Source organism: Acetobacterium sp. (assembly GCF_030652775.1).
GTDB lineage: Bacteria > Bacillota > Clostridia > Eubacteriales > Eubacteriaceae > Acetobacterium.
Window position 1 is genome coordinate 57,672 of the sequence record NZ_JAUSPS010000037.1, and the last position, 52,593, is coordinate 110,264.

A 52,593-nucleotide genomic window follows, 5' to 3' on the forward strand; every position below is an offset into this window, starting at 1 on the left:
TGCCCTATGGGGCCTTGTTTGTCGGGTTGGCCTTTGTAACGATGATGATGGTTCAGCATGGCGATTCCAAGCCCATCGCCCCTAAGTCCAAGCTGGAGATCTTTGATGTCGCAGATTGATATGACAAATTGGTTTAGACAGGAAGGCCAACGATGATCTATCTGATACTGGCGCTGGTCGCATTAATTCTGGTTTATCTTTTTACTATTTCGCCAGGGGCACTGCCGAATCATTCCAACCCGGGTCTTTGGGAAATCAATTATGCCCATCGGGGTCTCCATCAAAAAGATAAGGCCATTGCGGAAAACTCCATGACGGCCTTTGTAAAAGCTGTCGAAGCAGGATATGGAATCGAGTTGGATATTAATCTGACTGCCGATGGAAAAGTGGTGGTCTTTCACGATGACAGTCTGCTTCGGGTATGTGGGGTGGATAAATTGATCACCCAATGTTTGTCAACAGAACTTGCGGATTTTCGGCTGGAAAACACCGAACAAACCATTCCCTTATTAGCAGATGTGCTGAAACTTGTGGATGGGCAGGTGCCGCTCATTGTCGAATTGAAAAACACCAAAGATTGGCAGCAACTCTGTGCCAAAGCCGCAGAACAGCTGGCTGATTATGGGGGATCGTATTGCATTGAATCCTTCCATCCCGGGATTGTCAGCTGGTTTTACAAGAATAGACCGGCGGTGGTAAGAGGTCAGCTTTCGGCGGGACATCAAAGTTTGGGGGGTACCCCCCGGTGGCAAAGCGTTTTGATTGCTTCGATTATGACAAATGTGATTTCCCGGCCGCATTTTATCGCCTATAAACACCAGGATGCCCATCATCGGCTCAGCCTCCGGCTGTTCCGGCAATTGGGGGGGAAACTGGTTGGTTGGACAGTCAGAGATACCGACGATATCGTGGGGTGTATGAAGTTTTTTGATGTGATTATCTTTGAATTTTTCAGAGTTTAGCTACTCAAAACAAGATTTAACAGAAAATAGTTTAAATACTAATCTAGTTTTAATGATTGATTGAGAAAATAGAGGGGTAAATAAAGAGAACAATGACAAAAATAGACGCTAATCGACAAAAGAAACGATCGGGTTATCGCGAAACAGATAAGCATCATAGCGTTTTCGCAATTACCGCTAAATTTTCAAGAGAAAGGAACTGATTTGATTTAGATTAACAGAAGAGGGTGAGCGTACATGACACTATATATCGTGGCAGGAATAGCCATATTTATTATTTATATTTTGTTGCTGCTCCCGGGCAGAATGCCAAAGGAGGTCGATGACCGACTTTGGACCAGTTACTATGCCCATCGGGGATTGCACGAAAAGGATAAGTCGATACCGGAAAATTCAATGACTGCTTTTAAAAAAGCGGTGGATGCCGGCTATGGAATCGAAATGGATTTAAATCTTACCGCCGACGGCAGAATCATTGTCTTTCATGATGATAATTTATTGCGTTTGTGTGGGGTGGATAAATTAATCACGGATTGTACCTATGAGGAATTATTGACTTATAACCTGGAAAATACCGGGGAAAAAATCCCTTTGTTTGAAGATGTGCTGAGCATGGTGGATGGTCAGGTTCCGCTGATCGTCGAACTGAAAAATACCAAATATCTTAGCGAGCTGTGCTCTAAAACGGCCGAACATCTTGATCATTACGATGGGTTGTATTGCGTGGAATCCTTTCAGCCGTTAATTGTCAGGTGGTTTTACAAAAACAGGCCGGATGTGGTCAGAGGTCAGCTTTCAGTCGGGCGCAAAAGTCTCAAGGGGTTGGATGTCAAATTATGGCAATGGTTGTTAATCATTTCATTTGCTACCAATTTTATATGCCGTCCTCATTTTATGGCATTCTATCATGGTGATGCCCGACGTAAACTGGGACTCAGCCTGTTCCATCTGCTGACCGGAAGGTTGGTTGGTTGGACGGTTCAGGATACCGATGACATTGAGTATTGCAAGAAAAAATTTGATGCGATCATTTTTGAATATTTTGAACCATGAGTTTTAAGCAAAGGTCGTAGCATATCAAGGGGATATGCTAGGCCTTTTTCTAAGTTGAGGGAGGAAGAAGATGGAATTTTTACAGGAACAATTAAAGGCCCAAAAAGCCGGGCAGGCTTATGCCGTTCTGACGGTTGTTGCAACAGCGGGAACGTCCCCGTGTAAGGTTGGAAAAAAGATGCTGCTGTTGGATGATGGCACCTTTTATGGTACCATAGGCGGCGGCGAATTTGAACGGGAAGCTCTGGAAGAAGCCAAACAGGCCATGAAAAACAGGCAAAGCTATTTAAAAGCATATGAACATATTCCGACTTATGAGATAGCCGGTCTGGGCTGTAGTTTTAAGGTGACACTTTTTGTAGATGTTGTTTTTCCCCGGCTGCAATTAGTGGTCTGCAACGGTGGACACGTTGGCACGGCGGTTTTGCGTTTGGCAAAGTACCTGAATTTTGACACCATCCTGCTGGATACCAGGGAACCAGAACTGATTCGTGAGCAGATTGAGCTGGCCGAAAAGTTTATTCCCTGTGATGTTTTTGAGCGTGGCATTATCGAAGGCGACATTCCTGATAGGGCCTATTACGTTTGTTGTGCATCCACCCATACTCAGGATAAATCAGCACTGAAGGGAGCCTTGCAGAAAGAGTTTGCTTATATCGGGATGCTGGGCAGTGTCAAAAAAACGGTTGAAATGTACCGGCAACTAGAAGAAGAAGGGATCAGCAAAAGTCTTCTGGAACAGGTACACACCCCGGTTGGGCTGGATATCTGCGACATGTCGCCCGAAGAGGTGGGATTTTCGATTCTGGCGGAAATACTGATGATCAAAAATGGCGGTACCGGAAAACCTCGTAAGGAAGTAAAACGGCAGGCTTAGCGATAGAAATTGAGAACGATTAAATGACTCAAGAAATAGACAGATGAATCCCTTGATTGACAATATCTCATTTTCCCAACAGTTTAGAAAGTAAAATGAATCAGGAGGAAGCAATGGCAATACGACAACTTCGACAGGATGAGGATGCGATACTCAGAAAAAAATGCAAAACTGTAACTGAAATCGATGAAAAAATACAAATGATTCTTGATGATATGCTGGAAACCTTGCATAGTATTCCCAATAGTGCGGCAATTGCCGCCAATCAGGTCGGTATTCTAAAAAGACTGGTGGTTATTGATATGGGCGAAGGGGTGATGAAATTAGTTAATCCCGAAATCATTGAGTCCATTGGCGAACAGGAATGCACCGAAGGATGCTTAAGCTTTCCGGGAAAGTTTGGAACGACCATCCGTCCACAAAAAGTGATCGTTAAAGCACGCAACGAAAAAGGTGAGGAAATCATCATTACCGGAGAAGATGATCTGGCCAAATGCTTTTGCCATGAACTGGATCATTTGGATGGGGAAGTGTTTGTTGATAAGGTGATCGCATTTCTGGATGTCTAAATAATGAATTTCAAAAAAGCCTTCATTAAAGTTTTAATAAAAAGGATAAGGACATGAAGATTGATCGACTTATCGGGATATTGTCTATCCTACTGCAGCAAAAAAAAGTGACGGCGCCCTATCTGGCTGACATGTTTGAAGTTTCTCGCAGAACGATTAACCGGGATATTGAAGACATCTGCAAGGCCGGAATTCCGCTGACGACGACTCAGGGAGCAAACGGTGGCATCGCCATTATGGAAGGGTACAAGATCGACAAAACCCTGTTGTCATCGGCGGAGCTGCAGTCGATCCTGGCCGGGCTTAAAAGCCTGGACAGTGTCGCCGGAACGAATCAGTATCGGCAATTAATCGATAAACTGGCAGTGAGTGGTGGAGCGACCCAGCCGGATAACCACATTGTCATTGATCTGTCTTCACACTATAAAAATTCATTGGCACCCAAATTTGAAACCATTAAAAAAGCCATCGACCAGAGACGGCTCATTACTTTTTATTACTACTCACCTAAAGGAGAAAGCAGCCGACAGATCGAGCCTTATTTGATTGTCTATCAATGGTCATCCTGGTACATCTGGGGCTATTGTCGGGAGCGATCCGATTATCGTCACTTCAAACTTAACCGCCTCTGGGATTTGCAGGTGCAGGACGAGACCTACGAGCCCCGGGATCGGCCGGAATATAACACTCAGGAGCAATTGGCGATGCCTAGCCAGATTCATCTGGTGGCAGAATTTGACCCCATTATGAAATGGCGGCTCATTGATGAATATGGGATGGATTGTTATCAAATAACCAAAGAGGGGAAACTTCGTTTTGAATTTTATTTCTCCAGCCAGGAAAATCTTTTCAGTTGGCTGCTGAGCTTTGGCGATAGCGTCGAGCTGATTGAACCGAAGGAACTGCAAGAAGAGTTATTAAGGGTAGCAGAAAAAATTAGCGGAAAATATAAAGTTTGAACTAACATTCTAAAACATGACATACAGGTGTCGTGTTTAGTGCGGTAGAATAAATCAAAAACGAGGAGGAAAAGAAATGAAATTTGAAGCACCCATGCTGGTGGTGGATGATATCAACCGTTCACGAGCTTTTTATTGCGATGTTTTTGGTTTGAAAGTGGTGATGGATTTTGGTGAAAATATTACCTTTGATGCGGGGTTCTCATTACAAGACAAAGCCCTTTGGGCAACGTTTATCGACGCCGAAGAAAAGGATATCGTCTATCGCGGAAACGATATGGAATTGTACTTTGAAGAAGAAAAATTGGATGAATTTATGGACTATTTAAAATCCTTTAAGGACATCGAATATTTGCATGACATCAAAGAATATAATTGGGGACAACGAGTGATCCGCTTTTATGATCCAGATGATCATGTGATTGAAGTCGGAGAAAGTATGACGGTGGTTTGCCGGCGTTTTATTTCCCAAGGAATGACCATCGAGGAAACAGCCCAAAGAACGATGTTTCCTGTTGAATTTGTAAAAGCTTGCCTGTAAATTAGAAAAAGATCCTTAAAGGTATGTTGAATCCCTTCAAATGCAAATTTGGAGGGATTCTTTTATGTTGGTTTTAAAAATGATATAATAAAACAGTTAAAATTGAGAAAAGAAGGATATAAATATGAGCAGAGACATTATCATCCGCGGGGCGAAGATCTCGGATGTAGAAGAATTATTGGGTATTTATGCCCCATATGTCAGAGAAACGGCGATCACTTTTGAATATACCGTGCCGACCATTGAAGAATTCAGTGAACGAATGAAAAAAACATTGACGAAATATCCCTATCTAGTGGCCGTACAGGAAACGGAAATCCTTGGATATGCCTATGCTTCAGAGTTCAAAAACCGCGCCGCCTATGATTGGGCCGTGGAAACCACCATCTATGTTAAACAGGAAAGCCGCAAAAGCGGGGTTGGCAAAAAAATCTACCAGGCTTTGGAAGCGGTTCTTAAGAAACAAAACATCTGTAATCTGTATGCCTGCATTGCCTATCCCAATCCCGGGAGTATCGGTTTTCATGAACATATGGGCTATCAGACCATTGGTCATTTTTTAAAATGCGGTTATAAATTCGAAACCTGGTATGACATGATCTGGATGGAAAAAATGATTGGTGAGCACATCAGCAATCCAGCACCCTTCAGAGCGATCACTGAGTTGAACCATTTTGTTGACGCCAACAAAATGGTTCAGAATCAAATAGAAATTGGGGAAGATGGTGAAAGCTAAAAAGTGCAGCTGATTTAACAAAAAAGCAATAGACAAAACACAAATAAAAGAATACACTGAGAATAAAAAATTTACGAAATGGATTTTAAGGATGCATAAAAATTAAACTTGGAGGTACATAGTGAAAACGATCAACTTGAAACTGATGCTTATTCATCGCGGAACCCGAACTCATTCAATCACCCAAATTGAGCCGATCGGCCATATGTCGCTGGCGGAAATGATGGCCAGCAAAGGGATTGACGTAGCTGTTTTTTCAGGCGAGCTGTTAAGAGGGCTGGAATTTCTGGAAGCGACTGGCTCGGACGAAAATACGGTGGTGGGTTTATATTGTGATTATGAGAATCAGTCAGCAGTGGAGAGTTTTTCTAAAGAAATAAAAAAGCGCTATGGCGCCACCGTGTTTGTCGGCGGACCCCAGACTGTGGGGTTGGGTGAAGAATTTTTGTGCGCCAGCCAGGCCGATGCCATCATGCGAGGAGAAGGGGAATATTCTCTGTACGAAGCTATCCAGGCCATTCAAGATGAAGAAATAGAGCGCTGGGAAAGCATTTTTGGGATGTGTTCTTACCGCAAAGATGGGAGCTATTATGATAATGGCATTTATCCGGCCATTGAAAATTTAGATGAACTGCCTATTATTACGGGCGCAATTAAATCCGCCCAGCATCAGGGTATAAATCATATGGCAGTCATGTCAGGACGAGGGTGTCCTTTCCACTGCTCTTTTTGTTATGAGGGCGCAAACAGCAAGAATGTACGGCGCCGCAGTGTCGAAAGCGTGATGAAAGAAATCCGCTGTCGCCTGAAACAAAACCCCAATGTGAAGTACATTTTTTTCGGCGATGATACCTTCACCCTGGATAAGGAACGGGTGCGAACCTTTTGCGAACAACTCAAAGAGCTGCGGAAAGAACACGATTTTGTCTGGTTCGCCGATGCCCATGTCAATATTGTTATCAAATATCCGGAAATTGTAAAAATGATGGTGGACGCCGGGCTGGTACGGATGCAAATCGGCATCGAAAGCTGTAACCAGCATATCATTGATATCTATAACAAGAAGATCAAACGGGAAGGGCTTTTTGACGTCATTGAGATCTGTCAAGCCGCCGGATTGCCCCAATTGGTCGGCAACATCATCATCGGCGGGGCGCTAGAGACCCGGGAAACCCTGGATTTTACCTTTGATACAGTCAATGAAATGATCAAAGCCGGCCGGGGGATGGTGGAGGTGGTCAGCACCTTCTATATGCCCTTCCCGGAAACTGCGATGTCAAAAGATCCGGAAGCCTACGGGATTTTTGTGAAGGATGAACAAGCGCTCACATCGGTCGGAGACTTTCCGGTGATTGAAACCGCCACTCTGAGCATCGAAGAAATCTGCGCCGCTCGAAATGAGTTTTTTGAAATGAATATCAAATTGATGCGAAAAATGCTCAGCGATGGCGAAATCCCCGATGCGGTCATTCTGGAAAGTTATGCCCTCAGTGAAAAATACGGCCTCAGCGGGATGTGGCAGGGACTGGCTTATTCCCGGTACCCCTATTTCGATGCCCAGTATAAGGCGCGGATTCGGGGCGATAAGCTCGTTAAAGATTACGAAGGAGAAACGGTATTTGAGACACACCCCCAGCGCATTGCCCTGCTTTCCCTGACCCCCGAGCTGGCGGCAGAAATACCGGTGTTAAATGGATTTGTTTACTCCCCCTTTGAATTTGAGGTGTTGAAATATAGCTCCGGAAAACTGACAATGAACGAGATGGCAGAAATACTTTTTCCGGAATATCAGAACAGCTTTGTGAGTTTTGAAGTGTTTAAGCAGCATCTGCTGGCGACTATCAAAAAATTGGAAGCTGTGGGAATGTGTGTATTGTCAGGATCGCTGACTGCCACAGCGGCTGATCAAGAATGGGCGCAACGGGGAAAAGCAGTAGTCAAAGAAGTTGAGGATACCGTGAAAAATAAGTTCATTCTTTTTAAACTATCAACCATCGGGATGGAAGTTGCCGGTTTCAGCAGAAACGGGGCCTTTCTGGGCATTTATGGCCTGGCCAGCTATTTGGATGCCAAAGGTTATGACGCCATTGTCTGCGAATGCCGCCCGGATCAAGCCATCGATTATCTGAAACGATACCACTTTAATGAAATTTGCGGCATCGGCTTTTCGGTCGATTTTGAAAATAAGCACGTGGTTAAAAAAGTCAGTGCGGCGATTTCCGAAACCTATCGGATTCCGGTGTTGATAGGCGGACCGGAAGCCATTTCTCTGGACGAAGACTATCTGCGCCAGTCCCAAGCGGTAGCGATTGTCAGAGGTGAAGGCGAACTGGCGATGGTGGCAGTTCTTAATGCCTTAAAAGAACAGCAAAACCTGGTTGGGATTGCCGGCATCTTTTATCTCAACGAAAACGGTGACTGCATCGATAGGGGCGAAGGTCCGGTGGTGGAAAATCTCGATGATCTGCCCTTTCCGGCCTATGATAAAAGCATTACCCCGATTGATTTTTCCAGCCTGTATCTGATGAGTAGTCGGGGCTGCCCCTACCACTGTGTTTTCTGCCATGAAGGGGCCTTGAAACGGCCGATGCGGCAGCGAAGTGTGGCCAACGTCATCGCCGAAATGAAACATTTTCTGCTAAAATATCCGGAGCTCAGTTACTTTAAATTCTGTGACGACACCCTGGTCACGGATCCCAAATGGTTGGATCAGTTTTGCCGGGAAGCCAAAGCACTTCAAACCGTGAAGTCCTTTCAGTTCTATTGTGAGGCCGATGTGGTGTCCTTAAGCCGACGACCGGAAGTGTTGAAGGCGATGGTAGACGCCGGCCTTAATCGGCTTCAAATCGGCATTGAAACCGTAGATAAGGAGATGCTGAAAATTTACCGCAAAAACATTTCTCCGGAAATGGTGGAAATCGTCGTGAAAGCCGCCTATGATGCCGGGGTTCAGCAGGTCTTCGGAGCGCTGCTGGTGGGTGGTCCCTTCGAAAACCGGGAACATATTGAAAAAAACAAGACCTTTGGAGCCAAGCTGCTGCGACTGGGCCCGGGGATGATGGAAATTGCGCCCAGTATTGTGATGCCGTACCCGATGACCGATATTGGTCTGCATCCCGAAAAATACGGACTGACGATTTACGATAAACAGGGTCTCGGCTGTATTTCCGATTACCCGATAATGGCTAGTGAAACCATGGATCGCCGGGAGATTATGGGCGCTTATCAGGAATATCTCCAGAGTTTTGTGGATGAGGTAAAAATCATGCTCAACGACGGGGAATTGGGTCACGAAGATATTTTAAGATGCTACAAAACATCCATGGCCGCCAACGGGCCCAAATATTGGATTAATATTATCTCCCACCATAAGCCGACCTTGACCGCCTATTACACCATGCTGGCCCGGGAATCGGCCAGTCGGGTGATCGATGTGGATCCGGCCGAATTACCGAACTGGCGACCCCAGCGGATGATTGAAATGTGGCGGGATGTCGATTTTTCCCAGGGCTATCCGCTGTTATGGGGCGAGGCGCTGTCGCCCTTTGAATATGAAATCATGAAATACTGTACCGGCAAAAGCACCATCGCCGCCATTACCGAGATTTTGTATGAGCGATTTGGAAAACCATTTGGTGAAAGTGTGGATGAATTAATGGAGCGGATCATTGCGACGCTGAAAGTTTTTGATAAAAAATACTGGCTTCTTGTTGTTCCGTTCTAGAAAAAGGGTAATAAAATGAAGATACTTCTTTGTAATGTGTCAAAAAAATACGAAACCAGTTCCCATGATTATGTAGGGCTCTTTTATCTTGCGGGAGCACTGGAAGAAGCCGGCTTTGAGCCGCTGGTTTTTCATGGCAAACCGGAAGATTTACTGGAACAGGTAAAACAGAATGAACCCCAAGCAGTGGGCTTTTCCTGTGATTTTGATAATGTTTCGCTGATTGAAGCGTTGTCTAAAAAAATTAAAGCGAACTGGAATATTCCCATTATTGTTGGCGGTCCCCAGAGTATTGGGCTGGATCAGAAATTTCTGGAAGACAGTCAGGCCGATTTCATTTTAAGAGGCGAGGGCGAAGTATCGCTGCCGCAGCTCTTAAAGGCCGTGTTAAAAGAAGACGGCGACTTAAGCGAGATCAACGGGCTGGCGATGATCAAAGACGGGATTTTTACCGAAACCCCGCCGACCATTATCGCCGATCTGGATGCGCTGCCGCTACCGGCCTACCATGCCTCCCTGCATATTGATCACGCCTATGGCAAACTGATTTTTACCGGTCGGGGCTGTCCCTATCAATGTGCTTATTGCGCCCCCAGCCCGGGCAAACAGCAGGTTCGGTTGCGAAGCATTCCGCTGGTACTGGCAGAAATCAAATTCAACTTACAAAATAATCCGGATCTGAAATACATTATTATCATGGACGACGCTTTTACCCTCAACCGGGACCGAATTGAAGAATTCTGCCGGGGCATGCAGGAAATCAGAAAGGACTGCGATCTGGTCTGGTATTGTGAATGCCATGTGGGCAGAATCAAAAACTGGATGGACATTTTACCGACGATGATCGAGGCTGGGCTGGTCCGCTTGCAGATCGGGATTGAGTCGGGCGATCAGAAAGTCATCGACCAGTACAATAAGCATGTCCAGATTGATGACATCATTGAATTTGTATCCTACGCTGCCGACTGCGGCCTGACCCAGATTGCCACCAATTTTATCGTCGGTGGCCCGGAGGAAGCAGCCGGGGCAACTGCCGGGCTGATCCAAACGCTGATGGACAAAGCGCCGGGTGTCATTGATATTATCACCGGCTTTTTAAGAGCTTATCCGGGCACCCAGATTCTTGAGAATCCGGAAAAATTTAATTTGCAGTTGCATGATCAGTCCGGCCGGTTTTCTGACGATGACTATCCCTTTGTCACACCCCGGGGGAAAAGTCAGGATCAGGTGATGAAAGACCGTCAGGAACTCAATAAGGTGATCCGACAAAGCATGCAAAAGAAAATCAAAAATCATGAACTAGAACAGCAGGCGGTGATGAAGCAATTTAAAGCTGCCCTGACCTATGGTATCCGCAGCCGCTGGTTTGAGGAAATTTCCGCAAATCCCAGAGCTTATGAATATTACTACGTGCTTTATTTAAACGAGGGACAGGCCTTTGATCAATCGCTGGATTTTTCCAGTGATTATCCCCAACGTTCCTTTGAATTATGGCGCACGATGACCTTTACTGAAGGGTTCCCAAAGCTGGATGGCATGGCGCTTTCACCGCTGGAATATGAGCTGTTGTTGCGTTGTGCTGGAAAAAGAAGCCTGGCCGAGATCGAAACCGAATTGTTTATAATATTTGGTGATCCCTATCAAAACCAGGCCGAATTCCATGGAAAATTAGTTGATATTCTGTATCAATTTAATTTTAAATATTGGCTGACTCATTTTGTGATTTAGCCAAAATCGTTTGGAAAGGAGGAAGAAAATGAGTATTGATGGTGCAAAAGCATTAGCCGCAAAAGTATTAACTGATGAGGCGTTGGCAAAACAACTTGATGGTGCAAAAACAGCAGCAGAATTTGATGCAGTTGTTGCAAAACTAGGTTACAGCTGTACCGCAGCTGAATTCGATGCAGCTTTTAAAGAAGCACAGGCTAAACAACCAATCAGTGATGATCAATTAGATCAGGCTGCCGGTGGTTTAAGTATTGTTGGCGTAGATTACGCTTTTACAGCAACACAAACAGCTAGAGCTTAATAAGCCAAGAAGGGGATTTTCCCCTTCGAAGTGCTGACCGGATAGCGATAGTCAGCAGTTCAAAGGGGGATAGGTAGATATGGAACTATTATTGATCAAATCGCACCGCTATGTCAGCGGCTATATACCCGGTAGTAATCTGGGAATGAATATATTGACCCAGCTATTAAGGCAAAAGGGCTATCAGGCCGAGATGTTTCAGGGTTATGCCAAGGAAGCGCTGGATTATGTCAATGCTTTGATGGAAAATGAGGATAAACCTAAAATCATTGGTTTCTACTGTGATTTTAACAATATTCACTGGGTTAAGACCTTTGCTCAGGAAGTGAAAAAACGCTATCCGGAGGTGATCCTGCTGGCCGGCGGTCCGCAAACAGCGGGGATGGATGCTGATTTTTTGAAGGCAACGGCCATCGAAGCTGCCTGTATCGGCGAAGGTGAGGAAACCATTCTCGAGTTGATGGATTATTTTATTGAAAAAAAAGGTTCGCTCAACGATATCCAGGGGATCATTTTCAGGGATGAAAACGGAGCCCTGGTGGAAACCGAACCGCGAAAGCCCCCGGAGGATTTGGACGACATCCCCTGGCCGGATATTACCCTGACCAATGACTATAAATATTATCGGCTGCTGCCCATTTTGACTGGTCGGGGCTGCCCTTTTGGCTGCACCTTTTGCTATGAAGGGGCCAATGCCAAACGGGTTCGCCGTCATTCGGTGCCGTCCCTAATGACAGAAATCCGGGAGAACTTTGAACGGGATCCAGCGATAAATTACATTAACTTTCTCGATGATACCTTTACCCTGGATCATAAGCGGGTCAATCAAATTTGTCAGGAGATCAAAGAAATCCGGGGAAATTATGATTTTGTCTGGTTTGCCAGTGCCCATATATCGACCATTGATAAACATCGGGAGATGGCAAAAAATATGGCCGATGCGGGGCTCAAAAAAATATTTTTTGGCCTGGAATCGGGAAGTGATGAGGTTCTGAAAAGCTATAATAAAAAAATATCCCGAAAAATGGTTGTCGATGTCATTGATCATTGCGTTGAATCAGGAATTCACGGTATTTCCGGCAACATTATTATTGGCGGACCCCATGAAACCCGGGAGACCATCGCAGAATCCGAAGATTTAATTATGGAACTGCTTTACCGGGCCCCGGGACAGTTCGAAACAGCCTATTTTTCATTTTTGCCCTATCCCAAAACCCCCATTACCCTTAATCCGGAAAAATTCGGAATGTCTATCTATGAAGAGTTGATTGATTGCTGTAATGAGGATATTCCCCTTTCACGAACCAAAGAACTGGATTTTACCGACCTGATTAATATTCGCTTGCAGGCCAACAAACGGCTTCAGAATGAAATGCGCAAAATTTATTTTGATGGAAAAATTCCCGAAGCGGTGATTCTGGATTCCTACCGGTTGGGTCGTCAGTATGGTGTTTTTACCCGTTGGAACGATTATGTCTATAAAAATATTCCCATTGATGATGCCTACTGGAAAATGCGGGCCTCGGATGAGTATGTTATTCATGATCAATTGGGAAAAAATGATGAAGCGGCCATTATCCACCGCACCTTTGAACTGTGGCTTTATACCGATGTCAGTGGCGAAAAACCGCAGATATTCGAACAGGAACTGGATCAAATCGATTATACCCTGCTGAAGTTATGTAATGGCAAGCTTTCCAAAAAAGAAATTTTGCAACAGGGAAAAATGAAACTGGATCCCCAGGGAAAAAATGCTGATTTCTATCGCCAGGCACAGCAAGCCCTGAATAAAATGGAGGGGAACAAGTGGATTTTATACCGAAAACCATAACCAGTAAACCCGAAGTTCTATTGGTCTACACCCAACGAATGGTTCGGGGACGAACCTTTGAAATGATCGAAAATCTGGGGATCTTGACCCTCGCGGCGCAACTCAATGCCAATGGCTTTGATGCCAAAGCCTATACCGGTATTACCACCGACGCAGTAAAAACCATCGAGAAAATGAAAGACCGCCTGTTTGCGGTCTGTTTTTACTGTGATTTTGATAATCGTTCAGCAGTGGCCGCCATCATCAGCTATTTAAAAAAGCATTATGATTTTTATGTGGTTTTGGGCGGTCCTCAAACCCTGCATATGAGCGAAAAAGATCTGGATACTTATCAGGCCGATGGCATTCTAAAAGGCGAAGGCGAAGAAACCCTCTTAACTTGGTTAAATGCAAAAATCACAGGAGAAGCGCTGCGCGTTCCGGGTGAAATCCGAAAATCCCAAAACGCCGATTATGTCTACCTGGAAGATTTCTCAAAATACGAATGGCCCCGCAACGAAGATCTGCTTAATTATCAGGAACGACCGCTGTTGTCGGTGATTACCGCCAGAGGCTGTCCTTATCGTTGTGCCTTCTGTTTTGAGGGTGGGAATTCTAAAAATTTGCGAATGCGAACAGCGGAAGTGGTGCTGGATGAAATAGCAGCCCGTTTAAAAAATAGTCAACGACTGCGATACCTGTTTTTTTGCGATGATACCTTCACCACCAATCCGGCTAGACTACAGAAGATCTTGACCGGTTTGCGAACGCTTCGAAAAAAATATGATTTTGTCTGGTTTTGTGAAGGCCACCCCGGATTTTTGGTAAAGCATCCAAAACTGATCCGCGAAATGATTAACAGTGGCATGGTACGGATGCAGATCGGGATGGAGTCAGGGGTGGAAGATGTGCTGAAAGCCTATGGCAAACAAGCCAGCTCCGCCGACATAAAAAAGGTGGTCGAAATCTGCTATGCCGAAGGATTGCCCCAGTTAACCGGGAATTATATTATCGGCGGAGCCTTTGAAACCGCCAAAACCCTGGCCGAGACGACCAAAACAGTCCTGGAGCTGTTGGATCTGGCGCCGGGGATGCTGGACGTATCAACAACCTTTATAATGCCCCTGCCTGGCACCCAGATTTATAATCATCCCGAAAAATTCGGGATCGTTCTGGAAGACCGGGAATGCCTGACCAACCTGGAGGATTTTCCGGTTAATCATACTCGGGAGTTATCGCTGCCGGAAGTCTGTATGGGTCGCTCGCGATTTATCACTGCGGTTTCCAATAAAATGAAGGAACAGTTTGAAAAAGGTCTGATTCCCCAAGAACGGATCAGAGCCGACTTCAACCTGGCATTTAATTATGGTATCGCCGCCGGATACCTTAAATTTATTTATGCCAAAGATGCGATCATGGTGGCGTACTATAAAAAACTGATAGAGTACAAAGGCCTATTAAAAGAATGGCCTGAACTCAGTGAGGAAGAAAGAAATGCCTGGATTATCCACAAAATTCCGGATTTTTCGATGTTGGATCTGAACACTCTCAGTCAAACCGAAGTTGAGATTCTCAGTTATTCCGGGAGATTTGCCAGCAGTGAAATGGCAGAAAAATTGAATTTGTCTGCCGGGGACCTAAAAAAGCTGTTGGTGAAAATGAGTGAACAGCATTTGATTTTATTTTCAGCATTTATTTAGTTTAATAATTATACAAACGTAAGGAGAAGGCTATGAAAAAACACCTTATGATCTTATCGATCTTATTGATTGGCCTGGTGTTTTGCTTTGGCTGCACAGCAGAAACTGCCAAAACAAACACCCTGTCGGTGGATGTGGTTTATCCATTCTCGCAGGAGTACAGTGAGTCCTTCAAAAATGGCATCGAACTGGCCGCTAAGGAGATCAATGAGCAGGGCGGGATCCACAATCAAACCATCGCAATCAATTACAATGATGATGGTAATAACACCAATACCGCCGTGGAAGTAGCCACCCGGATTGGCGAAAATCCGGGTTTTCCGATTGTCATCGGACATCGGAGCACCGATGATGTGCTGAAGGTGGAGAGCATCTATAACCAGAATAATAAGTTGCTGTTTGCGCCGATTATCGCCAGCTCGAAATTAAATCTGGCAGAAAATGAGGGCGCCTATCTCTGTGCTCCATCGGACGATGCGATGGCCAGTGAAATGGTCAATAGTATGGCCGCTCAGGGCATTCGCCGGATTGCGGTTGTTCATACCGCCGGCAATACCTATGGCAAAGATTATATTCAAAAAGTTGAAGAACATGCTGGGGAAGCCGGCATTGAAATTGTTGATGCAGTGTCTTATCTGCCAAATCTTGATTATTTCCGTTATTATCTAAAAAAATGGGACAGTCTGGGCGCCCAGGCCATCGTTACCGCCTGTGTCGGCGAGGATATCACTGCGCTTTATGGGTATCTGGAAAAAACCGGCAATACCCGGCCAATTTTTGCCAGCTATGACATTGAGATTCAGCCCTATATAATTCCCCAGAGCATGAAAAGCCTGACCCAGGTCACCAGTTATTTTAACAATACCGCCACGGCGGGTTCCGAAGTGGCATTTATTCAGGCTTATCAACAGGCCTATGGGAAGAATCCGGATTTACCAGCGGCTCAGGCCTACATGAATATGCACCTGGCGGCAGCCGCGGCGAACCAGGCCCAGAGTCTGGACGTAGCGGCCCTTAAAAAGGTGCTGGGAGAGAACAGTTTTGATACCGTCTATGGCCGTTTAAGCTTTGATAAACGGCTGATCGACGGGATTCCGGTGTTCCAGAAGATCTATGTCAATGATCAATTGGTGCCCAGAGACAATTTGACGGGGGGAGGACAGGGTAGTGAGTAAATCCATTTTTAAAAATAAAGAGGATAAAAGTACCAAAAAAAGTGAACACGCAGCCCTGATGACCGTCATCGGACCGGGGAATCTGCTGATATTGCTGGGGATTATCATTTTTTTAGTCGGGGTGATTATTTACTCGATTACCGTCCCCATTAATATCACCACCACCATGGATGCGGTGGTATCTTATGGCGAAGGAACCGCTCAAGTGGTGGTTGAAAATGAAGGGATCTTGTCCCAGCTCAGTGTTTCCAATGGCGATTATGTAAAGAGGGGTGATCTACTGGGCGTTTTGACCACCGAGGGGACAGCCGCTCAGATCATCGGTGGGGCAGTTTTAACTGATCAGGAAAAAAGCCTGGTCAAACGGCAGACGATGATTGTCGCCATGGAAAGCGGTATGGTGGCAGACCTGAGTTTTCAGGATGGCGCTTTTTTGCCAAAGAACTCGACCTTATGTCAAATCGTCAAACGGGAAAACGAAGAAACGACAGTGGTGGTTCTGGCTTATTCCAGCTATGAACAGGCGATTAATGTTAAGCAGGGGGATCGGGCGTTTGTGGCGGTAGAATCAGCCGCCACCGATGAGTACGGATATTTAAGAGGGATTGTTCGCAGTGTTCAGCTCAGTGGGTTATCACAGGAGGAAGAGAGTCCTGTCGAAATGCAAATTATCATTGACCTCAAGGTTGATGATCAGGGGAATTATATCTGGACAAAAGAAAACAATGGTTTCAGCGGCGAAATAACCGCCGGAACCTCTGCCAGTGCAACAATTTTTACCGATCAGTTATATCTTATTGATTTGATTATCTCCTAGAAAGGCGGCCAGACCTATGACGAAATCAGAAACCGAGAAAAGTCGGGAGGCGAACGTAAAACTGCCTAAAATAGCCAAGGTACCAGTGGTGCTGCAAATGGAAGCGGTGGAATGCGGGGTGGCCTCGCTCTCGATGATTCTGGCCTATTATGGGCGCTATGAAACCCTGGAGACGTTGCGGATCGACTGTGGGGTCTCCCGGGACGGGGTAAAAGCCGGAAATATTGCCAGAACGGCGCGGCTGTATGGCCTCGAATCCCAGGGCTTTGTCTGTACGGTGGATAAGTTAAAAGATATGTCAATGCCGGTGATCATCCACTGGGATTTCAGCCACTTTGTTGTTTTAGAAGGGTTTAAAAGCGACAAGGTGTATTTGTGCGATCCTGCTTCGGGACAACGGGTAATCACTGAAGAAGAACTGGGACAGATGTTTACCGGGGTGGTGATTGAGTCTCGGCCGGGACCGGAATTTAAGAAGGTCGGAGAAAAGCCCGATGTCTGGAAAGCGTTGTTTAAACGGCTATCCCAAACCGGGATTTCCCCCTTACTCTATGCTCTGGTGCTGGGAGTACTACTGGTTATTCCCGGTCTGATTATTGCTAATTACGCAAAAATATTTGTCGATTATTACCTCGATAACACCGAAAAATTTGATATCCTGGTCTTTATTTTTATTTTGTTAAACACAGTGGTGCTCCAGGCCATTCTCAATTGGTTGAAGGAAAATGCGCTGGTGCGGATGGAAAATTACATTGCCATCGATAGTGCCGGCACCTATCTTCGTCACGTCCTCCGGTTGCCGGTGGAGTTTTTTAATCAGCGCCAATCCGGGGATATCAACAGCCGGATGCAAAGCATCAATACCGTAGCAACTGCGCTATCATCCAATCTGGCCCGAATTCTGGTCAATCTGGTCACGGCCTTTTTATACCTGATTCTGCTTTTTCAATATAATGTTATTCTGACCCTGATCGGCATTGTCATCACTGGGATCAACATCTTTCTGTTGCAGTATACAGCCAAAAAAAATGCTGACAACAACCGGGTGCTGCTGCAGTATCAGGGAAAATCGATTGGCTGGATCATGGTCAATCTGAAATCTATCGAAACCATTAAGTCGATTGGCGAGGAAGACAATTTCTTTACCCGCATTGCCGGACTCAGTGCCGAAACGCTGGCCGTTGAACAGCGCATGGGTCGGATGGAAGCTGTTATTTCGGTGCTGCCGACTCTACTGACTGCTATCTTAACGGCTCTGATCTTTACCATCGGTAGTGAGTATGTGTTAATGGGAACCATGACCATCGGGACCTTTGTGGCCTTTAATACCCTGATGACTGGCTTTACCCAGCCAATGAGCGAGTTGGTTAGTACCAGTGCCGCTTTACAGGGGATGATCGCCGATATTCAGCGCTTGGATGATGTGGAAAAATATCCGGAAGATATCGCCCTGGAATCGGAAAAGATTTCGTTGGATGGGTTTGACTGCGATCAACTGGAAGGTGAGATCGAGATCCGGGATCTGACCTTTGGCTATAACCGACTGTCAGACCCGATCATTCAGGGCTTGAATCTGACACTCCGGGCGGGGGGATCGATTGCCCTGGTGGGTTCATCGGGAAGCGGAAAATCGACGATTGCCAAAATGATTACCACCCTCTACCAGCCCTGGAGCGGTGAAATACGCATTGATGGCATCGATATTAAGGCAATTCCGGCCGAGCTGCGGGTCAATACGATGAGCTCGGTGGATCAGGAAATTGTGATGTATTCGGCTTCGGTGTTGGATAACATTACCATGTGGGATGAAACCATTGCGGTCGAAGATGTCATTCAGGCCACCAAAGATGCCTGTATTTATGAGGATATTCTGGCGCTGCCCAACGCCTTTGACCACATTTTAAGCGAAGGTGGAAAAAACTTAAGCGGCGGTCAGCGGCAGCGCTTGGAAATCGCCCGGGCGTTATGTAAAAATCCCCGGATCCTGGTGATGGATGAGGCCACCAGCGCACTGGATACGGCCACCGAGGCCGAGGTCAGTGAAAATATCCGGCGTCGCGGTATCAGCACCATTCTGGTAGCGCACCGGTTATCGACGATTCGCGATTGTGATGAGATCATCGTGCTGAGTTGCGGGGTTGTTAAAGAGCGCGGCACCCATGAAGAATTGATGACTTTGGGCGGCGAGTACGCAAGTCTGATCAGAACTGAGGGATAAGAGATGGCAAAAAAATTAGAAGAAATCCGACAGATCAATAAAAAGTATGATAACAGCGCCAAAAAAGCCTTTGACAGCGTTTTGTCCCCCAAAAAATCGGCGGCATCCCAGGACGATAACCCGCTGATTGCGGCAGTGATCAAGGTCGCCGAAGCGATGGGAATTGCCGTAAAAATCCCTCCCCTGAGAAAGCTAAGTAGCGGCGGTGATCAATTTAAACTGATTGCCGATGAATCAGGATTTCGCATTCGCCAGGTGGACTTGAAAGCGGATTGGTATAAAAGCGACAATGGCCCGATGCTGGCCTTTACCATGGCCGGAGAGGCGGTCGCTCTGATCCCCAAATCACCAACCCGCTACCGGTGCTTTCGTGCTGATGGGGCGTCGCAAGAAGTCGATGCCCAGTTGGAGTTCGACCGCGCCTATGTCTTTTACCCGCCCTTACCCAAGGAACCGGTATCTTTTTTAGATATGGTAAAATTGGGCTTAAAACTGTTTAGGCGGCGGGATCTGATCTGGACTCTGGTACTGGCAGTGGTAACCGCGCTGTTATCGCTGCTGCCGGCAATGGCAATGCAGGAGACCTTTAACGTCTGGATTCCCCAAAATCAATCGGTGACGATTCTGGTGGTGGGGTTTATCCTAGTGGCCGTGGCCATCAGCCGGGGTTTGTTTACGATGGTTCAAAACATTTGTATTCTCAGAATTCAGGGTAAACTGTCGATTTTGCAGAATTCATTACTGGATAAACTGTTATCGCTGCCAGCTTCGTTTTTTAAACAGTATTCATCCGGAGCGCTGGCGATGCGGGCCACCGGCTTTGCGATGATTCAGAAAATTTTATCGGTTAACGTCATTACCATGATCATCACCAGCTCTTTTTCGATTATCAATGGATTGTATATTTTTACCATCAATCCCACCATTGGTTGGCTTGCTATGGTTTTAACCGCCATCAGCGTGGCCATCACTCTAGTGATCGGAAAAATGCAAATGAAATGTCAGCGCACCTCACTGGAAATGTCCAATGATATTTCAGGAATGGTGTTTGAGCTGATCACCTCGGTTTCGCGGCTGCGGGTGGCCGGAGCTGAAAGCCGCTCCTATCTGAAATGGGTCAGGGAGTATGCCAAACAGCGAAAGGTGGAGTATAAACGAGGCCAGCTGATGGCGCTGTTGCGATTGACGACTATTGCGCTGCCGACCCTGTCGATGTGTGTGATCTATTATTATGTCAGTGTCAACAGCATTTCCTCCGGGGGCTTTGTGGCCATCAATTCGGCCTTTGCTATTTTTATATCCTCCCTGCTGGGACTGGTTCAAACCCTGATTTCCATCAATAGCGTGGTGCCACAGTATGAAAACACCAAACCGATTATTGATGGGGTTCCGGAAGTGGATTGTTTTAAAACCACGCCAGGAAAAATTCAGGGTGACATTGAAATAAAGCACCTGTACTTTTCCTATTACGAGGGCGGCGCAACGATTCTGGACAATATTTTCATCAACATCAAACATGGCGAATACGTGGCCATTATTGGTGCCTCCGGCAGCGGTAAGTCAACCCTGTTGCGGTTACTGCTGGGCTTTGAAAAACCGACCAGCGGCACGATTTACTGCGGCGGATTTGATCTGGAAAGTGTTGATATCCGGGAAATCAGAAAGCAAATGGGAGTGGTGCTCCAGGACAGCCAGCTGATCCCCGGGGATATCTTATCCAACATTGCCGGCTCAAAAAAAGAACTGACCGAAGAGGATGTCTGGGAATTGCTTAAAAAAGTAGGTATGGACGAAGAAATCCGGGAAATGCCGATGGGTCTTAAAACGATGGTGGCTGAGGGTGCTGGAACCCTGTCCGGGGGACAGCGGCAAAAGTTGCTGATCGCCAGAGCGATTGCTGCCAATCCGGCGATCATCTTTTTTGACGAAGCCACCAGCGCCCTGGATAACCGCTCCCAGAAGATTGTCTCAGAAAGCATGAAAAATCTCGATGCCACCCGAATTGTCATTGCTCATCGGCTCAGCACGATCATGGATTGCGATCGGATTCTGGTGCTGGAAAAAGGTAACATCGTGGAAGCCGGCACCTATGACGAGCTGATGAAAAAAGAAGCTTATTTTTATAAATACGCTAAAAGACAGTTGGTTTAGATAAAAAGCAGAAAAATAAAAAACCAGAAGCATCCTGCCGTTTAAGCGATGTGATGCTTCTGGTTTTATCAGGTTAGGAGATTTGTTTGATTATTTGATTGAGGGTGTTATATGTATGCTGATATTAATACTTAATGAAGCTGGTTCCGGGAACGCCGCAGATAACGCATTTATCTGGCACTATTTTTTCAATATTGCCACAGAGTGGGCAAAGGTAGTAAAAGACTTCTTCGGTTTGATCCAGATTTTCCAGGGCTTCCTGATACAGTTTGGCATGAACAGCTTCCGCTTTCATGGCCAAGGTAAAGGTCTTAATGGCTTCTTTGTTTCCTTCGGCTTCAGCTTCTTTTAAAAAGTCAGGATACATTTCGGTATATTCATGGGTTTCGCCAGCGACCGCATCTTTAAGGTTTTCAGCAGTAGTATGGATCTTTCCGGCCACTTCAAAATGCTTCAGGGCATGCAGGGTTTCCGCATCAGCCGCAGCTTTAAATAATTTAGCCGCATTAATGTTCCCATCTGCTTCAGCTTTCTTTGAATAAGCAGTGTACTTTCTGTTTGCCTGGGACTCGCCGGCAAACGCCTCCATAAGATTGTTAAGTGTTTTAGATTCTGACATTTGTTTTCCTCCATATCAATATTTTAATTAGACAGTTTGATTCGTTAAGATCAAGCAGCATTATAAAATAACAATTACTAAATAGTAATGATTATAAATAAGATACCATAGAAAAATCGCAGTGTCAATGAAATTTAAAAAAAAGTTAAAATGAAAATAAAAAAACCGAAGCAATTGCCTCGGTATCGATTATTGTTACTCGCAGTCGTCAGCGGTGATTTCCTCATAAATCATCTGCATTTCTTCATCAAGTCGGGTAATCGACTCGGCACAGTATTTCAGTCGTTCCCGGAGACCCTCAGACATATCGTTATGGCCTTTGTATTTGAGCTGATGCTCAAGACTGGCCCAGAAATCCATAGCGATGGTTCTAATTTGGATTTCAACGGGAACAGATTCGGTTCTTTCGGCAAGGAAAATGGGCACCAGTACGATCAGATGGAGGCTGCGGTAGCCGTTTTTCTTCGGCTCAGCAATATAGTCGTTTTTTCGGACCAGGGTAATATCATCCTGACGGACTAACAGGTTGGCAATATGGTTAATATCATTCAAATAGTTACAGATGACTCGAACCCCGGCAATATCAGTCAAGTTTTTGCGGATGTTCTCGGCAGTAATCTCCAGACCTTTTTTCTGCATTTTTTCAGCGATGCTCTGGGGTGCCTTTAAGCGGTATTCCATATGATGAATCGGATTATGGTCGTATCTGGCCTGGAATTCTTCATCCAGGATTTCAAGCTTGGTTTTAATTTCTTTGATGGCTGCTCGATAAATCTGCTGTTGAAGGAGAAACTCCTTCAGACTTCCGTTAATGTCCAGATCTTCAGAAAAGGGGACTTCGGTTGAATTAATTTGCATTGTTTTTATCACTTTTAATCAGTTAAGAGTAGAAAGTGCCTTTCTATAGTTAATCGTGTTAATAAATAAGCTGTGAATAGGGAATCGGGAGACATTGTAATATCAATGAAGGCTGGCGAGATAAGCCTTAAAAAGTATTTCAACAATGATGAACGCATTTGATGGATGCGGTTGATCTTAAATAAAGTCTACAATTTGTGATTATACATCTAAAACCTTAGGTGCATTTTAAAGATTGGGTTGATGTAATTATTAAAAACGAAATTCCTAGTGACAGCCAAGGGATTCAATGGAAATAACAGCGCTGGTAAAGCTTATTCGGCGACATCTGACGAATCGACAGATTTGTTTTAGGATCAATGGGTATAATAACAACAAATAGAGAAAGAAAGGAAGTGGCCCTATGGGATTTTTCACCTGGATTATACTTGGAGGTTTAGCCGGCTGGCTGGCCAGCATGCTGACTAAAAACAATGAAAAGATGGGATTAATTAAAAATATTGTAGTCGGGATTCTGGGCGCAATGATCGGTGGTTTTGTATTTAGCTTTTTCGGAACAGCCGGAGTAACTGGATTTAATTTATGGAGTATTTTTGTTGCCTCAGTGGGGGCGGTAATCCTGCTGGTTATCATCAATTTGTTTACAAAATAAGAGCATATTTAACTAGATGTTCCAATTGGTCGGGAAAGAGATAGCATTTATCTCTTTCCCGACTTTTTTTAAGCGCAAGAAAGACCGATACGCAAGCAAATGAGGGGGTTATTTTGTGCGGCTGTTTTTTATTTCATACAACTTCTTGTCGGCTTCAATGATGACCTTTTCCAGAATTTCTTCGTCGTGCATCTGGTATAATCCAAAACTGGCACTGATGTGGATAAGGGTGTCGTTATAACTAATTTCGATGGCCTCGAGAACATCCTTTAAGCGGGCGATGAGGATGGAAGCTTCGGCATAATTGGTGTTTGACATCAGCAATACAAATTCATCGCCACCATAGCGACCAAAAAGGTCAAAATCCCGGATGCTTTCATTAATAGTTTGGGCGACCGTAGTTAAAACCTGATCCCCGGCGTGATGACCATAGGTATCGTTGATATTCTTAAACCGATCGATGTCGATCATCGCAACACAAAGATCAGATTGAAACCGTTTGGCTTTGGAAAATTCAACAGTAGCCAATTGTTCAAAATACTGGCGGTTGTAGATCCGGGTCAGACCGTCCCGCTGGGCGAGATCGCGCATTTTCTGACCTTCCACTTTATCCGTCACATCCATACAGCTGCCAATATAGCCGGCAAATTCGTGATCGTTGATAAAGTAGGGAACACCCCGGTCATTGATCCATCGATAAACGCCATCCCTTCGTTTAAGCCGATATTCCATTTCGAAGGATTCCTGTTTGGCAAAGGCGTCTAAATATATTTTCAGGCACATGTCAAAATCATCAGGGTGAACGCCTTCGGCCCAGCCGGTTCCGACTTCTTCGGCCATGGCTTTGCCGGAAAAGCTCAGCCAGGTGGTATTAAAGTAATTACACAATGTATCGGTACCTGCGCGCCAGATCATGTTAGGGGATGACTCAACAATGATCCGGTACTGTTCATTATCCAGTGTCATGGAAATACCTCCAGAAAATTTAAATATTAACGGTTTAGATTTAATACTTATTATAGCCTGAGTTGGGTATCTTTGCAGTAAAATTTTAGCGCGTCAATTTATTTATTTTTGCCGCCGAAAAAGTTCGGCGCTTTCTTAAATTCGCATTTGTTTTCGTTAAGATTTGTGGTATTCTTTTACCAGTGTCATCGTATCAGAAATTAAAAAATGAGGAAGTCGTGAGCGTAGATGAAGATACTAAGGTTTTTACTGATTTTTGTCCCGATAAGTATTGCGGGAGAATTCATGCATTTTTCACCGACATTGATATTTATTCTTTCGGCGTTGGCTATTATCCCATTGGCGGGTATCATGGGGGAAGCAACGGAAGAAATTTCTTTCTATTCAGGACCGCGAATTGGTGGATTCCTCAATGCTACCTTTGGTAATGCTACCGAATTGATCATTGCCTTTTTTGCCATGCAGGCAGGTCTGTTTGATGTGGTGAAAGCGTCAATTGCCGGTTCGGTCATTGGCAATATCCTGTTGGTGCTGGGCGCCAGCATGCTGATGGGGGGGATGAAATTCAAGTCTCAGTCTTTTAACAAACAATCCATTGAGGTTTCATCCAGTATGCTGCTGTTTGCCGTCATTGGCTTAACCGTTCCAGCGATCTTTACCCATACCGTTGCCGCCGATCTTTTGAATACCCGCTATGAGGGTCTCAGTATTACGGTGGCAGTGATCATGTTTGCCATCTATCTGATGAGTCTGTATTTTTCTTTTTATACCCATAAAGATATTTATTCAGCGGTGCCGGAGGAGGAAGCCTCGCCGAAGTGGTCACTCAACAAGGCCATTGCGGTTTTAGTTGGTGCCACCGTCCTCATCGGCGTCGAAAGTGAGTTGTTTGTGGGAGCGGTTGAGCCGATGACCGAAGCCATTGGACTCAGTGAGTTTTTCGTCGGGATTATTCTGGTGCCAATTATCGGAAATGCTGCCGAACATAGCACCGCTATTGTGATGGCATATAAAAATAAAATGGACGTGGCGATGGAGATTGCCATTGGTTCCAGTCTCCAGATGATTCTGTTTGTCACGCCGGTGCTGATTTTTTTGAGTCTGTTGTTTACGCCGATGAGCATCATTTTCAATGAATTTGAACTGGTAGCGCTGGTGTTGTCGGTGCTGATTGCCAATCGGGTAGCCAGTGACGGCGAATCCAACTGGCTGGAAGGGGTTCAGCTGCTGGCGGTCTACCTGATCATGGCGGTATCGTTTTTTATTTTGTGATCAAGAGAATCGAATATGAGAAGACCCGGAAAAACAGATATGCTGACAACTGTCTGTTTTTTTCATACAAAAGAATTGATAAATGAGTCGAATTAGGGTAAAAAAGAAATAGCGGAAAAATGCTGGGTGATTTGGGAAAGGAACGGATGGTAATGAAAAGAAAAATTCTGATCTGGGGATTCTCGCTGATATTGATGGTGCTGGTATTTTCCGGGTGTAGCGCACAAAAAGCAGAACCCAAAAGCTATGAAAAAACCATTGCGATGGCGCGAACCGAGATTTGGAATGCCATCTCAGCAGATGGGGCCTCCAGTGCCACCGTGGCGATTATCGACAATGGCAACATCGTCTATCAGGAAGGTTTTGCGATGGCCGACAGAGCCGCCGGGCGGGCGGTTACTGAAGATACCCAGTTTAATATCTGTTCAGTCAGCAAGGTGTTTACTGCGGCCGCAATCTTGCAGCTTTGCGAAGACGGAAAACTGGAACTGGATCAACCGGTGGTTGACTACCTGCCGGAGTTCACCATGATAGACAGTCGATACAAGGATATCACCGTCAGAATGCTGCTGAATCATACCGCCGCATTTCCCGGCACCTATACCAACAATGCCGAAACAACGGAGCCGGACCCAAGCTATACCGAAAATTTTCTGGCCTACCTGGCCGGCACCGAACTAACCGGAGATCCGGGGAAGATCAGCGTCTATTGTAATGATTGTTTCACCTTTGCGGAAATTCTGGTGGAAAAGGTTTCCGGCCAGTCTTTTGCCGATTATCTGGCGACAAATATCTTTACAAAAGCGGGGATGAAGAACAGCAGTTGTTATTTTAAAGCGGGTAATACAGACATCGCCATAAAGTACAACGAGGATGGTACGGCCGCCCCGGTAGAATACATTAACAGCTTGGGTTCTGGCGGAATCGCATCGACAGCGACGGATTTATGCCGTTATGGCCAGGCGCTGTTCCAGGGAAAAATTATGAACGAAGCCATGATTACCGAATACACAAGTCCCCAGTATGGTGATGAAACGATTCCTTCCGGAACGCCTCTTTACTCCTATGGGTTAGGTTGGGACACCGTTTCCGTGCCCGATTTTGAACTTCAGGGAATCAAGGTAATTGGTAAAAATGGCGGGTCGCCGCAATACAATTCGCAATTATATCTGCTGCCCGAGGAAAATATCTCAGTGGCGATTGTCTTTGCCGGAAATGCCGATGTAACTGGGGTTGCTAATGATATTGTCCAGTCGATCATTGATGAAAATAGCCTTGGTCAGGTTGCGGAAATTGCCAAAGCTGAACCGACGGTCACCACCATCCCTGCTTCAATCCTGCCTTATGCCGGAATTTATGGGGATGGCTCAGCCATCATGCAAATTGAATTTAATAACGAGAAGAACGCCATGATCTACAAAAAATATCATGATGGCAAGTTTGAAACCCAGGGCACCTATCCATATCTCAGCGACGGTTATTTTCATTTGCCGGTCGGCTACCGGGTGGGATTTGCTGAAAATTATGGAAAAAAACTTTTTGTGGTTTATGATCTCAGCAGCGATGCCGGTTTTGTTTCAGGACAAAAAATAGAAGCCGGAGATCCGGCTCTGGAGACCAGTAAATTTAACGGGAAATCATGGCTTCCCACCAATCTCAGTGCCATTGATGGCAACGCCATCGCATCCAAAACCGGGGTGCTAACTGAGCTACCGGGCTATATTTATTATGTCACCAATAATGATTACACCCTCTATGGCTTAAAGGATGCCAGCACCACCCAGATGGTACTGCCTTATGGAAGAGATCAGACCCAAGCTTTTATCAACGAGAACAATGGTCAAGCTATTTTAACCGTGATGAATTATCAATTGATGAATACGGCCGATGTGGTATCATTGCAAAAAGATGAACCGATCACTATTGGTAGTGATGGCCTGAATGTGTGCAGAAAGCTGGATAATGACGGCACCTTCAGTGCCACTATTCCCGAAGGCGGTCGTGTTGTTATTTACGATCCTGATCTGCAGCCAAGCTACGACAGTATCACCAGCGATACCGAAGAAACCACAGTTGCAGCAGGGTCTTATCTGATCTTTGTCGGAAAACCGGGAGATGCATTCTCATTTGACTACCGCTTAGAACAGTAGCGGGGACGACGATTCGCAGGCAATTAAAATTTTGTAGTAATAAAAAAATTTATGCGTGAAAGGATGAAGAAAATGTTTAAAAAAATGCTGACAATCGGTCTGAGTTTGATCGTGCTGCTTGTACCTTTATCGGGCTGTGCCACAACCCCTTCCCAGAGCCAAAGCCAGAGTTATGAAAAAACCATGGTAACGGCCCGAACGGAAATCTGGAAGGCCATTTCTGGCGGCGGAGCGTCCAGTGCCACCGTGGCCGTTATGGACAATGGCAAAATTGTTTATGAAGAGGGCTTTGCCATGGCCAATCGAGGGGATGCTCTGGGGGTAAACTCCAGTACCCAGTTTAATATTGGTTCGGTCAGTAAGATTTTTACGGCGGCAGCGGTAATGCAGCTGGTCGAAGAGGGCAAGGTGGATCTGGATAAACCGGTAGTCGATTATGTTCCGGATTTTACCATGCAGGATTGCCGTTACAAAAATATCACGGTACGGATGCTGCTAAATCATTCATCAGGATTGCCAGGAACCGATATTTATAATGGTTTTGCAGCAGCAGAGGATCCGGATTTTCTGACGAATTTTATGGTCTATCTGGCTAACAGCAATTTAAAGGATGATCCCGGGGTGGTCAGTGTTTACTGCAACGATGGCTTTACCCTGGCAGAAGTGCTGATCGAAAAAGTATCCGGCCAGTCTTATGCAGAATATTTAAATCAGCATATTTTTTCGAAGTCTGGCATGGAAGACAGCAGTTGTTATTTTAAACCGGACAATCCTAATATTGCCCTGAAATACAACAACGACGACGGGTCAGCCCTACCGGCGGAATATGTCAACCTGATGGGCACCGGGGGGATTTCCGCCACTGCTGCAGATTTATGCCGGTTCGGCAACGCTTTATTGACCAATAAGATCATGACCGCTGAGTCTTTTAGCGAATATACCAGCCCCCAATATGCCCCAGAAACAGTGCCGGCAGGAACGCCAATTACCAATTATGGATTGGGCTGGGATATGGTATCGGTGGCGGATTTTGCCGAACAGGGAATTCAGGTGCTCAGCAAAAACGGCGGCACCCTGCAGTTTAACTCACAGCTTTATGTGCTGCCAGAACAGGGCTTAGCGGTGGCCGTGATCTTTGCTGGCACCGCCGATACAACCACGATCACTAATGCCATTACCCAGGCTTTACTGGAGGAAAAGGGCGCTTTGCCGGGAAGTGAAACCAGTGCCGCGGCAGCGCCTAAACCGGCCGCGATTCCCGATCAGCTGGGCAGCTTTGCTGGATATTATGGGGCCAATGGCAGTACCATCAAAGTTGAGTTTGACCGACAGAACAACACCATGAACTACAAAAAATTCAATGGCAGCGAATTTGTCAGTTCTGGAACCTATGCTTATATGGATGACGGTTATTTCTATCTGCCGTCCGGAAATCGGCTGTCTTTCAGTGATAGCTTTGGGCAAAAACTGATCCTGCAAACCCTTCCGACAGCCGACTATTCGCTGGTTGTGGCTCAGGGGATTGCTTCAGTCAATCCCGTGGATACCCAGAACTTTGCCAATAAATGGTGGATCCCCACGAATTTCAGTGCCATTGACCTGAATACCTTTGTCGCTGCCACCGGCAGTATTCCAGAATTGCCGGGCTTCATCTATTTTGGCGGTGACGATACCTTTACGCCCTACCGCTTGAAAGATGGCAACAGCGCCGAAATGATCCTGCCTTATGCCCGGGACTTGGTTGAATCGCGAATTAGCGAAGTCAACGGGAAAAAAGTTCTTAATATGATGAGTTATACCTTTATCGATGCTCAGGATGTTGCTGTGCTGGCAAAAGATGAGACCATCAGTATTGCCAAGGCAAATGAAAACCAGGTCAGAAAACTTGATGCTGAGGGTACCTTTGGGGTAACGATGCCGGAAGGCAGCCGGGTGATTATCTTTGCACCAGATTTTACGCTCAGCTATGACAGTCTTTACGCAGTTTCTGAAAGTGTTCCAGTCACAGCCGGTTCCTATGTGATGTTTATTGGGAATGAAGGCGATCAATTCCCCTATCAGTACAGCTTTTAAAAAGTAAAACAAGAAATAAGACTTAAACTTTATTTTGAGTCTTATTTTTTTGCCCCAATTGGGTTACAATAAATTCAATTGAACAATTTATCGTAAGCTGAAAAGCTCAGCGGGGTAATTCTTCAGGTTAATCGTGGACACGGTCTGATCTGAAAGTAAAAGAGAGGGAAATTTGTAATGAAGAAGATCACAAAGCTATTATGTTTGTTGTTGGTCGTGATGTTGGTTTCTGGTTGTAGTGCCAGTAATCGTGAAACGAAAGAACAGAGCCAATGGGAGACCATTTATGATGCTTATGTTTATACTTTTCCGTTGGTGTTAGTGAATGCCACCATGGAAAAAATGACCAATACCGTCGAACCAACAACAACGCAGGCGCCGGTCAATCAGTTGTTTCACAGCCATAACCTGGCCAATGCCAGTGCCAAAGATGTCGTCACCCTCAATACCGATACGCTTTATTCGCAGGCATTTTTGGATCTTTCGGAGACGGCAATGGTTTTCGTGATGCCCAAAGCCGATCGTTTCTGTTCCGGGGAGATCATGGACGGCTTTACCAATGCGGTGAAAATCACCGGTTCTGGCAGCGATAATTCCGATCAGACAGCTTTTCTGATCACTGGACCCAATTACAGTGGTGAAATTCCCAATAACCTCACCCAGGTAGCGATGCCAACAAATATGACCTGGATTTTATGTCGGGTACTCAGTTACGGCGAAGCAGATCTGGCGAATGTGTACGCCATTCAAAATAAGATGCAACTGCTACCTTTAGCAAACTATTTGTCAGGCGAAGCCTATATCCCGGCTAAGGGCAGCTATGATGAAAGTGAAAACTTCATCCCGATCGAACACGTTTTACAGATGTCCCCGGCTGAGTTTTTTAATACTGCGAATCAGTTAATGGTTGCCAATCCTCCAGTCAATGCCGATCAGGCCATGATTGAAAAAATCAGTGCGGTCGGAGTAGGACCGGGTCTTAAGTTTGATGAAGCGATACTGGGCGATTCGGGTCAGGAAGACTGGACCGAAATGATCAATAGCCTGTCGACAACGCTGTTTAATGACTCCCAGGATTTCCTTGTCCAAATGAATAATTGGCGGTTCTTTGGTGAACCGGTGGCGGAATTTGGCACCGAATATGATTACCGGGCATTGATTGCCTTAAATGGCTTGGCGGCCAATCCGGTATCAGTGGCTATTTACCCCAATACCAATACCGACAGCGATGGCGTAACCTTCGATGGTACCAATAATTATGTCATTCATTTTGATAAAGACCAGTTACCGCCCACCAAAGACACGGGTTTCTGGTCGATCACAGCCTATGACAGTAATAATTTTTTGATCGATAATCCAATTAACCGCTACAGTATTAATGACCGCAGCACCGTAACCTATAATCAGGATGGCTCGCTGGATCTATTGCTGCAAACGCAGGCGCCAGCAGATGCTACAATGGCAAATAACTGGCTGCCGATTTCGGCCGATAATTTCCATTTGTATCTGCGTATCTATCTCCCTCAGGAGTCGGTGTTAAATGGAACCTGGCAACCGCCAACAATTAAAAAGGCTGAATAAAAAATCAGATCGTCGGTAGCGCTTGGGAAAATGATGTCTTTTAGGCAATGTTTGGTTGAATGCGGGAAGAAACGCTGTGGTTTCAGAATAACAAACAGTTTTGGTTATGCTTAAAAGATGGCGTTTAAGAAGATGCCATGAAAATATTCAGTGCGGCTAACTTAAAATTAAATAAACCAATATGCAGGAAAGTGATTTCCTGTTTTTTTTAGAACTGCAATATCTTCCAAGAGATTAAATCAGATCAATGCTACACTGGGAGGGAAGTGGAGGTAGATCAATGAAACACCATGAAGAACGGATCGTGCGTTATGATAGCACCCTGAAAATAGAAGCCTTTCGGTTAAAAGGCATTATTCAAAAATTTCCCAACCATTTTCATGAGCATTATGTAATTGGCTTTATTGAAAGTGGACAGCGAAAACTGTCCTGTAAAAACAAAGAATATCAGGTGGGGCCGGGAGACTTGCTGCTTTTTAACCCCTACGATAATCATTTTTGCGAACAAATTGATGAAAACCCGCTGGACTACCGGTGTCTTAACATCAAACCGGAAGTCATGCGGGAAGTGGTTTTCGAAATTACCCGGAAGCAGGACAAGCTCATTTTTAAGCAGCCGGTGGTGTGCCAGTGCGAGCAGGTAACGGCGCTTAAGGAACTGCACCAGATGGTGATGCAGGAAGATAAAGAATTTGACAAGGAAGAAGTATTTCTATTCTTGATCGAACAGCTGATCGAAGAATATGGAAACTGGGAAGCCGATTGTGATCAGCAGGAAGTCAATAGCGACATTGACATGATCTGTGTTTACCTTGAAGAACATTATCAAGAGCGGATCTCGTTAGATGACTTATGTGCCTTAAGCGGATGTGGCAAGTATTATCTGGTGCGGGCGTTTACAAAAACAAAGGGAATTACCCCCTACCGATATCTGGAGACGGTGCGCATCAACCAGGCCAAGCAGTTGCTGGAAAAAGGAGTGGAACCGCTTGAAACAGCCCACCAGACGGGATTTTCGGATCAGAGTCACTTCACCAATTTTTTCAAGGAATTCATCGGAATTACCCCCAAACAATACCAGAAAATATTTATCCCGAATGATTCACAAACCCGGAGATCCCGGTATGAGGATGAAGGGAGCAACAATTGATTAGTGAACACCGCCTGACCGGCCATTTGGCCGCCGCTTTTACCATTTTTATCTGGGGAATCACCTTTGTTTCAACAAAAATTTTACTTGATGTTTTTACCCCGATCGAGATTCTGGTTTTTCGATTCACCATCGGCTATATCGCACTGACCCTTGTCTATCCCCGGCGAATGGGTCTTCGCAGCCGGTCGGAGGAAATCCTTATGATGGCCGCCGGACTATGTGGGGTAACGCTTTATTTTTTACTTGAGAACATTGCTCTCACTTATACCTATGCCTCCAACGTTGGGGTGATTATTTCGATTGCCCCCTTTTTTACGGCCATCCTGGCCCATTTCTTTTTAGCTGGAGAAAAACTGCGCCTGAATTTTTTTATCGGCTTTATCGCCGCCATCATGGGGATCTTTCTGATCAGCTTTAATGGGATCATGGTATTGCAACTCAACCCCATTGGTGATTTGCTGGCAGTGCTGGCGGCCGGGGTGTGGGCAGTTTATTCGGTGCTGACCCGGAAAATAAGTGGTTTGGGTTATCATACCATTCAAACCACAAGGCGGATCTTTTTTTACGGACTTATGTTTATGATGCCGGCGCTGCCTTTTTTTAATTTCGCTTGGAGTCTTAAGCCCGTTTCCCAGCCGGTCTATCTCTTTAATCTGCTGTTTCTGGGATTGTTGGCTTCAGCCCTTTGTTTTGTAACCTGGAGTCTGGCGGTCAAGCGGTTAGGGGCCACCAAAACCACAGTTTATATTTATCTGGTTCCGGTAATTACTGTGGCAACATCGGTGGTTGTCTTGCGGGAAAGGTTAACCGGGATAGCTGTTCTAGGAATCGCAATGACCTTATTGGGGTTGGTCATTTCAGAAAAGGAGAGCACCCCGGGAAAAAATACGATTGCGGATCAAACCGAAAAGATCAACTGAGATTAAGCACCAGCAGACATGATTTTATAACAAATCAAAAACAAATTATCTGAACATTCCTCTGATTTATGATAGAATAAATCAGAAGAATGTTTTTTTATAAATGGTAAGTGATAGATAAAAGAAAGGTTGAATGAAATGTTAAAATTAAGGTCAATAAGAATCGTACTGGTAAGTTTATTTGGTCTGGCTTTATTAATGGTGATGCCTCCGACTTTCGGCAGCGTCAAAGCGGAGGACAATCGGACGCAAGCTGAAAACGTTGTCAACAGCAGCTCAGATTCAGTCGGTCAGGCAATGACTTCCAAGCGTACAGCGAATGCGACGATGGGCTGTTCATATCGTACCCATGTCCAGAATGTGGGGTGGCAGAGTTTTGTCAGCGACGGTATCATCAGTGGAACCGAAGGCCAGGGGCTGCGTTTAGAGGGAATTGAAGTCAAACTGGAAAATGTCAGCGGCGATGTGGGCATTGAATATGCGACCCATGTGCAGAATGTCGGCTGGCAGAACTATGTAAATAATGGTGCCATGAGCGGAACCTACGGCCAGTCACTCCGTCTGGAAGCGATCAAAATCCGGCTGACCGGAGCTGACGCTGAGAATTACGACGTTTACTATCAGGTTCACGCTGAGAATTTTGGCTGGCTGGATTGGGCCAAAAATGATGCCAGTGCCGGAACCGAAGGGTTTGGCCTAAGGCTGGAGGCAATTAAAATCATGGTTGTGTCCAAGGGTGATCCGGCACCAGGTGCAACAGTGCGGCCATTTGTCACCACCAACATCCAAATGACCTACCAGACGCACGTCCAGAATATCGGTTGGGAGGGCTGGAAACAAAATGGCGAATTGAGTGGAACAACGGGTCAGAATCTGCGCCTGGAAGCGATTGAAATAAAGAATGACAATAGCGAGAGTAATGTCGGTCTGAAATACCAGACCCATGTCCAGAACTACGGTTGGCAGGGCTGGAAAGAGGACGGCGAAATGAGTGGCACCTCGAACCAGAGCCTCCGGCTCGAAGGCATTCAAATCCAGTTGACAGGAGCTAATGCCGAGCTGTTTGATGTATATTACGAAGCCTATGTGGAAGGTTTTGGCTGGATGCCCTGGGTTATGAATGGCGAAAGTGCCGGAACCGAAGGTCTGGCACTGAGATTGGAAGGGATCCGGATTCTGGTGCAGCTAAAGGGATCAACGGCTCCGAAAAATAGCGAAAATACGCTGGGTTTTATGGCTCAGCTGGTCAATAAAAACCACAGTGTCCCAGCGGATTATGTCCCGGGTGATCTGGTTTGGGTTAATCTGCCGTCGACCCGGGACACCCAGTTGCGGGCAGATGCTACCCAGCATCTAATCCAGCTCTTTAATGGCGCCAGTGCTCAGGGTTTGACCCTCTACTGCTGTTCCGGATATCGTTCTTATGCGACCCAGACAACGCTGTATCAATCGAATGTAGAGATGTATGGGGTGGCCGGGGCGGAATTGGTCAGTGCCCGGCCGGGCATGAGCGAGCATCAATTGGGATTGGCGATGGATGTCACATCCGCCACTGTTGACTTTGATCTGGTGGAAAACTTTGGCGCTACGGCGGAAGGCCAGTTTATCCGCGACCACGCCCATGAATATGGATTTATCGTCCGCTATCCCCAGGGAAAAACCAATATTACCGGCTATGCCTATGAACCTTGGCATCTGCGTTATCTGGGAGTTCCGGTGGCCACCACCATTCACAACAGTGGTAAAACCATGGAAGAGTTTTATGGGATTTATTAACTGATCTGATTACGGGGGAAACAGATCAGTTCAGTCGAAAGAAAAATGAATTAATTAAATCGAATCAAATTAAAAGCCATCCCGGTTGCAACGGATAAAGCGCTGCAATCGGGATGGCTTTTTTATTCTAAATAACCCATTCGTCGGGAAATATCACGGGCGGCGGTTTTGACTTCTTTAATCACAAAAACAAGCTTGGCGTCGGATAAATGATTGACTGAACCGCTGACACCGATGGCGGCAATTGAGTCGCCGCGGTAATCAAAAATTGGTGCGCCAACGCAGCGGTGACCGAGCTTATATTCCTCATTATCCATGGCCCAGCCCTGGTTTCGCACCCCCGCCAGATGTTTTTTAAACTCATCGGCCTGAGTAATTGTATTCATTGTGAATTTTTCAAAGGTGCAAGAATAGAGTACTTCGTCAAGCTCGTTCCCAGACAGGCAGGATAGTAGGCATTTTCCGATCGAGGAACAATAGGCTGGCGAACGCAGGCCGATTTGGGTGTAAACACGGGGATCAGGATAGAGATCCATTTTTTCCACGTAAATCACTTCGGCACCGTCTAAGATTCCTAAATGAGCAGTCAGGTTCAACTCAAGGCGAAGATTGCTTAAAAAGGGTTTTGATTCCGTTAAAAGTTCAAGCCCGTTGATGTGATAGCTGACGGTTTCAATCATTTTATGACCAATGGTGTAGGTATTATCAGGATTTTTTTAACATAATGACGTGAATACATAGTGGAAAGTAAGCGATGAACGGTACTTTTGCTCATGCCGGGAGAAGAAGAATTCTATTTAAAGGGAATCACCCGGATTATTGGTCGGGTGCCGTTCTTTGGAGGTAGTGCTGCAGACAATTCCATTTCCGGGGATTGGCAGCTCTATACCCAGGAAGGTGCGTTTTCAGATGGGATTGCCGTAGCATTTTTTTATACCGATAAAGAAATGAAAAACCAATTTACTGGCGCTTACCATGAAACTGAAGATCGGGGAATGATCACAAAAGTCAGTGGAGATCGGACACTGGTTGAAATTGATGGTGAACCAGCGCTGGAAAAATACGCAAAATGGATGGGCGTGACAGCTGACTCATTAAAGGATGGCAATCTTTTGGTGGCATCCATCACCTCACCACTAGGCGTAAAAGATCGGTTAGGCGATCTGGTAGCGATCCGTCATCCGATGAATGGTAATGCGGACAATTCGATCGCAGTCGGGAATAAACTGAGCGAAGGAACAGCAGTGATTAGAATGGCAGCAACCATTGACGAATTGATTGCATCGGCGGGACAAGAATTGAATACGTTGAATAAAAAAATGGAAAGGGCTCCGGGGGCTTATCATCTCGTCCATTGCGGGGGACGGCGAGCTGGCATTGGCGAGCGGATTGAAGAGGTGGTAACAGAGATTAAAAATGCCACCGGCGATGTTCCTTTTATTGTTGAATTCACATTCGGCGAATATGGCTATGAAGCAGATGGCATCAATACTTGTGGTGGATTAATGCTCTCATATAGCGGTTTTTCTAAATAAACACGATTAAAATAGCCCGATTCTGTTGGTACAGCAGCATCGGGCTAAAATTGAATCAATCCGGGAATGTGATTTGGGTTTTGAATTGTTGGCTATAAACGATTGTATTTTAATGGAGCCATTTAAATTGCGATTTGTGAGTAATTACAGGTTTGAATATAGTTGTCAATATGATGATCAATGTCGATCCAATCATTAACCCGGGTAATCCCGGGAAATAAATGGCCCTGATTATAATAACAGTCAATCAGCAACACGTTAAATCCGTGACTCGCAAGTTGGACAGCATTTTCGTAGCGATCCTCGATAAAAATATCACACGAAAATTCGTAGGCTTTCGCAACCTTATCATGAGATCCCAATAATGATAAGGAACTCATCGGGATGTGGTGGTGAGACAGCCACTTTTCAGTCACATTTTTCATTTCTATTTCTCGAGCGGTTACAAAGTGAAGATTATGATTGGCGAAAAGGGCATTGAGAACGTCTTTTACGCCTGAGCGGATGTGCGACTCTTCATAAATGGTTTCGCCAAACAAGTGATAAAATTCAGCAAAGGCTTCCGGTTTTACCCCGAGCGCGATATATTCATCATATGCTGTCACCATTTCTGGGATAATTTGGGTGTTGAAGTATTCGTTAGCTCTGGGAATCCAGTCATAAGCTTCGGTTATGGTGCCATCAATATCAATACAAAAATTCAACTGATTCATTAATAATTCCTCCTGAACTTACTCTATAGTGTGATTATATGGTTGGGTTCAGGTTTCGTCTTTAATTTGAGATTAAAAATGTGTAAATTCTATGGTTTTCATTGCTTGAGAGGCCATGACAGAGAAGTAGTCAGGGGCTTACTTATATTATAAAAAGCATCAATCAAATAATAAGGGCGGTAGGCTAGTCAAGGCATGACTAGTCTACCGCCCGATTCTTTTACATTCTTAGTGTGGCATCGAAAGCCAGTGGTGAGCGCAGGCATTCGTCGGCAAACATAGAAAACCTCCATAAAAGCTATTTTATGTTTTGCAGTTTCACCTTGAGTGTACACCAAAAAATCAAGGAATAAGTTTGGAACATGTTAAATTTGTTAAAGAATAAGTCAAAAATGTGACATATTGGGATTTTTGGGGTATATAATACAGCACCGTGGTGGAACCGGTTTTGTAAATAAAAAACAGTAGATGAAAGGAGTTCTTGTGAGGATACTACCATTGATATTTTCATTTTTGTTTTTCGCTATATCCGGACTGTATATGTTCTTTGGTGCTTATATTGTTTCGGTTAACTCAAAAGAAAAAAGCAATCGGGTTTTCTTTGTGCTATGTATCTTCTTAAGTGTCTGGACATTTAGCCTGGCCATGTCCAGTTCTGTGGCGGACATGGAGACTTGTTTTTTTTGGCGCCGTGTTTCAGCTTTGGGTTGGTGCACCTTTGCCGGGATATTATTACATTTCTTTTTGATTCTAACCAACAAACGAAGGTTGCTTAAAAAGTGGTGGATCTATTTTTTGATTTATACACCGGCAGCTGTCTTTATTTACATATTTGCGTTGTCTCATGACATGGCCATCCTACAGTATAATTTAATCAATACACCGTTTGGGTGGATTAATAGAGCCGAAAATAATGTCTGGAATATTTTGTATTATATTTATTACTATAGTTATATCGCCATCGGACTGGGAGTGCTCTGGCATTGGGGACAATACTCCGGTGACAAGCGAAATAAGCAACAGGCCAGGCTTATTTTGTATGGGTTTAGTATTTCATTAATCAGTGGTTTTATGTTGCAGATTCTTGGAAATGAATTGTTCTTAACCGGAGCCACTCAAAAAATCTCGAATGTTATGTTTATCGCAATCCTGGCAATGTTCTATTCAATAAAAAAATACAAACTGGTAAGAATGCCGCCAATCAATATGGATGAAATCATTTTAAATAAGGGGAACCGCACTAAAATATACAATTACTTGTCAGGATGCTTTATCGCTGGAAGTTTTTTAAATATTATTGCGCGGTACTTTCTTGAAGAACAGGATGATCTAATTGCGATCCTGACCTTTAGCGGACTATTATTGGCGATTGGCTTTATGATACAGATGGCCCATCGTGCTGAGCCACTAAAGAAGTATCAGAATTATATCATCATGGTGTTAATTGGGTTGTCGATACCCGTGATAACCTTTGAGTTTATCAGCATTGCCAGTCCGACAATTTGGGCATTTCCATTTATTTTGATTATTGTTGGCCTTGTTTATAATAACCGAATTGCTCTCGTTGGGATAACGGTATCCATTTTTCTAACCCAGATTCTCGTTTTTATTATCAAACCGCAAGCAATCGTGGAAATTGACAGCTCTGATTATGTGGCAAGAATCGGTTTGTTTGGGATTGGTGTGTGGGTGGCATTTTTTGTAAATACACTCTATGTTCAGCGATTAAAGCAAAATGCCGATCAGATAAAAATACAGAAAATGATTTCCGAATTTTCGACTGACTTTCTAAATGTCAGTACCGTCAATTTTGATGAAAAAACCGCAAAATGGTTGGGTAAAAGCGGAGCATTGTTCAATATCGACCGAGCCTGTATATGTTTTTTTAATGAAGATAAAAGCAACATATCGTGTCAACAGGAATGGTGTAACCAAGGTATCGAGTCACAAAAAGAAGGGCGCCAGGATATTCCGATAGAAGCAGCACCGCCGTGGATTAAATCAATTATTGCAAACAAAGTTGTTCATATCTTCAATCGTGGAGATAATTTGGAAGAAAGACCCAATGATGTGATTATTGCGATCCCGATTTCCAGCAAAGGCGAGGTAAGGGGATTCCTGGCCTTTGAAATAAAAACGGAGAAGGATGATTTAAATCTTGAATACGAAGGGCTACTGGAAATTATTGCCAACATTTTAGCAGATGCACTGGTGAAGATCGAGGCCGAAAATGAAATCAACTATCTCGCTTATTATGATCAACTGACCGGACTGTCCAACCGATTATTGTTCAACGAAAGGTTAAACAAGGGAATCGAGTTATCAAAAAATAATGGCAAAATTATCGGGGTCATCTATCTGGATATTGACAGTTTCAGGACTGTCAATGATATGATGGGACATGAGGGCAGTGATAAGCTGCTGGTACAGGTCAGTCAGAAGTTGGTACGATCGATAAAAAAAACCGATGTGGTTTGCCGTTTTGAGGGTGACGGATTTGTAGTCATGTTAAATAATATGTCCCGGGAAAAAGAGGTAGTAAAGGTAGCCAACCGGATTACTGGTTTATTTAAGCATGCCTTTATTGTCAATGGTCAGGAATTTTATATCTCGGCTAATGCCGGTATATCAATTTATCCCAAGGATGGGGATAACGGTGAGGAGCTGATAAAAAATGCCGATATTGCCATGTGTAAGGCCAAAGAAAAGGGGAAAAATAATTATGTATTATGTTCAACAACGATCAAAGAAGAGGTGATTTTAAAAAACAAACTCATCAGCAATCTCTATCATGCCTTAGAAAAGAATCAATTGCGGGTTTATTATCAACCGCAGATTTGTCTGGCTACAGGCAGAATTATCGCAATAGAAGCACTGCTGAGATGGCAGCATCCGGAACTGGGAATAATACCGCCCAAGGTGATTATTCCGTTGGCAGAACAAACCGGGTTGATCAATCCGATTGGGGAATGGGTATTGAAAACGGCATGCAGTCAAAATAAGCTGTGGCAGGGTATGGGACTGCCACATGTACGGATTGCTGTTAATATCTCAGCAACCCAATTCCGAAATCCGCTGTTGATCAGTCAGATGAAAAAGCTCATCAAAGAGACGGGTATAAAACCACGGTATCTGGAATTGGAGCTGACGGAAAACATTGCCATCAACAAGTCCAGCTATATTGTCGGTGTTTTAAATGGGCTAAAAAAGCTGGGAATGTTCATTTCGATCGATGATTTTGGGACCGAGTATTCCTCATTGAGTCGACTGAAGTTACTGCCTATGGATCAACTGAAAATAGATAAGCAATTCATTGATGGCATCGCCGAAAACGAAAAAGATCAGGCGATCGTTGATACCATCATCTTGCTGGCTAGAAATCTGGGCATCAGTGTGATTGCCGAAGGTGCTGAAACGCAAGATCAGATTGACTTTTTAAAAGCGCATCAGTGCGATGCTGTGCAGGGTTTCTTTTATTATAAGCCGATGCCCGCAGCGGAAATGGAGTTGGCACTGAGACAGGAAATAAATATCAGCGGAGCTCTAGACAGCGGCGCTGGAGGTAATGATTAACCAGTGCTTGGGGCAGCTCGTTGCGGTTTTCACTGGTAACGGTGATGAGTTTTACGTTGCGATGATTTCTGATCATATCAGTCCAGCCATAGCTGGACTGTTTAATTACGCCTAAAACCGGGTGGCCTTCATCTAGGGTTTGTAAAATTTCATGCTGAAAGTTAAGGGCATCGTTTTCCAGATTACCACATTCATCCATAATAATCATTGCCCGATTGACTTTGGCGCTGAGGATCAGTTCCACGCCATAGCGGTTAAATTTTGCGGCATCAGCCTGAGGGAAACAGTCTTGCTTAAAAACAGCAATACCATAGTCCGCTGTGAAAAACTCAGGTTCATCAGCCCCATTCATATACAGTAACCGATCATCGGAACTCCGATCTGGACCGAAGTAGGTTTTAAAGCCACCATAGGTCTGATTGAGTTGCTCCAGAGTTTTGCGGATGATGGTGCTTTTCCCGACTTGTATTGCGCCTGTTAAAAAGATATGCATTTATTGACACGTCCCTTCAATTTCGAATATGCCCAGGGATTTCCGTTTAGGAAGATAAAAAGGGTAGTCGGTTTTATTTGTTTCAATAAGGGTTTGGGTTAAATAGTTATTTAAATCTTTATCATTCACATTGGGATAGTTATTTTGAATAAACTTCTTTCCTTCGGCAACAGAAGTAAGCGGCTGTCCAAATTCAAAGGAGACTTCAGTAAGGGTAAATGGAATGTTCTTTTCATTCAAGGCAGTGACAACTTGATCGTAGGTATTCCGGTGAAATGATTTATATTTTGCAATGGTAGAGTGAGAGGTCTCTTTTTTTTCGACTATCGAAATCTGCTTTTTACAAAAAGGAAGAAATTTCTCGGGATTGCGGCTGCCAAAAAAGCTGGTGTAAATCACGTCCCAGTGTCCGCTGATATCATCACAATCCATCAATTGTGGTTTGATATTGGCAATCTTACGCTCGGCAATATTGGCTTTCAGGGAGTTAAGAGCAAACTCATTAATATCGATACAGGTGATATTTGTCAGCTTTTCGCTTAATTCCAGATCAATCAACCCCAGACCACAACCAATATCGCATAGTGATGAGCAGCCTTCCAGTCGGGGAGCGATTAATTCGGCAATGTTTTTGAAAAACTGCGAGTAAGCGTTGGCTTCCTGATACCATTTGATTGTATTCGGATCCCATTTGAAATTCATGATTGTATTACCTCTTCTTCTTTCTTAAAAGCCACCTTCTGGCCAGTGATAGAGATCTTGACATTCTCAGCACCGGCAGCAATTTTAGCCGCCCGCAGATTATCCTTGACCATAAATCCTGACAATTCGGCCACGCCAAAATCAAATAATGCTGGCGCCAGAGGAGTGCCAGGGCCGACAATGGTAATTCGCCGGGCGTTTTTTGAAAGCTCCAGAAAGCGGGGTAAGGTCTTATCCAATAGGGACGCACAGGTAATATAGACGTAGTCGCAGTCTGGCAGAATATATTCACCGGCAGAAATGGGGTAATCACCAGACTCCGGATTCCAATCGATAATCGAAAAATCGCAGACTGGCGCCATCAGCTTTTCAATATAGGGAAAATGTCCGATAACGGCGACTTTTTTACCCTTGATATCGTTCTGACACATAATAAAGGGATCAAAGTTGCGATCTTCCACCCGAATCTTGTCCGAGAATTCGATCCCATTCGCTCGGGCAATTTGAGGATTATTGTAATAGGCATTGATGGCGGCAATCCCCACTGCGGCCTCAACAAAATTCCACGATTTGGCACAGGTGGCAACCTCCCGCAAAGACAGATCCAGCATATTTTTTGTCAACATCGGTAGCCGGGTTTCGCAAAACCGGGGTGAGGCGATCCCCACGCCGTTACCACTACGCACATAAGCACGCTTCTTTCCGCAAATCAACTCGTCGACACCATAGTTTTCAGGGATGCCATCGATCAGGGCATCATATAATTTCCACATAAGCGACTCTCCTCTTATAGATTTATTAATTCTTTGGTGATCAAATCACCACTGCGCAAATGGTTCCGCAGTTTTAGTAGTTCATTATCCAGTTTTTCGATCAGCACCAGGCTTTGCTGTTCTTCCGCCGAGGTTTCAATAATTTTATGAATGCCACCGTTTTTGATAATAATCCGTTTATCGGCATTTAATGCCAGTAGCGGATCATGAGTCGAAACGAAGATAATTTTTTCGCGTTTCGCCAGCAGCACAATGGCCTCGCGGCGGTCGATCCCGGCATTTTCAATTTCATCAATTAAAACGATAGGGGAATCACTCATGTAGGCAGTATCGGCGATCATCAGCGCTCGGGATTGCCCACCGCTGAGCTGTGTGACCTTGGTATCCGCAGCAAATTTCTCGCCCGCCAGGTCATTGGCACATTGAAAACATTTTTCCACCACATCGTTCACATTGGGGGACAGCCGGCATTTGGCGTGCATTTCGAGAAATTCCCGAACCGTCAGATCCATGACAAAATTCATATTCTGAGAAAGCTGAGCTACCAGCTTACCATCCATTTCAAAACGCTGGGTGTCATCGAGCTCGTGACCATTGATCATAATCTGGCGCTGGGTTGGGGTATCCCGCTGCGCCAGACACTCGATGTCGTTGAGCAGTCGGCTTTTACCCGAGCCGGTGGGACCCACGATACTGATGATTTCACCAGCAGAAATAGTAAGACTGATATTTTCCGGTTGCTTTAATTTATTAATGCCGCCATTAATGGTAATCGAAGTGACCCCATCAATGTCGGCTCGGGTTTCAGAAAATGTCTCCAGAAAGACCGAGAAGTTCAGCAATAGGTCATAGGGTTCCAGACCAAATTCCTCCAGAATGTCTTCTTCAATACCTTCCAGGGCACTTTGCAGCAGCCGATCGGTGGCAATATCACTTAATCGATAATTAGCCAGAAAATCAGAAGCAATGGGGAAGCGTTCAATCACTGTTGCCAGGTTTTCATTGTTGAGGAGGGTCATAAAATTCGGTGTATTGTTCATTTTTTAAACTCCATTTTTTTCAGCATTCCCCGTTGGTGGGGTTCCCCAATTCTGGTTTCGCCGGTGCAATAGGAACAAACGGCGGCCGGGGTGGTAAAGCGCAGCCGCATATCCTGGATCGTATCAATTTCGAGGGCGTTTTTCAGGTATTTGGCCAACATAAAAGTGCCTTGCCCGGTGATACCATTGATAAAAATAATCCGGGCGGTTAAATTGACCTGTTTGATATTAAAAGCAAAGACTTCCCGCTCGGCCTGAGAAACAATGTCCCCCTTGGTGACCACCACAATATCCGCAAATTTCAACATCGGTCCAATTTTCCGGGGGGTATTGACGCCGGATAAGTTATCAATGACACAGATCGAAGCAATACTGTTGATATAGGGGGAGCAACGATTGCAGAGGCCGGCACTTTCGGTGATCAGCATCTTAAACCCGGACTCAATTCCCCATTGAACAGCGTCCTCAATATTGCTGACAAAATAGTGATCGGGACATGTTTTCCCGGAAAATCCCATCTGAACAGGAACCTGGGCGGCCTCATAACTGAGATTATCAAATGAGGTGAGACAATCAAATTTGACCACCCCAATGCTGCCCGAGGGCATATCCATGGCTTCGATCAGTTTTAAAATAACAGCGGTCTTGCCGGATGAGGGCGGTCCGGCGATAGTGATTAATTTCATTTCGTTACCTTCTTTACCTTTGGTTATCATGAATTGTGAGGGTTCATACGCCCTGAATTTTTTAAAACGGCAAAGTAGCGGGTCGGCTACTTTGCCGTTTAGGGGTGATTATTTTTTTTCGGTTTTTCCAAGTGAATTGGCAACCAGCTTATTGTACTGATCCTGAGTTAAATCGGTATGGTAGAACAATTTGTAATATTCGGATGCTTTTTTATAACCATCATATTGAGCCTGATCCGGATACAATAACTGGGTCATCCAGATCATTCCCATCAAACGGTTAACGGAGGGAGGACTGCCCATCCAGTTATAAGGGCCATTGGGTACTTCGTAATAAGTTCCGTTTTTAATCGCTTTAAGATTCTGCCATGCTTCGTTTGTTGCCACCGTGCTGTAAATACTGCCGGGAGCAAAAATAATCACATCCGGATCCCACAACATCAGCTGCTCCATATCCACCGGATTACCGGTGCCTTTACTGGAAATATCATTGACAACCGCGACATTATTACTGAGCGTATCAATTACTTCGGCGTGGAAAGAACCGTTGGCCAGCACGCTCAAGCCGTTTTCGCCGGTACAGTAAACCAGTTTGGTTTTGCCGCTTTCGCCTACCTTAGCGATGATTTTTTGGGTGTCGCTATTCACCGTTTCACAGTATTTTGCCAGCACTTCGGCTTCTTTTTCTTTTCCCAGAAGTTTACCCAGGGTGCGATAGGCTTCGGCCATGGTATCCATGGTTGCTTCGATGTGGACGGTGGGAATGCCAACCTGTTCCTGAATGCCATCCATATCTTCGACGATGGTAGATTTGGACTCGCCAATATCAATAATGATCTGGGGATCAACCTTGGCAATTTCTTCAAGATTCAGATCGCCCTGGCCATAAAATTGTCCTAAGACAGGGAGATCCAGGTATTTGGTATCAATGTACTGTTCAGCAGTGGTGTCCCATTTGCTGGAAAGGCCGACAAACATTTCTGGTGCTAAAGCAAAAAGGGCGATTTGTGCCAGCGCCCCAGAAGGGACAATGCGGGTAATTTTTGCCGGAACTTCAACCGCCCGGCCGGCGGAGTCGGTAAAGCTGGTGGTGGTATTATCCGCTGTCGTGGTTGAGCCACTGCTGCTGCCGCAGGCAGTGGCCATCGTCATCACGAGACACATCACCAGTAATAATGCTACAAGTTTTTTCTTCATTTCATTTTCTCCTCTTTGTAAGTTATGTTCTTTATATCAAAACCATTATCAATGGTTTAAAGTCAACGACAACAATTCTTGCGAGCGGGTGACAACGGTGGACAGCCCAGTCAGATCGCGCATTTGGGAATACAGACTCTGACCCGGTCATCATACAAGCTGTTTATGGTTACTTCAGCTGCGTATAGATTACGAATCAGATCTTCGGTGAAAATATCCCCGGGCTGACCCCAAGCGGCAATTTCACCATCCTTCATGGCCATTACCGTATCGGAAAATAAAAAAGTCTGATCGGGATTGTGGGTTGATTGAATGATCGTGTAGCCTTCTTTGGCCAGCGATTTAATCTGGGTCAGAACACGAATCTGGTTGCCATAATCCAAATTGGCAGTGGGTTCATCCAAAATCAGTATTTTAGCTTCCTGAACCAGCGCTCGGGCCATTAATACCAGCTGCCGTTCACCGCCGCTTATTTGGGTATAACCGCGGTTTTTCAAATGACTGATGCCTAATCGTTCCAGTGCCTGTTCCACCAGTTGAAGCTGTTTTTTGCCCGGCTTTGAAATCATTGAGACCTGATGGGTGGTTCCCATCAGCACCATGTCAAAGACACTGTAATTAAAGGAGGGATAGTGAGATTGGGGAATATAGGCAACGGACTTGGCTATTTCGATGATGCTCATGGTTTGAAGATTTTTGCCATGAAGGAGGATTTCACCGGAATACCCTTTAAGTAAACCCAGCATGCATCGAAAAAGGGTGCTTTTGCCCACGCCGTTGGCCCCCAATATCGACAGCAACTGATTATCCTGGGCGGCGAAACTGATTTGTTTGAGAATTAGCCGGTCACCATAACTGAAACTGAGATTTACTACTTCAATACTCAATTGATCTCCTCCGATCGGGTAATTAAATAAATAAAGAATGGCGCACCGATAAATGCGGTTAATATCCCCAGGGGGATTTCGGTGGTAAGCAGGTTTCGGGAGACATCATCCACAATCAGCAGAAAAATAGCGCCAAACAGCATGGTAGCAGGCATCAGATGATTGTAGTTGTTGCCGACAAGTTTTCGGGTCAAATGGGGAATGACCAAACCAACCCAGCCAATCATGCCACTGACCGACACGCTGGCGGCCGTAACCAGGGTGGCACAGACAATGACGATTAAACGAATCTGGTTTGAATTGACCCCCATGGTGCGGGCTTCATCGTCACCCATGGTCAGGACATTCATCCGCCATCTTAATAGTAATAAGGGAAGCAGTCCCAGTGCCATGGGAATAACGACGAAGCTGACTTCGCTGATCTTGGCGCCGTTTAAGCTGCCCATCAGCCAATAGGTGATGGCCGGCAGCTGGTCATTAGGATCAGCAACTAACTTAATAAAGGACGTACCAGCGGAGAATAGGGAACTGATCATAATGCCAGATAAAATTAAACCTAAGATGTTTTTGCCCTTGGCTTTTTTGCTGATCAGATAGACCAGCGCAACGGTTAACAGACTGAACCCGAAGGCATAGATGGTGATCATAAAGCTGCTGCCATAATTGAGGATCGCCAGAGCAGCCCCAAAAGCGGCTCCGGCAGAGGCTCCCAGGATATCGGGAGCCGCCATCGGATTTTGAAAAACACCTTGGTAAGCGGCTCCGGCGGCCGAGAGACAACAACCGACCAGACAGGCCAAAGCGATCCGGGGTAAACGGACATTAAATAAAACAGTTTCAATTTTAATATCCCAAAAAGGGTCAATGGCAATAATCTTTGAAAAGAGAATTCCCAGCAGCTCATTGGTATAGATGGGATAACGACCAATCCGGAAGGAAATGATGATGGCAAGAATAAGAATAATACCCAGACTGAGGATGATCATATTATTTCGGTTAGACTGTTTCAATACTGGCTCCTTCAGTGTTCGTTTTTTAATCAGTTTAGTTATGTTTGGTTGCGTTATGCATTGTTTTTTATATTGTACAATAGAGTGTTGCACGATGTCAAATAACTTTGCAAATATTTAGGAGCTAAAAAGCATCGAAATTTAGTTGATACGAATTGATGCGATCATCCCGCTAAATTAGTGACAGTGGTTAAAAAAACAAAAAAAATAGATCCGCTAAACGGATCTATTTAATCAAGCATTACTAGTATTGTTTAATTAAGATTGTTTTCTTCCAAAGCCAGCTTGGCGGCCGGGAAGGGTTCCAGAGCCCGGCTTAAGATACCCTGAACATAGGCAATCAGCATCCCGTAGTTGGTGATGTAAACCCCTTTTTGTCGGGCGGTGTGAACCCGGTACTGCATTTCGCGGCGGTTGAGCATACAGCCACCGCAGTGGACAATAACCGCATACTCGCCAATATTCTTGGGGTAATGAGCACCGGAAGCCCAGTGGAATTCGATATCGCAGCCGGCAATCTGGCGGATCCAGCGGGGGATTTTGACCTTGCCGATATCGTCTGCCTGGCGATGATGGGTACAGCCTTCGACGATCAGCACCTTATCTCCAGGTGCCAGTTGTTCAATCCGTTTAATACCCTTAACCATTTCGGCCAGATCGGTTTTTTGCCGGGCAAACAGGATCGAAAACGAGGTTAGCGGAATGCTGGCGGGGGTATCGGCCGAAACCTTCAGGAAGGCCTGGGAGTCGGTGATGACGAGCGCCGGTGGTCTGCTCAGGTTTTCCAGGGTGTGTTTTAGTTCATGTTCCTTGGTGATCATCGCTACTGCGTCTTTTTCAAGAATATCCCGGATGGTTTGCTGCTGCGGCAGAATCAGCCGACCCTTGGGGGCCGATTTGTCGATCGGGGTCACCAGCACCACCATATCTCCGGATTCAATCAGATCGCCAACCAGCGCTGGTTCGACATCCTCATAATTAGCGTGGTCGATGATCATTTGTTTGACCGCTTTAATCCCGGTGCCATTGTAAACACTGGTAAAGGATAAGGGGATTTTAAGCGACTTTTTTAAGGTCTCGATCTCTTCCGGCGTGGGACAACCCTTATCGGCTTTGTTAAGCACAAAAACGCTGGGAATCTTTCGTTTGATCAGCTGATCGATGAATTCTTCTTCAAAGTCAGTAATCCCGGTTTCAATATCCGCTACGACAATGGCAAAATGACATTTCCTCAGCACCTCGTAGGTTTTTTCAATTCGCAGCAGCCCCAGTTCGCCACTGTCGTCCAGACCGGCGGTGTCAATAAAGACCACCGGACCGATCGGCAGCAGCTCCATGGTTTTATAAACCGGATCGGTGGTAGTTCCGGCGACGTCAGAAATAACCGCTACCGACTGGTCGGTGAGGGCATTGATCAGCGAAGATTTTCCGGCATTTCGTTTGCCAAATAGACCAATCGCCATCCGGCTGGACATCGGGGTTTCATTCATACTATTTAGATTCATAATTATTATTTCCTTTCGTTCAGTGATTTTAATCAGTGTTTTCGATCCATGCTGGGTGAGGTCAGGCGTTCCGGTTTTAAAACCTCTTCCAGCTCGATCTCAGTCATCCAGTTTTTTTCAAGAATAATATCTCTAACGGATTTTCCCGTTTCTTTTAAAATCAGGGCGGCTTCGGTGCCCTTGTCATAACCGATGATGGCAGTCAGGGCGGTGAGCGTCACGGTACTGTTTTCCAGATTTTCCCGACAAGTCTGCTCGTTGGCGGTAATCCCTTCGATGCATCGTTTAATAAAGATGGGCAGGGTGTGATCGAGCAGATCCAACTCTTCAAACAGGTTTTTGGCAATCACCGGCAGGAAGGCATTCAGCTCCAGCTGTCCCGACATGGCAGCCAGGGTAACGGCGCTATCATTGGCAATAATCTGAAAGGCCACCTGATTGACGGCCTCAGGTATCACCGGATTGACCTTGCCGGGCATAATCGAAGACCCGGCCTGAACCGCCGGTAGGGTTATTTCGCCAAGGCCAGTGTAGGGGCCTGATGAAAGCAGCCGCAGATCATTGGCGATTTTGGAAAGATTGACGGCGGCGGTTTTTAACAGCCCTGAAACTTCCACAAAGACATCGCAGTTCTGGGTTGGATCCATCATGTAATCGGTCCGAGCCAGGCTGATGCCGGTGAGATCCCGGAGTTTTTCGATCATCGTAAAGATATAGGAACGGGGTGCATTTAAGCCGGTGCCCACGGCAGTTCCGCCGATATTCACCTGACGAAGCCGTTCTTCAGCCTTGTAAAGGCGCCAGCGATCGCGGGAAATGGCTTGCGCCCAGGCACCAAATTCCTGGCCCAGGGTCACCGGCACGGCATCCTGGAGTTGCGTTCGCCCGGCTTTGATGACCCGGGAAAATTCTTCTTCCTTTTCCTGGAGCGCCGATTGCAGGTTGGCAAAAGACTCAGTCACCGGTTTTAACAGACGGATGGCGGCAATCCGTACCGCCGTCGGAAAGACATCATTGGTGGATTGGTGGAGATTGACATGATCCAGGGGATGAATCAGACTGTAATCGCCTTTTTGTCCGCCCAGGCGTTCAATGGCGCAGTTGGCAATCACCTCGTTGACATTCATATTGGCCGAGGTGCCAGCGCCCCCTTGCATACAATCCACCACAAACTGGCTGCGCAGAGCTCCGGCCAGGATTTCATCGCAGGCCGCCGTGATGGCTTCGCCCTTCTTAAGATCCAGGGCGCCAATACTGATATTGGTAAGCGCCGCCGCTTTTTTGATGACTACCAGAGCTTCCACCAATTCTTTATGAATCGGAATGCCGGTGATATAAAAATTTTCCAGGGCTCGAACCGTATTGATGCCGTAATAAGCATCAATTGGCACATCTAGTTGGCCCAATAAGTCGTGTTCTATTCGCATGTTTTCCCTCATTTCAACAAAATCAAAGACAAAAAAACTCTCTCTCCGAAAAATGGACGGAAAGAGAGCGTAATAGCATAAAGATGTTTATTAAAACAAAAATAAACTTGCCAATTTCGCACCTTTCCGGTCAGAAAAATCTTTTCGGTCAGGATGATAGCAATAAAATAACGTTTTCAATTTAATAAGGCCATCTTAGCATTGTTTTACGGGTTTGTCAAAGTCCGGTTAGGGTATTATTTTGTGAAACGGAATAGCGAGTGGATTTATTATGTGATTCTGTCAATAAAACGGGTAAATACTCTTTATACCAGAGAGGAGGATTTATAGATGAACTATCAAATCATTAAAGAATTTCCCCATCCGATGATGGAAAAAGGAAAGAGGCCGGTTATCTCCATTTATGTGGATACCAACATTAAGAAACCGGATCGTCTGGAAAATCCCATCCGTTTTAAAAATCTCGTCAAAGAAGCACAGGCTTCTTTAAAAGACAAGGAATTCAAAGGATTTAAAGATCTGTTTTCGCTTTTTAAAGAAATGGAGGAAGACGCTTTGTTCTGGGAAGGTGCCACCGAAAGTCTAGCCATTCTGGGGGATGAAGAAGAATGCATTGTCTATAAGCTGCCGGTGAATGTAAAAAGCCTAGCGATTGTGTCAGACAGCTATTATATAAAACCCATGTTAAGGAGCTTTCAGTCTTACGGCCATTATCACGTGCTGGGTTTGAATCGGGATAATTTTATTCTCTTTGAAGCCGACCGCGACGGAATCCAGGGGATACCTGTAGATGAGAAAGACTCAACCATGGAAGGGGTTCTGGGAACCGAAAAAACGGCTCCCCATCTTTCAGTGGCCAGTATTGGCGGGGAACAGTCGATGTATCACGGCCATGGTGGCGCCAAGGATGAGCGCAAGGTTGATCAGGAAAAATTTTTCCGTCATGTCGATGCATTTATTCTGGAACAGTATTCCAAAACAAATAAAATACCTTTGATACTGGTCGGACTGGATGAACATCAGGGAGAATTCAGAAAGCTGACAAAGAATAATTATCTGATTAATGAGGGCATAAAAATTGATGTCGATTCCCTGGACAAGAAGAGTCTCTATCAAAAAGTTCAGGCCGTGATGAAGGAGTTGTTTAAAAAAGAGCTGAAAGAGCGGACGGACATTTTTGCAGAAGCCCACGCCAAGGATTTGGGATCCGATGATCTGGTACAGATTGGCAAAGCCATCGCCGATGGCAGGGTAGCCACCCTGTATCTGGAAGAAAATACGGTTCACCCCGGACTCTTTGATCCCCAGCTGGGAAGCATCGTCCAGGGCGAAATTGTCGACCCCCGAGTTGGCGATGTTTATGATGACATGGCTGAGGTGGTGCTGAGCCGCGGCGGCGAGGTGCTGATTTTAGACAATGAGGATATGCCGACCGAAAGAGATATTGCCGCTGTGTATCGTTACTGAGAATCCGGTTGTTTAACGAATCGAACTGAGGATTAACTCCTAGTATTTAAAGGGGTTAATCCTTATTATTTTTCCGGATTAAGTTGGATTTTGTAGTATAATAAACTCAACTTTCCCAGCTTAATTGACCGAATAAAGCCTTTATAAAAAAGGCCTGAGAGTCAATCCATTGCCGGAGTTGATTTTTTAACAGTGTAGACTTTCTAGATCCTACCGAATTCAATTGTTCAACAAATAAGCTCAT

44 protein-coding genes (1 of these 44 cut by a window edge) are annotated in these 52,593 nt (G+C 45.2%); 28 read left to right on the top strand and 16 right to left on the bottom strand.

All coding sequences use genetic code 11. From position 1 onward, the window contains the following. From Q7J41_RS06175 to Q7J41_RS06255, 17 genes are all read left to right on the top strand, one after another. A protein-coding gene (locus Q7J41_RS06175; RefSeq protein WP_304886268.1) for an MFS transporter crosses the window boundary here: on the top strand, nucleotides 1-119 show its 3' portion. It extends 1,177 nt beyond the left edge of the window; 119 of the gene's 1,296 nt are visible here — the last part of the coding sequence; its start codon lies off the left edge, out of view; its stop codon occupies nucleotides 117-119. Between the two features lie 33 nt (nucleotides 120-152). After that, nucleotides 153-962 (top strand): glycerophosphodiester phosphodiesterase family protein, encoded by an 810-nt coding sequence (locus Q7J41_RS06180; RefSeq protein ID WP_304886270.1) that lies wholly within the window; start codon nucleotides 153-155, stop codon nucleotides 960-962. A 237-nt stretch (nucleotides 963-1,199) separates the two neighbouring features. Further along, nucleotides 1,200-2,015 carry a glycerophosphodiester phosphodiesterase family protein gene (locus tag Q7J41_RS06185; RefSeq protein WP_304886274.1) on the top strand — a complete coding sequence of 272 codons (816 nt, stop codon included), beginning with the start codon at nucleotides 1,200-1,202 and terminating at the stop codon, nucleotides 2,013-2,015. Nucleotides 2,016-2,085: 70 nt separating this feature from the next. Beyond that, entirely contained in the window at nucleotides 2,086-2,892 is an 807-nt protein-coding gene (locus tag Q7J41_RS06190) for an XdhC family protein (protein ID WP_304886277.1), read from the top strand. A 113-nt stretch (nucleotides 2,893-3,005) separates the two neighbouring features. After that, nucleotides 3,006-3,461, top strand: a complete 456-nt coding sequence (gene def, locus Q7J41_RS06195) for a peptide deformylase (RefSeq protein ID WP_304886280.1) — start codon at nucleotides 3,006-3,008, stop codon at nucleotides 3,459-3,461. 53 nt (nucleotides 3,462-3,514) lie between these two features. After that, a complete protein-coding gene (locus tag Q7J41_RS06200; protein ID WP_304886281.1) occupies nucleotides 3,515-4,420 on the top strand; it encodes a YafY family protein in 906 nt (301 codons plus the stop codon). Nucleotides 4,421-4,496: 76 nt separating this feature from the next. Then, on the top strand, nucleotides 4,497-4,961 hold the full coding sequence (locus Q7J41_RS06205) for a VOC family protein (RefSeq protein WP_304886283.1): 465 nt from the start codon (nucleotides 4,497-4,499) through the stop codon (nucleotides 4,959-4,961). 124 nt (nucleotides 4,962-5,085) lie between these two features. Continuing rightward, complete coding sequence (locus Q7J41_RS06210; RefSeq protein ID WP_304886285.1) at nucleotides 5,086-5,697, top strand: GNAT family N-acetyltransferase; 612 nt, start codon at nucleotides 5,086-5,088, stop codon at nucleotides 5,695-5,697. 121 nt (nucleotides 5,698-5,818) lie between these two features. Continuing rightward, nucleotides 5,819-9,421 carry a B12-binding domain-containing radical SAM protein gene (locus Q7J41_RS06215; protein ID WP_304886287.1) on the top strand — a complete coding sequence of 1,201 codons (3,603 nt, stop codon included), beginning with the start codon at nucleotides 5,819-5,821 and terminating at the stop codon, nucleotides 9,419-9,421. Nucleotides 9,422-9,436: 15 nt separating this feature from the next. Next, nucleotides 9,437-11,149 (top strand): B12-binding domain-containing radical SAM protein, encoded by a 1,713-nt coding sequence (locus Q7J41_RS06220; protein WP_304886289.1) that lies wholly within the window; start codon nucleotides 9,437-9,439, stop codon nucleotides 11,147-11,149. 28 nt (nucleotides 11,150-11,177) lie between these two features. Further along, nucleotides 11,178-11,450: a Nif11-like leader peptide family natural product precursor gene (locus tag Q7J41_RS06225; protein WP_304886290.1), complete on the top strand. Its 273-nt coding sequence runs from the start codon at nucleotides 11,178-11,180 to the stop codon at nucleotides 11,448-11,450. Nucleotides 11,451-11,529: 79 nt separating this feature from the next. Next, nucleotides 11,530-13,281 carry a B12-binding domain-containing radical SAM protein gene (locus Q7J41_RS06230; RefSeq protein WP_304886292.1) on the top strand — a complete coding sequence of 584 codons (1,752 nt, stop codon included), beginning with the start codon at nucleotides 11,530-11,532 and terminating at the stop codon, nucleotides 13,279-13,281. After that, nucleotides 13,257-14,960, top strand: a complete 1,704-nt coding sequence (locus tag Q7J41_RS06235; RefSeq protein WP_304886294.1) for a radical SAM protein — start codon at nucleotides 13,257-13,259, stop codon at nucleotides 14,958-14,960. Before Q7J41_RS06230 ends, Q7J41_RS06235 begins: the two co-directional genes overlap by 25 nt. A 32-nt stretch (nucleotides 14,961-14,992) precedes the next feature. Beyond that, on the top strand, nucleotides 14,993-16,135 hold the full coding sequence (locus Q7J41_RS06240) for an ABC transporter substrate-binding protein (RefSeq protein ID WP_304886295.1): 1,143 nt from the start codon (nucleotides 14,993-14,995) through the stop codon (nucleotides 16,133-16,135). Beyond that, complete coding sequence (locus Q7J41_RS06245) at nucleotides 16,128-16,952, top strand: HlyD family efflux transporter periplasmic adaptor subunit (RefSeq protein ID WP_304886297.1); 825 nt, start codon at nucleotides 16,128-16,130, stop codon at nucleotides 16,950-16,952. The genes Q7J41_RS06240 and Q7J41_RS06245 overlap by 8 nt, the downstream gene beginning before the upstream one ends. Nucleotides 16,953-16,968: 16 nt before the next feature. Beyond that, nucleotides 16,969-19,170, top strand: a complete 2,202-nt coding sequence (locus tag Q7J41_RS06250) for an NHLP family bacteriocin export ABC transporter peptidase/permease/ATPase subunit (protein WP_304886298.1) — start codon at nucleotides 16,969-16,971, stop codon at nucleotides 19,168-19,170. Between the two features lie 3 nt (nucleotides 19,171-19,173). After that, nucleotides 19,174-21,321, top strand: coding sequence for an NHLP bacteriocin export ABC transporter permease/ATPase subunit (locus Q7J41_RS06255; protein ID WP_304886300.1), 2,148 nt, complete (start codon nucleotides 19,174-19,176; stop codon nucleotides 21,319-21,321). A gap of 124 nt (nucleotides 21,322-21,445) precedes the next feature. On the opposite strand, the gene Q7J41_RS06260 is transcribed toward Q7J41_RS06255, so the two are convergent. Then, a complete protein-coding gene (locus tag Q7J41_RS06260; RefSeq protein ID WP_304886303.1) occupies nucleotides 21,446-21,940 on the bottom strand; it encodes a rubrerythrin family protein in 495 nt (164 codons plus the stop codon). A 195-nt stretch (nucleotides 21,941-22,135) separates the two neighbouring features. Next, a complete protein-coding gene (locus Q7J41_RS06265) occupies nucleotides 22,136-22,798 on the bottom strand; it encodes a GTP pyrophosphokinase family protein (RefSeq protein WP_304886305.1) in 663 nt (220 codons plus the stop codon). A 403-nt stretch (nucleotides 22,799-23,201) separates the two neighbouring features. Between Q7J41_RS06265 and Q7J41_RS06270 the strand changes: the two genes are divergently transcribed. Next, the gene (locus tag Q7J41_RS06270) at nucleotides 23,202-23,450 is read left to right on the top strand and encodes a GlsB/YeaQ/YmgE family stress response membrane protein (protein WP_026393671.1); all 249 of its coding nucleotides are present in this window, start codon (nucleotides 23,202-23,204) and stop codon (nucleotides 23,448-23,450) included. A 108-nt stretch (nucleotides 23,451-23,558) separates the two neighbouring features. Here Q7J41_RS06270 and Q7J41_RS06275 read toward each other — a convergent pair whose 3' ends face one another. Continuing rightward, nucleotides 23,559-24,416: a sensor domain-containing diguanylate cyclase gene (locus tag Q7J41_RS06275; RefSeq protein WP_304886308.1), complete on the bottom strand. Its 858-nt coding sequence runs from the start codon at nucleotides 24,414-24,416 to the stop codon at nucleotides 23,559-23,561. 228 nt (nucleotides 24,417-24,644) lie between these two features. Between Q7J41_RS06275 and cax the strand changes: the two genes are divergently transcribed. The 7 genes from cax to Q7J41_RS06310 all read left to right on the top strand — a co-directional run bounded on the left by cax (nucleotide 24,645) and on the right by Q7J41_RS06310 (nucleotide 35,341). Continuing rightward, nucleotides 24,645-25,688 (top strand): calcium/proton exchanger, encoded by a 1,044-nt coding sequence (gene cax / locus Q7J41_RS06280; RefSeq protein WP_304886310.1) that lies wholly within the window; start codon nucleotides 24,645-24,647, stop codon nucleotides 25,686-25,688. A gap of 152 nt (nucleotides 25,689-25,840) precedes the next feature. Next, nucleotides 25,841-27,838, top strand: a complete 1,998-nt coding sequence (locus tag Q7J41_RS06285; protein WP_304886312.1) for a serine hydrolase — start codon at nucleotides 25,841-25,843, stop codon at nucleotides 27,836-27,838. 72 nt (nucleotides 27,839-27,910) lie between these two features. Then, nucleotides 27,911-29,911 carry a serine hydrolase gene (locus Q7J41_RS06290; RefSeq protein ID WP_304886314.1) on the top strand — a complete coding sequence of 667 codons (2,001 nt, stop codon included), beginning with the start codon at nucleotides 27,911-27,913 and terminating at the stop codon, nucleotides 29,909-29,911. A gap of 177 nt (nucleotides 29,912-30,088) precedes the next feature. Continuing rightward, nucleotides 30,089-31,492, top strand: coding sequence for a DUF1254 domain-containing protein (locus Q7J41_RS06295; protein ID WP_304886316.1), 1,404 nt, complete (start codon nucleotides 30,089-30,091; stop codon nucleotides 31,490-31,492). Between the two features lie 280 nt (nucleotides 31,493-31,772). Further along, on the top strand, nucleotides 31,773-32,642 hold the full coding sequence (locus tag Q7J41_RS06300) for an AraC family transcriptional regulator (RefSeq protein WP_304886317.1): 870 nt from the start codon (nucleotides 31,773-31,775) through the stop codon (nucleotides 32,640-32,642). Beyond that, on the top strand, nucleotides 32,639-33,565 hold the full coding sequence (locus tag Q7J41_RS06305) for a DMT family transporter (protein WP_304886318.1): 927 nt from the start codon (nucleotides 32,639-32,641) through the stop codon (nucleotides 33,563-33,565). Before Q7J41_RS06300 ends, Q7J41_RS06305 begins: the two co-directional genes overlap by 4 nt. A 138-nt stretch (nucleotides 33,566-33,703) precedes the next feature. Continuing rightward, complete coding sequence (locus Q7J41_RS06310) at nucleotides 33,704-35,341, top strand: D-alanyl-D-alanine carboxypeptidase family protein (protein WP_304886319.1); 1,638 nt, start codon at nucleotides 33,704-33,706, stop codon at nucleotides 35,339-35,341. 122 nt (nucleotides 35,342-35,463) lie between these two features. On the opposite strand, the gene Q7J41_RS06315 is transcribed toward Q7J41_RS06310, so the two are convergent. Continuing rightward, nucleotides 35,464-36,021, bottom strand: a complete 558-nt coding sequence (locus Q7J41_RS06315) for an IclR family transcriptional regulator (protein ID WP_304886320.1) — start codon at nucleotides 36,019-36,021, stop codon at nucleotides 35,464-35,466. Next, nucleotides 36,018-36,116, bottom strand: a complete 99-nt coding sequence (locus tag Q7J41_RS17780) for a helix-turn-helix domain-containing protein (RefSeq protein WP_370650990.1) — start codon at nucleotides 36,114-36,116, stop codon at nucleotides 36,018-36,020. The genes Q7J41_RS06315 and Q7J41_RS17780 overlap by 4 nt, the downstream gene beginning before the upstream one ends. Here Q7J41_RS17780 and Q7J41_RS06320 point away from each other — a divergent pair. After that, entirely contained in the window at nucleotides 36,115-36,876 is a 762-nt protein-coding gene (locus Q7J41_RS06320) for an FIST signal transduction protein (protein ID WP_304886322.1), read from the top strand. The two genes, Q7J41_RS17780 and Q7J41_RS06320, sit on opposite strands and share 2 nt — an antisense overlap. Nucleotides 36,877-36,998: 122 nt before the next feature. Here the strand turns inward: Q7J41_RS06320 and Q7J41_RS06325 are convergent, their stop codons facing one another. After that, nucleotides 36,999-37,589 carry a hypothetical protein gene (locus Q7J41_RS06325; RefSeq protein WP_304886323.1) on the bottom strand — a complete coding sequence of 197 codons (591 nt, stop codon included), beginning with the start codon at nucleotides 37,587-37,589 and terminating at the stop codon, nucleotides 36,999-37,001. Nucleotides 37,590-38,057: 468 nt separating this feature from the next. Between Q7J41_RS06325 and Q7J41_RS06330 the strand changes: the two genes are divergently transcribed. Continuing rightward, nucleotides 38,058-41,162: a GGDEF and EAL domain-containing protein gene (locus Q7J41_RS06330; protein WP_304886325.1), complete on the top strand. Its 3,105-nt coding sequence runs from the start codon at nucleotides 38,058-38,060 to the stop codon at nucleotides 41,160-41,162. On the opposite strand, the gene Q7J41_RS06335 is transcribed toward Q7J41_RS06330, so the two are convergent. The 10 genes from Q7J41_RS06335 to Q7J41_RS06380 form a co-directional block, all read right to left on the bottom strand. Continuing rightward, nucleotides 41,122-41,655, bottom strand: coding sequence for a nucleoside-triphosphatase (locus Q7J41_RS06335; protein WP_304886327.1), 534 nt, complete (start codon nucleotides 41,653-41,655; stop codon nucleotides 41,122-41,124). The two genes, Q7J41_RS06330 and Q7J41_RS06335, sit on opposite strands and share 41 nt — an antisense overlap. Further along, nucleotides 41,656-42,357 (bottom strand): methyltransferase, encoded by a 702-nt coding sequence (locus Q7J41_RS06340; protein WP_304886329.1) that lies wholly within the window; start codon nucleotides 42,355-42,357, stop codon nucleotides 41,656-41,658. It lies immediately after the preceding gene. After that, nucleotides 42,354-43,130 carry a DUF364 domain-containing protein gene (locus Q7J41_RS06345; protein ID WP_304886331.1) on the bottom strand — a complete coding sequence of 259 codons (777 nt, stop codon included), beginning with the start codon at nucleotides 43,128-43,130 and terminating at the stop codon, nucleotides 42,354-42,356. The genes Q7J41_RS06340 and Q7J41_RS06345 overlap by 4 nt, the downstream gene beginning before the upstream one ends. 14 nt (nucleotides 43,131-43,144) lie before the next feature. Then, nucleotides 43,145-44,170 (bottom strand): ATP-binding cassette domain-containing protein, encoded by a 1,026-nt coding sequence (locus tag Q7J41_RS06350; protein ID WP_304886333.1) that lies wholly within the window; start codon nucleotides 44,168-44,170, stop codon nucleotides 43,145-43,147. Further along, a complete protein-coding gene (locus tag Q7J41_RS06355; RefSeq protein WP_304886335.1) occupies nucleotides 44,167-44,856 on the bottom strand; it encodes a GTP-binding protein in 690 nt (229 codons plus the stop codon). Before Q7J41_RS06355 ends, Q7J41_RS06350 begins: the two co-directional genes overlap by 4 nt. A gap of 108 nt (nucleotides 44,857-44,964) precedes the next feature. Continuing rightward, complete coding sequence (locus tag Q7J41_RS06360; protein WP_304886337.1) at nucleotides 44,965-46,053, bottom strand: ABC transporter substrate-binding protein; 1,089 nt, start codon at nucleotides 46,051-46,053, stop codon at nucleotides 44,965-44,967. Between the two features lie 110 nt (nucleotides 46,054-46,163). Further along, nucleotides 46,164-46,940, bottom strand: a complete 777-nt coding sequence (locus Q7J41_RS06365; protein ID WP_304886339.1) for an ABC transporter ATP-binding protein — start codon at nucleotides 46,938-46,940, stop codon at nucleotides 46,164-46,166. Continuing rightward, the gene (locus tag Q7J41_RS06370) at nucleotides 46,937-47,926 is read right to left on the bottom strand and encodes a FecCD family ABC transporter permease (RefSeq protein WP_370650991.1); all 990 of its coding nucleotides are present in this window, start codon (nucleotides 47,924-47,926) and stop codon (nucleotides 46,937-46,939) included. Before Q7J41_RS06370 ends, Q7J41_RS06365 begins: the two co-directional genes overlap by 4 nt. Nucleotides 47,927-48,204: 278 nt before the next feature. Then, nucleotides 48,205-49,455: a [FeFe] hydrogenase H-cluster maturation GTPase HydF gene (hydF, locus tag Q7J41_RS06375; RefSeq protein ID WP_304886341.1), complete on the bottom strand. Its 1,251-nt coding sequence runs from the start codon at nucleotides 49,453-49,455 to the stop codon at nucleotides 48,205-48,207. 32 nt (nucleotides 49,456-49,487) lie between these two features. Next, complete coding sequence (locus tag Q7J41_RS06380) at nucleotides 49,488-50,882, bottom strand: aspartate ammonia-lyase (RefSeq protein WP_304886342.1); 1,395 nt, start codon at nucleotides 50,880-50,882, stop codon at nucleotides 49,488-49,490. A gap of 330 nt (nucleotides 50,883-51,212) precedes the next feature. On the opposite strand from Q7J41_RS06380, the gene Q7J41_RS06385 reads away from it, so the two are divergent. Then, nucleotides 51,213-52,349, top strand: coding sequence for a hypothetical protein (locus Q7J41_RS06385; protein WP_304886344.1), 1,137 nt, complete (start codon nucleotides 51,213-51,215; stop codon nucleotides 52,347-52,349). Nucleotides 52,350-52,593 lie beyond the last annotated feature (244 nt).

What these genes read in the sequence shown, in the direction of transcription:
- Q7J41_RS06180 (WP_304886270.1), top strand. Translation starts at nt 153, where the DNA reads ATGATCTATCTGATACTGGCGCTGGTCGCATTAATTCTGGTTTATCTT.
- Q7J41_RS06185 (WP_304886274.1), top strand. Translation starts at nt 1,200, where the DNA reads ATGACACTATATATCGTGGCAGGAATAGCCATATTTATTATTTATATT.
- Q7J41_RS06190 (WP_304886277.1), top strand. Translation starts at nt 2,086, where the DNA reads ATGGAATTTTTACAGGAACAATTAAAGGCCCAAAAAGCCGGGCAGGCT.
- def (WP_304886280.1), top strand. Translation starts at nt 3,006, where the DNA reads ATGGCAATACGACAACTTCGACAGGATGAGGATGCGATACTCAGAAAA.
- Q7J41_RS06200 (WP_304886281.1), top strand. Translation starts at nt 3,515, where the DNA reads ATGAAGATTGATCGACTTATCGGGATATTGTCTATCCTACTGCAGCAA.
- Q7J41_RS06205 (WP_304886283.1), top strand. Translation starts at nt 4,497, where the DNA reads ATGAAATTTGAAGCACCCATGCTGGTGGTGGATGATATCAACCGTTCA.
- Q7J41_RS06210 (WP_304886285.1), top strand. Translation starts at nt 5,086, where the DNA reads ATGAGCAGAGACATTATCATCCGCGGGGCGAAGATCTCGGATGTAGAA.
- Q7J41_RS06220 (WP_304886289.1), top strand. Translation starts at nt 9,437, where the DNA reads ATGAAGATACTTCTTTGTAATGTGTCAAAAAAATACGAAACCAGTTCC.
- Q7J41_RS06225 (WP_304886290.1), top strand. Translation starts at nt 11,178, where the DNA reads ATGAGTATTGATGGTGCAAAAGCATTAGCCGCAAAAGTATTAACTGAT.
- Q7J41_RS06230 (WP_304886292.1), top strand. Translation starts at nt 11,530, where the DNA reads ATGGAACTATTATTGATCAAATCGCACCGCTATGTCAGCGGCTATATA.
- Q7J41_RS06240 (WP_304886295.1), top strand. Translation starts at nt 14,993, where the DNA reads ATGAAAAAACACCTTATGATCTTATCGATCTTATTGATTGGCCTGGTG.
- Q7J41_RS06250 (WP_304886298.1), top strand. Translation starts at nt 16,969, where the DNA reads ATGACGAAATCAGAAACCGAGAAAAGTCGGGAGGCGAACGTAAAACTG.
- Q7J41_RS06255 (WP_304886300.1), top strand. Translation starts at nt 19,174, where the DNA reads ATGGCAAAAAAATTAGAAGAAATCCGACAGATCAATAAAAAGTATGAT.
- Q7J41_RS06260 (WP_304886303.1), bottom strand. Translation starts at nt 21,940, where the DNA reads ATGTCAGAATCTAAAACACTTAACAATCTTATGGAGGCGTTTGCCGGC.
- Q7J41_RS06265 (WP_304886305.1), bottom strand. Translation starts at nt 22,798, where the DNA reads ATGCAAATTAATTCAACCGAAGTCCCCTTTTCTGAAGATCTGGACATT.
- Q7J41_RS06270 (WP_026393671.1), top strand. Translation starts at nt 23,202, where the DNA reads ATGGGATTTTTCACCTGGATTATACTTGGAGGTTTAGCCGGCTGGCTG.
- Q7J41_RS06275 (WP_304886308.1), bottom strand. Translation starts at nt 24,416, where the DNA reads ATGACACTGGATAATGAACAGTACCGGATCATTGTTGAGTCATCCCCT.
- cax (WP_304886310.1), top strand. Translation starts at nt 24,645, where the DNA reads ATGAAGATACTAAGGTTTTTACTGATTTTTGTCCCGATAAGTATTGCG.
- Q7J41_RS06285 (WP_304886312.1), top strand. Translation starts at nt 25,841, where the DNA reads ATGAAAAGAAAAATTCTGATCTGGGGATTCTCGCTGATATTGATGGTG.
- Q7J41_RS06290 (WP_304886314.1), top strand. Translation starts at nt 27,911, where the DNA reads ATGTTTAAAAAAATGCTGACAATCGGTCTGAGTTTGATCGTGCTGCTT.
- Q7J41_RS06295 (WP_304886316.1), top strand. Translation starts at nt 30,089, where the DNA reads ATGAAGAAGATCACAAAGCTATTATGTTTGTTGTTGGTCGTGATGTTG.
- Q7J41_RS06300 (WP_304886317.1), top strand. Translation starts at nt 31,773, where the DNA reads ATGAAACACCATGAAGAACGGATCGTGCGTTATGATAGCACCCTGAAA.
- Q7J41_RS06310 (WP_304886319.1), top strand. Translation starts at nt 33,704, where the DNA reads ATGTTAAAATTAAGGTCAATAAGAATCGTACTGGTAAGTTTATTTGGT.
- Q7J41_RS06315 (WP_304886320.1), bottom strand. Translation starts at nt 36,021, where the DNA reads ATGATTGAAACCGTCAGCTATCACATCAACGGGCTTGAACTTTTAACG.
- Q7J41_RS06320 (WP_304886322.1), top strand. Translation starts at nt 36,115, where the DNA reads ATGCCGGGAGAAGAAGAATTCTATTTAAAGGGAATCACCCGGATTATT.
- Q7J41_RS17780 (WP_370650990.1), bottom strand. Translation starts at nt 36,116, where the DNA reads ATGAGCAAAAGTACCGTTCATCGCTTACTTTCCACTATGTATTCACGT.
- Q7J41_RS06325 (WP_304886323.1), bottom strand. Translation starts at nt 37,589, where the DNA reads ATGAATCAGTTGAATTTTTGTATTGATATTGATGGCACCATAACCGAA.
- Q7J41_RS06330 (WP_304886325.1), top strand. Translation starts at nt 38,058, where the DNA reads ATGAAAGGAGTTCTTGTGAGGATACTACCATTGATATTTTCATTTTTG.
- Q7J41_RS06335 (WP_304886327.1), bottom strand. Translation starts at nt 41,655, where the DNA reads ATGCATATCTTTTTAACAGGCGCAATACAAGTCGGGAAAAGCACCATC.
- Q7J41_RS06340 (WP_304886329.1), bottom strand. Translation starts at nt 42,357, where the DNA reads ATGAATTTCAAATGGGATCCGAATACAATCAAATGGTATCAGGAAGCC.
- Q7J41_RS06345 (WP_304886331.1), bottom strand. Translation starts at nt 43,130, where the DNA reads ATGTGGAAATTATATGATGCCCTGATCGATGGCATCCCTGAAAACTAT.
- Q7J41_RS06350 (WP_304886333.1), bottom strand. Translation starts at nt 44,170, where the DNA reads ATGAACAATACACCGAATTTTATGACCCTCCTCAACAATGAAAACCTG.
- Q7J41_RS06355 (WP_304886335.1), bottom strand. Translation starts at nt 44,856, where the DNA reads ATGAAATTAATCACTATCGCCGGACCGCCCTCATCCGGCAAGACCGCT.
- Q7J41_RS06360 (WP_304886337.1), bottom strand. Translation starts at nt 46,053, where the DNA reads ATGAAGAAAAAACTTGTAGCATTATTACTGGTGATGTGTCTCGTGATG.
- Q7J41_RS06370 (WP_370650991.1), bottom strand. Translation starts at nt 47,926, where the DNA reads ATGATCATCCTCAGTCTGGGTATTATTCTTATTCTTGCCATCATCATT.
- hydF (WP_304886341.1), bottom strand. Translation starts at nt 49,455, where the DNA reads ATGAATCTAAATAGTATGAATGAAACCCCGATGTCCAGCCGGATGGCG.
- Q7J41_RS06380 (WP_304886342.1), bottom strand. Translation starts at nt 50,882, where the DNA reads ATGCGAATAGAACACGACTTATTGGGCCAACTAGATGTGCCAATTGAT.
- Q7J41_RS06385 (WP_304886344.1), top strand. Translation starts at nt 51,213, where the DNA reads ATGAACTATCAAATCATTAAAGAATTTCCCCATCCGATGATGGAAAAA.